Origin of the sequence: Undibacterium sp. Tian12W (assembly GCF_049339405.1) — a bacterium.
GTDB lineage: Bacteria > Pseudomonadota > Gammaproteobacteria > Burkholderiales > Burkholderiaceae_D > Undibacterium.
In genome coordinates, this window is the sequence record NZ_JBMPPK010000010.1 from 1 (window position 1) to 56,946 (window position 56,946).

The window sequence follows — 56,946 nt, forward strand, 5'->3', positions numbered from 1 at the left end:
CGCCTATGTGTCCCTTCATCCCGAAATACCATTGATTGCCTTTTTTGGTCTGGCGCATTTCCGGATCACGTTTGCCTTCTTTGTTCTTGGTGGAAGAAGGTGCTGAAATGATCGTAGCATCGACGATGGTGCCGCCCGACACTTTCATTCCTCGCTCCTGCAAATGACGGCCTACTTCTTCGAAGATACGTTTGCCAAGGTCATGGCGCTCCAGCAGATGCCGGAATTTGCACACTGTTGTTTCATCCGGCACTGGCTCATTGCCCAGATCAATATTGGCAAAGCTACGCATGGAAACGGATTCGTATAAGGCTTCCTCGACAGCCGGGTCAGACAGGTTGAACCATTGTTGCAAGAAATAAATGCGTAGCATGCGCTCCACGCCAACAGGCGGGCGTCCATTACCTGCCTTGGGATAATGGGGCTCTATCAGTTTGCATAGCATAGCCCATGGCACGACCTGATTCATCTCTGATAGAAACACTGCTCGCTTCGTCGTCTTGGCATAGCGTTCAAAGCCACCTTCGGCAAATGTTGTCTGTCTCATGGTATTTATGATTCAATGGAAAATAAGCTTATATTACCGTTTCTGAATCATTGCTCGGGGACTTAATCAGAGATTCCCTAAGTAAAGTATCCGAAGTACGGCGACCTGCTATGAAAGAGTTAGTTGCGCGAATTTTTCCAAAAGCGGCGAGCGCTTGGGGACGAATAGGTTATGAATCGGACTCGGTATCTATCTGGCGAAATGAACTTCGTGTCTGCTGCGCTGATTTATTCGATATTTATTTTCAATTCGGATTGTCACCAGACTATCTCAGTAGATCAGAATTAAACAGCCTTTTAGATGTTGCAGAAAATCCGGGTATGGCTGCGAATATTCTACTCGCTGCAAATCTCACGATACGCGCAAGCGGAAGATCGAAAGCTGCAGATTATATCGACCGGCTTAGAGATCTTCAGGATGAATTAACATCCGCAAAAGCTATCGGTTTATTGACGGCATTATTTGAAATTGGAGATGTCATACTTGGTCCGAAAGATGAAAGTCAAGGGTTTTTTTCCTTGCAAAATAGTTGGCGATTGAGTTTTTTAGTTAATCACCTTTTTAAATATATTCCTGTTGACGGTCGACATCTGCAATTGAGGCAATTGGTGTCGAATGGCAAGGCAATTGGTTTATCTGTAGCTACCGTTGACAGAATAAGGCGAAACATAGAGAAACCAGAGGATGATTCAGTTTTCTCAGTAATCAATCAGCAATTATTCAATGACTTAAGAAGTATAGTTCACGACCGACTTAACAGAATGCCTTCACTTGATTTTCTTAAGTTGCGTGAAATGAGTACGGTGATTTTTATCTGGCTAGCTTGGGGATATCAGAATGACGTGCAAACTAAAATGGTTCCTTTGTTTACAGCAGATGCGCTTTTGCCACAAACGTTGGAGAAATTTTTGCAAGTAGGTAGAGCTCAAGTAATGGGTGATCACGGAGTAAAGCGTACATTAAGGATGAATCCGAATAATATTTCCGAAATCATCGATATAGAAGCTATTGCGCCAAAAATTCATTCTATGCTTAATAACTCTGATCTAACACCGGATCAAAAGTATGCTGGAGAGGATTATCTAAGAAATTTAGATCGAATCCGCAATGGCGAGAATGTTGATCGCTTTGGAGATTGACTAAATAATTTAATTGTTGTCAAATTAAGTAGCAGTATTACAAAAGATGAACCCGCAACTTAATCGTTGCGGGGAGCGGAACAGCGCATGAATGCGCTGTTCCGTAAAACAGTTTACTGCATATGCCACCCATGACTAACCGTGATGGATTGTCCAGTCAACGCATTGGTACCAAAGGCTGCCAGGAATAGCGCGGTTTGGGCGACGTCTTGTACGGTCGTGAATTCGCCATCCACTGTTTCCTTCAGCATCACGTTCTTGATGACTTCTTCTTCTGTGATGCCGAGTTCTTTTGCCTGTTCCGGGATTTGTTTATCGACCAGTGGTGTGCGGACAAAGCCGGGGCAGATGACGTTGGCGCGGATATTGTTTTTGGCGCCTTCTTTGGCAACGGTTTTTGCCAGACCGATCAAGCCGTGCTTGGCGGTGACGTAGGGGGCTTTCAGTGGGGATGCTTCGTGGGAATGGACTGAGCCCATGTAGATCACGCTGCCGCCTTTACCACCAGCGATCATGGACCGCATGCAGGCGCGGGTGGTCAGGAATGCGCCGTCCAGATGGATGGAGAGCATTTTTTTCCAGTTATCCAGACTCAGATCGACCAGCGGGCTGATGATTTGTATGCCTGCATTGCTGATCAGGATATCGATGTTGCCGTAGGCAGCGACTGCGTCAGCCACACCTTTATCGACCTGTGTTTCGTCAGTCACATTCATGGCAACTGCCATGGCGGTGCCGCCGGATGCTTCGATTTCTTTGGCGGTGGCTTGCGCTGCTTCCAGGGCCATGTCGGCGATGACGATTTTTGCACCTTGTTTGGCGTATTCTATGGCGATTTCTTTGCCTATGCCGCTGGCAGCACCGGTGATGAGGGCGACTTTATTATTGAGTAGCATGTGAATTCCTTTATGTGGTTATTTCTTGATGGTGGCGAGGTAATCGTACGCAACTGTGCCGTAGGGCAGAGTCAGGTCAGAAAGGATATGAACAGCAGATAATACTTCCAGCACTGGCAAGCCAGCGATGGGGGCAAGAGCGTGCGGATGCAAATCAAGCGCACCTGGCCCACCCCATGCACCTTTGATGGTGACATCGGTGAGCTGGTACTGGACCAGTTCGCAGATGCGCGGTGTGCCATCGACATGGGGGATGATTTTCAATAAAAAGGTGGGGAGTTCCATGCCAGCCTTGATGGCAGCGTGATCAAGCTTGGTATGCTTGAAACCCATGGTGCCGGTGGCGATGCGGAAGTCGCTGTAATCCAGCGTGCCAACCAGGGTGTCCTTGTGTACCCTGAGTTCAGGCTCACCGAGTTTTTTAGGAAAGCCCCACAACTCACGTCCAGCCGCAATTGGTGGGTGATCGTTCAGATACATGCTGTGCACGTAAGCACCATGCACACCATCAAGTGTCACCGGTATGACCTGGCCGGATTCACAATAATGCCCAAAGCCAGTTGAGTCTGGCATGTTGATGAACTCAAACTTGACTACGGGTTCTGCCAGCTTCAAAGGGGCGGGGATGATTTTTTCCAGCAGCTCAGGGTCCGTGCGGTAGGTGATGATCAGGTATTCCCTGTCGGTAAAGCGATAAGGCCCGGGTGGAAAGGCTGAGTTGGAATAAGGCATTGCAAAAGCGTTACGGCGGATTTCATCTTCTGTCATTTCTTTTTCCTTCGCTAATGCGTGAGTGAGTATAGGGAATGAATACGGTGAATGCAGACTACAAGGATGACTAAGTGTTGCGCTTATGGTCCGGTAATGGTCCGGTAAGTTCGTGCTCCGGGTAAGTAATCGTCATGCCCATAAATTTATAGATATAGCCATATGTGCATAAAAAAAGTGGGCTTATCTGTTTTTTAATGCATATATATTAATTTGCCAGGAAAACTAATGTGTATCAATTTGTACGTAGCGGGCACAGCAGCGTCCGATAGCTCCGGCAGCAGACACTTGAATTGACTGGTAAAGTGCATATATAGCTTGGCATATCGGTGCACAAGCCCCTGGTTTGACGCGCCATCACTTGGATCGCTGTGGCACATAGTCGCGCAGCAGAAAGAAAATATCATGAGTAAAGAAATCAGAATCGACTTCGTTTCGGACGTGTCATGCCCCTGGTGCATCATCGGCCTCAAATCACTGGAAAAAGCAATTGATCAGATAGGTGATGATGCCAAAGTGCAATTGCACTTCCAGCCCTTTGAATTAAATCCCAAAATGGTGCCGGAAGGGCAGGACATCGCAGAACATCTGGCAGAGAAATACGGCGCGACGCAGGAGCAGACCACCAAGAACCGCGAAATGATACGGGCCCGTGGCGCAGAGCTGGGTTTTGAGTTCAATATGGCGACGCGCAGCCGTATTTATAATACTTTTGATGCACACCGCCTGCTGCATTGGGCAGAAACACAGGGGCATCAACATGCGCTGAAGGTAGCGCTGTTTGAGCTGTATTTCAGCAAAGGTGAAAGCCCGGCTTCGCACGAGGCATTGCTGCGGGTAGCGGGTGAAGTAGGGCTGGATACGGCAGAAGCTGCGCGCATTTTGGCGTCTGACGCATATGCTGCCGAAGTACGTGAGACTGAGACTTTCTATCACCAGCAAGGCATCAATTCTGTGCCGGCGATTATCATCAACGAGCGTCACCTGATTTCAGGCGGCCAGCCGCCTGAAGTATTTGAGCGGGCGCTGCGCCAGATCATGACGCAGGAATAAGCTGTAACAGCAGTAAAAAAAGCATGGGCAATCCCATGCTTTTTTGAAGGCTATTCAATCACCCTTGAAGTTATGTGTGTGATGAAATAGCTTACTGTTTGCCTGGGCTTTTACCAGGCGACATTGCACTCTTGCTTACGGAGTGATCTCCAGTGATTGCAAGAACTTGTCCGCCACATCTGCGGCCTTTTTATCTTGTGGCGCATGACCTGCCTGCTGCATGTAGATAGTATGCGGGGCCACGTAGGCGCGCAAAATAAAATCCTGATTCTCAAGCCGGCCTTTTACCTGCTTGCCTTTCAAGTTTGAATTGGGCAAGTCTATATCTTTCCAGCCGCCATCGCTATCGAGCAAAAACTTGTTAACAAAGCTTCTGCGCATATTATCCAGCATGGTGTTCAGGTAGGCGGTTTCATAACCTGGCGCCGATCCATCATCCTGACGAAACTCCAGCACGCCCAGCATCAGTGTACTGCCGCCAACTTCCATCGTGTAAGTGGTGCGCTTATAGGGTGCACCCTTGCGCTCGGGCATGGTCTCTTCGGTTTTTTCTGGTGTCCCTGCCGCCCAGAATTTGACGTGCTTGTCATCTGTCGTCACTACCTGCCCGCCTGCATCTGCTGCCTGCGCGTATCCGCAAGACAGCGCACCTAGCAGTAGGATGGCTGACCAGAGTCGTTTGGAGTGTATCTGCATACTGGTTTCCTTTAAAAATTCCTGGAGTATTGTGGCAGTGTCGTTTTCACGTGCTTGCTATCCACACACTGCACATGTAAAAACTGCGGTGCAACGATTATATTGATGTAGCGCACCCAGTTCAAATACCAGGCGATCAGCGGTAATGCTGGGCGATGTATGGTAGTCGGTACGCATTGTTGTATCCCTAAGCTGCATTTCTTTTACATGTTGCTTCTTGTATTATATGCAAGGCCTAAGGTTTTCTGTTTTTGCACCCAGGGCCTTTAGCAGGCGCTGCCAACTTCCTCACTTTTCCTCACTTTAATCATGCGACTTCACACAGTTACTACCCCATTCTTGCTATTGGCACTTGCTTCTATCGCCCATGCTGAGGAGACAAAATGCGACTCTTATGCCTTCACAGAAGATCACAGCAAGCTGGCACTGGTCAGCGCTAAGGCAGATGCGGAGCAAAAACTGTATTTCTACAAGGATGAAAAGTCTTGCCCTGAAAAGGGCGATGCCTGCAAGACCAAGGCCTATGTGCTGGCAGGAGACGAGTTAGTCAGTAATCAGCGCAGGGGCGATTGGGTCTGCGCCTGGTATCCCGGTGCCAAGCGTGAGACCGTAGGCTGGGTCAGGGCGGACAGCTTGCAAAACAAAACCAGCCTTGCCGAAGCTGTTGCGGCGAAACCAGAAGACTGGCTGGGCAAGTGGACTTACTATAAGTACGCCGAATTGAATATCAAGAAAAAAGGAAAATCACTAGTCTATGACGGCAATGCCGTGTGGGACGGCGGTGGTGGCAATGTCCATGTTGGCGACATATCCGGAACGATGACGCCGCAAGCCAATAAGGCTTTGTTGAAAGACAGTGCAGAAGACGAAGGCTGCAAACTGGAACTGAGTTTGCTTGGCTCTTATCTGATCGTTAAAGATAATAATGTCTGTGGTGGCCTGAACGTCAGTTTCAGAGGTGTTTACCGTAAAATCAGGCAGAAATAAAAATCTTTACTGCGCTTGTAGCACCAAACAAAGACGGGCATGGTTTTCTTATCGGGGTAGTGAGTTCTGGTGGAAATGTGCTCGTATTTTTGAGCAAGTGCAGTCTAAGATAATCTGGTCTTTGTGTTCCTGCACATAATTCTGTAAAGAGCAGGTGCCAGCGATGTACCGGGCACCAGACTTGATGTATTGTAATGATTCACTTCTCTCTGGCCCACCATGATGCTTCAACTGACGCAAATACAAACCCGTTCCTGGATTTTTGTTTTATCTTTTCTCCCGGCTTTATTTTTGCTCACGGGTAGCGCCCAGGCTGCCTCACTGGATGAGGCCAGTAGCAAGGCAATAGTGCAGGAAATTCAGGCCATGGTGAAAACCAGGGAAAGTAAAATCCCTGAATTTGTCGTGCGTGAAGCGACCCCTGAGCGTATCAACCTCTTCTATAACTCGCCGCAGTTAAGTCAGCAAACCACGATTATTCGTGAAAACGGTTTGATTTTTGCCGGTCATGGCAAGCTGCTGAGTTTCAATAAACCATCCGATGTGCTTGCCAAAATGGAGGCATGGTTTCCAGACGAGCTCGCGGCGACACGTGCCATGAAAGAACCGCGTTTCTTTGGCAAGATCAATTTGTTCGGGCCATATCAGGATTGGGATGCAGAGCCTGCCGCTTTCATCGCGCTGTGGAAGTGCACGCCGCAATCCGCCTGGGTCAGGCCTGCTGCGAATCCATTTATGCGTCGCCGTGGTCAGGATTTGTTGTTCATGCCAGGCGCGGCGAATAGTTCTGCCGTTCAGGAATATGACTTTGCCCATTGTATTCGGCAGCGTATTGGTTTTCAGACTGCTTTTACTGATGCTGAAGTCGTTAGAATGCAGCAAGATAGCAAGAAAGTTGCAGACAAGGTGGTGCCGGTACTGGTACAAAAATTCACACAATTGCTGGCGACCAGCCGTTGCAGTGGTACCGGGCCGGATGATTGCGTGCTGGTGATGCGCCAGTGGGCCAGCCTGGCACCAGCCGATACCGCACTGGCGAAGACCATGCAAGCGCTGGAAGCCGAGCTGGCGCTGGATGCTCCTGCGGTGACATCCCAGGCAAGCTTGCCAACTCAAAAAGCTGGCAAACGTGGAGAAGATGGGCTGCCGCAATTTGATGACGTACTTCGACGTGCAGCCTATCTGCGGGCCAAACTCCAGTCTGTCCTGGCTGCGCCATCTGCCTGGCCTGCCAGCGCTCTGACAACGACGCTGCAGCAAATGACGGCGCTGCGCATCGCCGCCATCCCGGCCATGGCACACAATGGCCAGCTGTATGAGATTGATTATCGCAATGAAGCTGTGAATCCCTGGGCTGTGGTGGCAGAGCGCATTGACCGTTCACCACAACTCAGGGATGCGGTACTGGCAGAGTTGCAGCACATCGGCAAGCCAGTTGGCGATGATTGCAGTCTCTTCAGTCAGTGGTTGACGCATGCAGGTGCAGGCATGAACAGTGAATATGCTTTGCTGCATCTGGCTGACAAGCCAGCTTCATCCTGTGTGGCCCCAAACTGGGGGTTGAGGCAGGACAAAGTGCCTGCAGAGCAGCCAGAAAAAGCAGAAAAATCAGAATCTGCGCTTGAACTGCGTGGGCGCTTTATTGATTACCTGAACCATACTGAATCCGCTGCCGTGCGTGAGTTGATATTGGATAAGCTGACATCAAATGGCAGCGCCTGTTTTGGCAAGCCAGCACCCGCAGTATGGTTGCGTGAATTATGCGAGAAATGGATATCCGAGCCACAAACCGTTACGCTCAAACTTGCGCGCAGTAAACTGGTGCTGGACAAGACGCAGCAATTCAGCAAGAAGAGCAGCGTACAGCCACTTGCAGATGCTAGTGGTGTCGTCAAGCAGGCAGGACAAGCGCAATCCGGTTGGCTAGCTAAATTGCTGGACGGTATGAGCGGGGCAGCATTGAGTGACATGCAAGTTCTTGCTGCTGACCTTGAAAAACGTCAGATAAAAGTGCAGGAAGCTGCGGTATGGCGTCACCCCAGGCATGCCAACAGAATGCTGGAATTAAGCCTGAACGATGAGCAAGCGACACGCTTATTCTTTATCGCAGGGCCTGGCGGCATGAAGGCTTTTAGCGTGCCTGCGCGCTTTCGTGGTGGACAGGGGCAAAACAATCTCGCGCAAGTGTCCGATCTGGACGGTGATGGTAATCTCGAACTGTGGTGGGCTGAATCGTTCAATATTTGTGCTGGTGACGCCGGCGACAAAAAGCGTCGCGCGGATTGCAGTGCCACTTCGGCTGACATGGGTGAGGTCAGTGGTGACAGCCTGACTTATTTCGTCCGCTCTCCAAAAGCCGCTGCTGCAAAGACAATTGTGCAACCAGCAGTTAAAAAAGCGGCAGCCGATGATGCTGCATATGTTGCACAGGCGAGACTTGAGCCTCAGACCTGCAATGTTGCTCTGCTTGCTGATACGCTGGAAGACAAATTGCACATCAATTTCGCCTTCAGTCGAAATGTTGAAAATGGCGATCTCATCGCCCTGGTCTGCAAGTCCCATCCCTTGCATGAAGACCGTACTGTTGTCGCCCTGTTCCACGATTTACGAAACAAGAAAGGGGAGGTGCGTGAAGACGCCAAAGGATTTGTCATGGCCGTGATTAACACCAACAAACAGCAGCTGCTGCAAATGTATCGCGAGAAAGTTGAACTGGATGCTAGCACCCGCATCTATGATGGCAGCCTGCGCCTGGATACTGCCCGCTATAATCTGGCACCTGGCCTGCGGGCGCTTGGCGTGCGTATGAATATCGGCCATAGCCCAAAATGCGCTGATGGTGGAATAGACGACTTTCTCATGCTGATGATAGAAGAAGGCAAGAAGCTGCGCCCGGTATTAAAAAATATGGCCATGGCTGGCTGGAGACTGATAGATGGGCCACCATGTTCCCGTGGCGATAAACTGATCGTTACCGATAATGTCGAACGCGATATCGTCGTGTTACCTGGCACAACAAATGGCTGGCATGATCTGCAAGTAGTGGCCCGGCATACGATCACGACTGATAACGGACCTGAAGGTGAAAATGCCAAACCCGTATTGAAAACCGAGATTGAAACAATTTTGCGGGCAAAAGATAAACAGTATTATGGCTGGTGAGGAATTGCAGGAGGGAGATGAAAGAAGACTGCTGGTCAGCAGTCTTCTGTATTTCAGTGCCAGTATTTTTTTGATCAATCGAACCTGGCGCGGATTGACTTCTCTATGCCTGCCGCATCCAGCCCGCATTGCGCCAGCAGCAAACCAGGGTCGCCGTGATCGACAAAGCGGTCTGGCAGGCCCAGTATCAGCAGGGGCTTGTTGATACCCGCTTCGGCCATGGCTTCAGCCACTGCTGACCCGGCACCACCCATCGTGCAGCCTTCTTCGACGGTCACCAGTTCATCATGGCTGGCGGCCAGGGATTTGAGCAATTCCACATCCAGCGGTTTGACGAAACGCATATTTGCGAGTGTCGCATCTAGCTGTTCTGCCGCTTGCAGGGCAGGATGCACGAGAGAACCAAATGCCAGTATCGCAATGCGCTTGCCCTGGCGTTTGATTTCGCCTTTACCCAGGGTGATGGTATCGAGGTCTTTGCCAGTTGGTACACCTATGCCAGCGCCACGCGGGTAACGTACCGCGGCAGGGCCGGGGTATTGATATGCTGTGCTCAGCATCTGGCGGCATTCGTTTTCATCGGATGCTGCCATGACGACCATGTTCGGTATGCAACGCAGATATGCCAGATCATAATTACCTGCATGGGTTGCGCCATCGGCACCAACCAGACCAGCGCGGTCGAGGGCAAAAGTTACGTCAAGGTTTTGCAGCGCAACGTCATGGATCAACTGGTCATAAGCGCGTTGCAAAAAGGTCGAGTAGATGGCGACTACCGGCTTCAGACCTTCGCAAGCGAGGCCAGCTGCGAATGTGACGGAATGCTGTTCAGCGATGCCTACATCGAAATAACGTTTGGGGAATTGTTTTTCAAATTCCACCATGCCCGAACCTTCGCGCATGGCCGGTGTAATGCCGACGAGCTTTTGATCAGCCGCTGCCATATCGCACAACCAGTTGCCAAATACCTGGGTGTAGCTTTGTTTGGCCGGTGCGCTTGCAGGCTTGATACCCTCAGCCGGATTGAACTTGCCCGGGCCATGGTACAAAACGGGATCAGCTTCAGCCAGTTTATAACCCTGGCCTTTTTTAGTGACCACATGCAGGAACTGCGGACCTTTAAGATTGCGGATGTTTTGCAGTGTCGGTATCAGCGAATCAAGATCATGGCCATCGATAGGGCCTATATAATTGAAACCAAATTCTTCAAACATGGTGGCCGGTACTATCATGCCCTTCGCATGTTCTTCAAAACGCTTGGCCAACTCCAGCACAGGTGATGGCAAGACAGATTTGCCGACATTGCGTGCGGCCGCATAAAACTTGCCTGACATCAGGCGCGCCAGGTAGCGGTTCAGTGCGCCGACAGGCGGCGAAATCGACATGTCATTGTCATTCAGTACCACCAGCAAATTGATATCGTCATGTACGCCAGCGTTATTCATGGCTTCGAATGCCATGCCCGCTGTCATTGAGCCGTCACCGATGATGGCAACAGCGTGGCGGTCTTCGCCCTTGGTGCGGGCGGCCAGTGCCATGCCCAGCGCGGCAGAAATCGAGGTCGATGAATGTGCGGTGCCAAAGGTATCGTATTCACTTTCAGCACGACGCGGGAAACCAGAGATGCCATTCAACTGACGCAGACTATGCATCTGGTCGCGGCGGCCTGTCAGAATCTTGTGTGGATAGGTCTGATGGCCGACATCCCATACCAGCCTGTCTTCCGGCGTATTGAAGACGTAATGCAGGGCGATGGTTAATTCCACCGTGCCCAGGTTCGACGACAAATGGCCGCCCGTCTTGGAAACGGAGTCAAGCACATACTGGCGCAATTCGTCGGCCAGGGGCTTGAGTTGGCTGCGCGTCATGCTGCGCAGGTCAGCGGGGGAATTAATGGTGTTTAATAAAGTCGTCATTGTTCTTTTTCATTACTTGGCTAAACGCCCCTGATGATCGGCTATTACATACCTGGCCGACTGCCAGAGCTGCTATCGCATACCTGCACTGCATTGCTGTTCGTGCTTACTTCTGTCTGGCTACTGTCTTTGGCAGAACTCTGTGCCAAATTTATTGTTCGTCATACTTTTTTTATTGCTGTGGTGCGCATGGCGCACCCTACTTAATCTGCTTTTCACAGGGTTCATCTGCGTGAATGGATCTTGCGCAGATGGATTCCAGCTTGCGCCGGGACAAACTTGAAACTACCGCCGTTTTTCGCAGGGTGCGTCTTGACGCACCGTTTTTCGACCAAAAATTTCAATACACATGCACTTAATGGTGCGTCGAGAAGCACCCTACCTAACCTGCACCCCATATCATAATCAAGCCTGGCGCTGCACAATCAAATCTGCCAAGTCGTGCAATAAACTAGCCCTGTCGCCAAAATTCTCTAGGGCTGCATGCGCATCATGGCATAGTTGCGTGGCTAATGCGCTTGAAGCTTCCAGACCCATGAGGCTGACAAAGGTAGGTTTGTTGTCTGCCGCGTCCTTGCCCGCTGTCTTGCCCAGAGTGGCAGAATCTGCCGTCGCATCCAGCACATCATCTACCACCTGGAAGGCCAGGCCTATGGCGGCAGCATAGCTATCCAGCGCTGCGGTTTCATCTGCAGTCAGGTTTTTGCCACACATGGCCCCTAATAATACAGAAGCGCGCAGCAGGGCACCGGTTTTCAGCCTGTGCATCTGCTCCAGTTGTTCGCGGTTCAGGGCGAGGCCAACGCTGGCCAGATCAATTGCCTGGCCACCGCACATGCCCACAGAACCGGCAGCACGTGCCAGCAATTGCAGCATGGCCAGTTTGGCGCCAGCATCACCTTCACCTTCAGACAAGACCAAAAAGGCTTGCGCCTGCAAGGCATCACCGACCAGCAGCGCGGTTGCCTCATCATATTTGACGTGCACTGTGGGTTTGCCACGGCGCAGGGCATCGTCGTCCATGCAAGGCATGTCGTCGTGTACCAGCGAATACGCATGGATCATTTCTACTGCAGCAGCAGCCCGGCTCAGCAAGGCGGCAGGCGCATCAAACAACTGGCCTGCTGCATATACTAATAAGGGACGTACCCGTTTGCCGCCGTCCAGAGTCGCATAACGCATGGCGGCATGCAATTGCTGTGGGACTGTATTTTCGTCCGGCAAAAACTGTTTCAGGCTGGTTTCACACTCTGTCTGGGTTTGTCGCATCCAGTTACCAAATTGTTCACTCATGCTCATTCCTCATTGCCTTGATTGCCGCCCTGATTGCCAGAATCGGCAAAAGGTTTGAGCATGCCAGCTTCCAGTACCTTAACTTGTTGCTCTACTTTTTCTAGCTGGGATGCACAATATTTCACCAGCTCAGAACCACGTTGGTAAGCACTTACAGAGGCTTCCAGCGGCAGCTCGCCTGCTTCCATGCTGTTGACGAGCTTGTTGAGCTCAGCCATGGCATCTTCAAAGGACAGACCCTCCAGATGGGCGGGAACAGCTAGATTTGCAGTTGATTGTTTTTTTGTCATAAAGAAATGTTTGTTTCGCGCCGTTAACAAAAAAAAGTGAAACCAAACGTAAAAATCGGCGGGAAAAGCAAGGTAAACAGAGTTCAACCTGCTATTTTAGAGCAATCCCGAGAAATTTACTGTTTATTGCAATGATGGCAATCAATTTTAGGGGATGTGCTCGAAGCTGTTGCTGTTTTGAAATTTGTTCTCAAGCTATACTTAAATTTTACAGAAATTGCGTTTCAAACATTTCCATGTGGAAATTAACGGTATATAGTTCGTTCATCCAGCTTGATTAATTCTTGTGCAGATTAACTGTTTTCCAACTATCTTGAAACAAAGAACATACGCCGCAAAAGAATCTGTAATTGTGTCATGACTTTGTCTTAATTCTTTGCAATTGTAATGTGCGATTTGCACTATAGTATTACTTGGATAAATTTTCTTACTTTTATTGTTCTAATTTTAGTTTGAACAAAATAACCTGATTCTCTTGTCACCATGTCCACGCCAGCCAACCTGCCCAAGCCTACCGGTACTGTTCTACAGTCCCGTGATGCCGTCTTGCGCGGTCTGATTCCGCTGGCGAATCATTTGGTGGCATCCCAGATAGATGCATTCTCTGCTCGCCTGGCAAATGCCTTTCTCGCTTTGTCTGAACAGAGCATGGATGCGCGTGAAGCAAACCTGAGCTTTAACGCCGGGCAATTGCTCAAAAAAAATGGCTATGCCTTTTTCTACCTGACCTCAGCAGGATTTGAAGCTGCTTTCCGCAAGGAAATCGAGGCTCTCCTGCAAGGTGTCAAAATCGTCGCCAGCAATGCTGACGTCGCCCTGACCCTGGTCACTTATGAAGAGATGGACAAAAAACTGGCTCTGAGCAGGGCTGGTCGCACACTGGAACTCGATAGTGCCGAGCAATACGCCGCATTGAACATGCGTTTTGCCCACTTGATGGAACATGATGCGCTGAGTATTGCGCAAAATCCTTTCCGCCCAGAGATATTCCTGCACACGATTTATTCTGCCTGGTGTGAATTTGATCCAGAGGTAAACACCCATGAACTGGTGTTGCCACTGTTGCGCGCCGATATATTGTTTGACCTTGAACCGATTTTAAATTCGCTTAATGAAGCGCTGATCGCCAAAGGCATTTTGCCTGACTTGCACGAGTCCTTCCGCATACGTCGTAGCCGTAATTCAGAAAAACGCAAAGAAGCAGTTCCTGGCGATATCTCACAAAAACTCAGAAACCTCCTGTCTGGCAATGCCCAGGCTGGTGCCGCGAATGAAGCCGGTGGCCATGCTGGCGGCGGACATGGCAGCGCTGGTGGTATGGGTGCAGGCGGTGGATCAGCAGGTGGTTTTGCAGGTGGTGGCTCAGGCAGCTCAGGTAATTTTGGCGGTCACCAAGGTGGTGCAGGCCAGATGGGCGGTGCATCAGAAGGTGCTGGCGGCTCTACCCCTTATTCCGGTTTTGCCCAGTCGGGTGAGTCGCAGACAGTGGCGCGTGCCGAGCTGTTCCAAAAACTCGCTGAGCTGCAAAAAAGTGTCAAGCTGCAGCAGATGATGGCCGGTGCGCAAGACGTATTGCGCCTCTCGCAAATGCGCGAGCAAATGCCGGAAATTGCCAACATCGCCAACACCGGTATAGAAAAAAATACCCTGGATTTGCTGTCACAAGTATTTGACAGCGTGTTCCGCAATCAGGCCATTCCTACCCAGATCAAGGAATTGATTTCAGTCCTGCAGATACCTGTCCTCAAGGCCGCCTTGATGGACAAGGAATTCTTCTTCCAGGAAAATCACCCGGCCCGTCGCCTGGTTGATTTGCTGTCGCGTTACAGCCTGGCCTGGGATCAGAAAAAAGGTCAGCAAGATCCGCTGTTCCAGACCATGCAGCGCAACGTTCATCGTGTGCAGCAAGAGTTTGACCAGGAAGTCGCTTTGTTTGATGAAGTCGTCAACGATCTCGAATCTTTCATCCAGAAAGAAGAGAAAGAAGCGGCAGAGGCATTGCAACTGCCGATCAAGACAGCGCTCAAAAAAGAAAAAGTCAAACAGGCCAATATCGCCGCTACCCACGAGGTGTCCTTGCGCGTAGGTAGTGGTGAAGTCGTCGCCTTTGTTGAAACCTTCCTTGAAGATCGTTGGACCAAGGTGCTGACCCTGGCCTATAGTGTCAAGGAAGAAAAGCCTTATGCTGTTGAAGACGCCATCAAGACCATGGATGACCTGATCTGGAGCGTCAAGCCCAAGATCACCCTGCAACAACGTCAGGAATTATTGAACCGCCTACCTGCGATTTTGGCCCGCCTGAACAAATGGCTAAGCCTGATCAAGTGGGAAGATGCAGACCGCGTGCAATTCTTTGCCGACCTGGCAGAATGCCATGCGTCCATCGTCCGTGCACCACTGGACTTGTCGCCAGAGCGTCAGATAGAAATCGCTGTCGAAGTCGCACAGCAAGCAGCCGAACGCAGGATAGCAAAACGCGCAGAAGCAGAAGGCAAGGCAGAAGCCGAACCAGCACCACCACCAGATGAACACGTCGATACCGTCACCGAACTCGAACGCGGCGTCTGGCTGGAATTCACCAAAAAAACCGGTGGCACCACCAAGGTCAAACTCGCCTGGGTCAGCCCCATGCGCAGCCTGTACATCTTCACTACCGGTGACAAGGAAAAAACCTTCCAGGTCACTGCCGAAGAACTCGAACAAACCTTCCGCGAAAAACGCGCGAAGATACTCGAACTCGACCGCGTCGTCGATCGCGCCCTGACCGAAGCTCTGGAAAATACGCCAGATGAGCATGAGGACGAAGAAGAGATGAGTCTGGTTTGACAGGCTTTCATTTCTTGAGTGCGCAGTAAAATCCTGGCGCTTCAACTGAAATAAATTTCCCGCATGTAGTGCCAATGATGTGCCAGGTTGTCATTAAAATGGCACACTCACTATCTTTTTATTCATGCTGATCGACATTTGTCAGTTCTTGCTACTGGTGCTGCTGCCAGTACTGCATCTCGACAAGATCGTTAGTACACTTTGCCATGAGATTATTCTTCCTGTTCATCATTGCAGCCTGGATTGCAGACAGCAACGCGGCTGAGACGCAACTAAGCTGCTCAGACGCATTGCAATCACGCGATGCAGAAGGCAGGCTCATGCAAGGACATCAGCCTAGCAGGCCAAGCCAGCATGTGCTGGAAGTGAAGTATGCAAATGGTAAAAGGCGTTTTGTTGACCAGCCACCTCATGAGGAGCTTGGAGGCAAACACTGGTTTTATTGTGGATATGATGCAAACTTGAAAGTACATCTCATAGGTAAAACAGAAGACGCCTTGTCCAGTGGCGTTATCTTGCGCCACAGTGATGGCAGGATTTTTCCGGCTGGACATACAGTATTATTTTCATCCGATCAAAAAAAATTTCTCGCCATCAGACAGCAAAACGGTCTCGATGGTGAAGACTGGGCAATCTATCAACTCTACGGCAAAAAACTGTGGGCAGGATATGCGGGCGTTCTTAGTGTGTCTGCGAAAGATGACTACGCAAGGGTAGTGGCAGAATTTCTGAATCCTGCATGGCGTAGTAACAATGTGCTCGAAGCGGACCTGAGTTGTGAAGATCAGATCAAGAGAAAGATAAGCATACGATTGGATCAAGCGAGACCGCAATGGCTAAACGCTTCAGGATGTTGATGTATATGCTGCTGTCGCTACTGAGATGAATGTGATGATGCGGCTGGCGAGATGAATACAATTTTTCCAAAGGCAAGTGATGAGATATTTGATGGTAAGTCTGTTAACGGCACAGTTATTTTTGCAGAGTGTTGCATTTGCAGCACCAGCAGTCAGTGCACAAACCCTGAATCAAATAGCACCAGTTCTGCAGCCTGCTGAGGTTGTAGAGTCTGCCAGGGATTTTCTGGTGAAAGCGCAGCGGCGCGACATGAAAAAATACGTGCTTGCTCATGTCTCATTCACTTATTTTTCTGAGTGGAATAACAGCAAAGAAAAATTTAAGGGTGAATGGTACGTCCGCTTTGAACAGGCAGGGCTCCGGGCGGTAGATTCACATATTGTGGTTTATGTGACGAATGAGAAGAAGCCTTCGCACAAGTTGGGGATGGCACCGTAATGGCTGTTTGCTGCATCAATCACGAAAATTGACTGCCCCCATCTTTATCAATTGATGAAGATGAAGGTGCAGTTTCAAGTCATCTCACTCATACGCAGGCAACCTGCGCTGTTCATCCGCATTGAAATACTGCTTGCGAACCTGATCCAGCGCTGTCTGTTTTTCGGTCGCACTGTGGAATGCCATTTCGGTATTCAGTTTATTCTTTTGCTCCAGGTATTGTTGTATGCGGGCCTTCCAGATGCTTTCTTCTCTATCGACTTCGGCGAGTCTGCTGGCGGCTTCTGGTGAAGTGGCGGCGGCGCGCATTTTATAGATGTCATCTTCACTGGCACCAGTGGCGCGCAGATTGGCGGCCTGTTCTTCCAAACGTATGACCTGGTAGGGGGCATTCTTTTCTTCGCGCAAGGCAGCGGGCAAGGCATCGTCCAGGGCTTTGAATTGTGCCTGTTTCTGTTCGGTGGTGAGGCTGGCATTTTCAGCGACATCAAGTCGGTTCAGGGCATCGATGTCGTAGGCGTCATCAAAGCCGAACATGGCCTGATTTTCTTTTTCGCTGAAGAAGCGCTGGCGGGTTTGCTGCATGGCAGACCAGCGCTGGCGGGCTGCTGCGGCCATGCTGGTTTTACCCGCGCTGATGTTTTGTGCATTGGCTTCTACACTGACCAGGGCTTCCTTGTACTGGATGTAGCGGGCCAGCAGGTTCTTGGCTTGCAGGGCAGCATTGCCGCTGAGTTTTTGATCCAGTACTTTTTCAATTTCGGCGCGTATCTCTGGCAGTTTTTTCTCGCCGGTCGCTGCCAGGTAGTAATCAAATAGCAGGCGAAATTCTGCACTGACCTGTAATTGGTTCATGTCGCTCTGGCTGATATTGCCATCGCGGGTAGTGCCTTCAAATGAGCGGACAAAGTCAAAGCTTTGATCGCTCTTGCGTTGTTTGATAGGCTCGTTATTGCTCTCTGATTTGAGGGAAGTAAAAACGAAAAAAACCGCGACGACCAGGGCCGTCGCGCCAGCAAATGCCAGATTGGCTGTTCTCATAGACTACCGCTCCTTGTTCAAGTTTGCATCTTGTTGCGGGGACTACATTCAGAGGCTGTATTACAGATTTACAGGCCCTGATTTTTCAGGCGGTTTGCATGTTGACGATACAGGGTAACCGGATTGGTTTCAAAGATATTTATCAGGCCTATGGTCTGATTCACTTCGTCCAGGTGGTTCATTGCATAGTCATCACGTATTACCTTGCCCAGATGGCTGGAGCAACTGGCGACCAGGCCATCGTTTTTTTCACCTGAGAAAGCCAGTGAAGTCAGTGCCAGGGCTGGGTCTATGATGTCGAGCACATTGGTATAGGGCTTGGCACCACTCCACGAGAAATACGCTACACCGCGTGCCGTGTAGGCACCCTCACCGCAAGCTGTCGTTGGTACGCCTTCAGGGTATTTGGCGTTGAACTTCAGTGAACCAGCCGTGCTCAGCGAATTGGCTGCGGCCAGAGAGTCTTGCGACATGGTGGGTTTGCCTGACAGGAAGCTGATGACTTGTGCCAGACCATTCGTGATCGACACCAGTACGGTGTTCGACAAGGAACCTGCCGGTGCTACACCAAGCAAGACGTCTGCCACCTTGGAGCCACGGTTGACACCGCCTACTGAGGTAGCTGACGCCACCAGGTCAGGCCTGACAGAAGCCACATAACGTATGGTGGGGCCACCATGGCTATGTCCTATCAGGTTGACTTTGCTTGCGCCTGTGACTGCCAGTATCTGTTTGACCTGAGCCAGCAATTGTTCGCCCCGGACTTCGGTGCTGTTGGCAGCCGCGACCTGGGTGACATAGACCTTGGCACCATCGCTGCGCAAGGCAGAGGGGATTCCATACCAGTAATCTACCGGGCCGATGTTATCGAAACCGAACAGGCCGTGCACCAGCACGATGGGATATTTTGTCTCCGTGTAACCTGCTGCCCACGATGGTGCTGGTAACACCATCATGGCCATGACGAACATCACTACACTTTTTACCATTTGTTTTTTCATTTTGTCTCTTTCATTGTTATCGTTGAAATGAAACGCAGCGGTGCCTATGTGCCCGCTTCTGTGAGCAGGTCTTGATATGGCAAGCTCAGGCTAGGTTTGTCAGGCTTGATTAGCAAGTTGCTATGCAACATAAATGAGCCTGGAAAATGAAGAGTGTTGGGAATTTGTGACGACACAAGCGCCCCCATAAATAGTTAAATCATTTATATGCACTCTGTAGTTGCCTGAGCAAGGCAAGTTGTTGCGGGGTTTTAGATGAAATTCACTAAAATGCAGCCTTGCGTTTTTGGCGGGCAAGTTTGTCGGTTCACCACAACAGGCGCTCTGCTGCTACTTCTCCGCTGCCACTTCACTCTTGTGGTGTTTCCCGCGTCTTCATCTCATGTCTGTATTGCGCAGCCAGTCATCAATCTTGCCTGAGTCATCTGCTTCCGCTTGTAGTCAAATGAGGGTAGTCCTTATCCGGGCGCGCAGTCTTGGGCGCCAGCTGCAACTACCGTGTGCGTTAAACCAGCCTGAACAAAAATTTATACACGGATGCTTTTAATTTTTTAAAACTGGTATATGATGAACATGTGATATATCAGTTGATCTTCAAAATAAATAAAATTATCCGGAGGTGACAACATGGATGAAAAGCAGCGTCTGTTCCGCAGCCAGTATCAGGCTGCGACCAGCCCTTATTACAATGGCGTCTTGCACGGCCTGTTTGTATTTGGCCTGGGTATTGCCCTCATTGTGGCGGCACTCAATCAGGTGCAGGCCGCCAGTTGGGCCTGGCTGGGTGTGCCAGCGACCTTGCTGTTTGCCAATCTGAACGAGTGGTATGTGCACAAGAACCGCTTGCACAAGCGTGGCAAGAACCGTTTGTCACAATTGATCTGGCATCGCCACACCAAAGAACATCATCATTACTTCACCCATGAAGAAATGCGGGTAGCCAGCACGCGTGAATACCGTATCGTATTTTTCCCGGCCTATGCTTTTGTGTTGATCGCTATCCAAAGCGTTTTGCTTGGCCTGGTCTGTGCTCTGGTGGCGGGACGTAATCTTGCTTACATCGTATTTGCCACTGCCATCGCTTTTTATCTTTTGTATGAAGCCATGCATTTTCTTTGTCATGTCGATGAAAACAGCGTGGTCAGGCATCTGCCACTGGTGAATACCATGCGCAGGAATCACATGGTGCACCACACCCAGACACTGATGACCGACTACAATATGAACCTGACATTTCCCTTTGCCGACTGGCTGCTGGGCACCTCCGATTTGCAGCGCAGTTTGCTGGGCACCGTCTTCAATGGCTATGCTTCGCAACACTTGAAACCGGAAGTGGCGAGGCGTTATCAGGAGCTGGGTATGCAGCCCCCGGTGCCACATGTGCAAGCACCGCTGCAGCCAGTGAGCGTGGCGGTGTTGTCCCCTGATGCCAAATAAAACCCTATGAAACAACGGCCATTTACCTCATCAACAGACCATGGATAAAACAGAATTCAGCAAGCTTTTTCCTGTTATCAAAAACGAGTCGCAAGCCGCGCGTGCTTATCGCCTGCTGGAATTGCGCATCGTCTCGCTGGACCTCAAACCCGGACAGGCGATTACTGAAAGTGAACTCTGTGAATATCTTGATCTTGGCCGTACACCCGTGCGTGAAGCCTTGCAAAGACTGGCGCAGGAATGGCTGGTCAAGGTCTTGCCCAGGCGAGGCATGATAGTCAGTGAAGTCGATCTGCAATGCCAGATGCGTTTGATAGAAGCGCGCCGTGTCATGGAATCCAGCCTGATACGCATCGCCACCCGCAAGGCGAGCAAGGGTGAACGCGCACAGTTCCGTAGTCTGGCAGAAGGCTTTCGCCAGGCCGCCAGCAAGGCAGATGAACTTATCCTCGGCGAGACCGATGCGGCTTTTAACCGGCTTGTGTTTGTCGTGGCAGGCAATGAATTTCTGGTCTCTGCCTTGCAGCGCATGCATGCCCTGACACGCCGTTTCTGGAAGATACAGGCACAGTTTGAAGACATCCTGCATGTCACCGCCATGACCCATGCTGACCTGGCCGACGCCATCGCCAGTGGCGATGCAGATGGCGCCGTTGCCGCCACAGAAAAGCTGCTCGACCATGTCGAAGCCTATACCCGCGCTGCGCTGGACCGCAGCTGAAAGCATGCCATGACTACACATATCTACAATGCCATAGAGATACAGCGCCCGATCCGGCAAGTGTTTGACTACGCCTGCACGCCCACGCACTGGCCAGACTGGCATCCCTCATCGCTGAAGCTGTATATGGATCATGCCAGCATCGCCACCAACGGTACCCGGTTTGAAGAAGATGTACGCGCCGGTGGCCGCACCGGGCATCTGGTCTGGACGGTGACCGAATATCTGGATCAGCGCCGCTGGACCGGGCAGGCAAAAGTCGATAATGGTGCTCGTCTGACAGTCAGTTATCAATTATCAGAAACCTCAGCGGGAACCTTATTTGAAAGACATCTGCATTATGACTTACCCAATCCCTTGCTAAAAATCCTCAACTTCCTGGTCTTGCGCCGTCGTATTGCAGACGAATCGGCCCTGTCTTTGCGGCAGTTACAGGCTGTCTTGCAGGCAAGTTGAGCGTGGTGTGGGCAAGCCAGGCTTGCCCGTCTTGCCTGGTTTGCTCCTGAGGGAAAAGCAGTTCGTCAGTCCAGCTTTGAAAGCCCCATACCCGGCAAATCCGCTAAATCCTGAACTTTTTATATCATTTCATTATCCTTTCAGACCATTTTTTTCAGGTTCGGGTATAATCCCCGGTTCTGTCCAAAATTTCCTCTTCAAGTCGTTTGATCGTTTGAATTTTCGTTGGGATTGAAAATCCTTACGGAACAGGTTTTTGTGGATTCTTTCTCTCTTAGGTTGGTGCAAATTAATTTGGGGGGTGGGGATGTCCGATCTGGCTTCTTTGTCTACACTCGCGCGTTCTGACGCGCAACTTCCGGTTTACGTGTATTTTGATGAAACGCTGTTACAGCGCGAAATCAAAGATTTATTCCATTCTGGTCCGCGTTATGTCGGCCATGAACTCATGGTGCCCAATGTCGGCGACTTTGCCACGCTTGCTGCCGAAAACGAAGGCCGCATGCTGGTGCGTAGTGCGCAAGGCATAGAACTGATGTCGAATGTCTGCCGTCACCGCCAGGCATTGATGTTCAATGGGCGCGGTAATACCAATAATATTGTCTGCCCGCTGCATCGCTGGACCTATGACCTCAAAGGCGAGCTCATCGGTGCGCCGCATTTTGCTGACACACCCTGCCTGAATTTACAGCGCACGCCGCTGCAAAACTGGAATGGCCTGCTGTTCGAGCAAAACGGCTACAACGTCATGGAACGCATGTCCAAACTCAGCGTCACCGAGGATCTGGATTTCACTGACTATATGCTCGACCATGTCGAAGTGCATGAATGTGATTACAACTGGAAGACTTTCATTGAAGTCTATCTGGAAGATTATCACGTCGAGCCTTTCCATCCTGGCCTGGGCAGTTTTGTCTCTTGCGATGACCTCAAATGGGAATTCGGCGAAGACTACAGCGTGCAAACCGTAGGCGTGCACAAGGGCTTGCAAAAATCTGGCTCGCCGACTTACCAGCGCTGGCAAGAACAGGTGCTGAAGTTCCGTGATGGTGAAGCACCCAAGTACGGCGCGATATGGTTGACCCTGTACCCCAACATCATGGTTGAATGGTATCCACATGTGCTGGTGGTATCTACCCTGTGGCCAACGGCGACTGGCAAAACCCGCAATGTGGTTGAGTTTTATTATCCTGAAGAAATCGTGCTGTTTGAGCGCGACTTTATCGCAGCGGAACGTGCAGCGTATATGGAAACCTGCGTCGAGGATGATGAGATCGGCCAGCGCATGGATGCCGGCCGCAAGATATTGTTTGACCGTGGTGTCAATGAAGTCGGCCCTTACCAATCACCTATGGAAGATGGCATGCAGCACTTCCATGAATGGTACCGAAGAAAAATTGCAGTGTAATGTAGAATTTTAAGGGAGGCCCGTGCCTCCCTTATCTTTTGGCGTTGAGTTTGGAGTTGAGTTCTTATGCAGTCTTTATGGATGCTGGTTGCCAGCTTTCTGTTTTCCATCATGGGTGTTTGCGTCAAGCTGGCATCGGTTGATTATTCCACCGCTGAAATCGTCGCCTATCGTGGTGCGATAGGTATGCTGATGATCGCCATGCTGGTCAGGGTTCAGGGTGGTACTTTAAGAACAGGCATGCCTCGACATCACCTGGTGCGCGGCGGCGTCGGCGTCATCTCACTATGGTTATGGTTTTATGCTCTGGGCAAATTGCCGCTGGCAATGGCCGTGACACTGAATTACATGTCACCCATCTGGATCGCCGCCATCTTGCTGACAAGTGCATGGTGGCGCAAGCAGCGCGGCCTGACCTGGCAACCCATTGCCGCCATCCTTTTGGGCTTTGTCGGTGTGGTCTTGCTGCTGCGCCCCAGCATACACAATGACCAGATCATGGGGGGCGTGCTTGCCCTGATATCTGGCATGCTGGCAGCCTGGGCGTATATGCAAGTCAGGCAAATGGGTTTGCTGGGCGAGCCTGAATACCGCGTGGTGTTTTATTTCTCCCTGACCTGTGCCGTGGCTGGCTTGATGGGTACCCTGATCGGCAAATCTGTATATGCTGCAGCCGGTGAGGTTACCTGGCATCACCTGGACAGCAGGGGCATCATGCTCTTGCTGGCGATAGGCGTCACAGCCGCGAGCGCGCAAATGGCCATGACACGCGCCTACCGGCTAGGTAATACCCTGGTCACAGCCAACCTGCAATATGTGGGCATTGTGTTTTCCAGCGTCTGGGATGTGCTGATCTGGAAAGTCAGCCTTGCCTGGTTAAGCTGGGTGGGTATCGCCGTGATTTTATGCAGCGGCCTCATCGCAACATTCTATAATGCCAAGACCAATCGCAAATCCATACCCGGCGATGCCATCAGTTCAGAATAATCATCAGCTTATTTTTTCAGGAGACCAAGATGTACACCACATTGATCAGTGCAACAGAGCTGGCATCCCACATTGCCGACACCAACTGGGTCGTGCTGGATTGCCGCCATGATTTGATGGACACCAATGCAGGCCAGGCAGCTTATGACCAGGGACATATCCCCGGTGCGCAATTCGTTCATCTGGACCAACGCCTGTCGGCTGCCAAAACTGGTGCAGATGGTGTCTTCCGTGGCCGCCATCCTCTGCCTGAAAAAACTGATTTCATCGCCACCCTGCAAGCCCTGGGCATTAACAATGACAGCCAGGTCATCGTGTATGACGCCCACGGCGGCATGTTTGCAGCGCGCCTGTGGTGGATGCTGCGCTGGGTAGGCCACAAGGCCGTGGCGGTGCTGGATGGTGGCTTGCCAGCCTGGATCGCATCCGGCCAGCCTGTCACGACTGAAGTGCCTGCTGCACGCAGTGGCAATATCAGCGAACAGGCAACATTGGTGGGCACAGTCGATGTCAGTCAGGTACTGGCAAATATCAGCGGCGCTGCCAAAACCTTGGTCGATGCCCGTGCTGCTGATCGTTTCCGCGGTGAGAATGAAACGATCGATCCAGTCGGCGGCCATATCCCCGGCGCCAAAAACCGCTTCTTCAAAGACAATCTGCAAGCCGATGGCCGTTTCAAATCCGCAGAGCAGTTGCAGCAGGAGTGGTCTGCAGTAGTTGGCGATGCCAGCCAGGCCATCATGCAATGCGGCTCTGGTGTTACCGCCTGCCACAACCTGCTGGCACTGGAAGTGGCGGGTTTGCAGGGAGCCGCCTTGTATCCGGGATCGTGGAGTGAGTGGTGTGCAGATGCGTCCAGGCCCGTGGAGCGTTGAGTGGAGTTTGAGCCGATGATATGCGTAGGTTGGGCTACGCTTCACCAGCCCAACACTCGGCGTTTAAATGACGTATACGTTGATGGAGGCCCAGTGTTGGGCTGATGAGGCGTAGCCCAACCTACGAGACGCGCAAATTTCAATGACTACCTGTGACTAGTCACAAACAATACCAACACCACCCCAAGTGACACCAGGATAATCTGCGGTATCGTTTCTTTCAGCGTCGCCCGTCTCTGCATCTGCGGCATCAGGTCACTGACCGCAATATATATAAAACCGGAAGACGCAAATACCAGCACATACGGGATCATGCCGCTGGCGCTTTCCAGCGTGTAATAGCCAAGCACACCACCGACCACACCCATCATGCTGCAGATCAGGTTATACATATAAGCGCGCATGCGGCTGAAGCCAGCGTTTAACAAGACGATAAAATCACCTATCTCCTGCGGGATTTCATGGGCAATGATCGCCAGACCAGTCACCAGGCCCAGTTTGGGGTTGGCCAAGAAAGCTGCCGCGATCAAAATGCCATCGGTAAAATTATGCAGACCATCACCCACCAAAATCATCCAGCCAGCTTTGCCCGCTTCATGCGCATCATGACCATGTTCATGATGGTGGCCGTCGCCCTCGTGATGATGTGAATGCCGCAGGATGGCGAATTTTTCCAGCAAAAAGAAAGCCAGCAAGCCGCCGAGCAAACAAGCAAACAGCGTGCGGGTGTCCGCCCCAGACTCAAAAGCCTCAGGCAGGGCATGCAGCAAGGAAGTCGATAGCATGATACCGACCGACAAACTGACCATGCGTTCTACAACTTTGGACAACAGCGAAAACGAAAAAATGGCAGCCGCAGTGATGCTTAATACACCAGCAATCGTGGTAGCAAACAGGATGGATAACAGCGTGGAGTGAATTTTAAGCCTCGGGAATTTGCAACCAGGTTGCAAATTAAAGCATATTGTGAGGTTTTCTGCAAATCAAGTTGGTTCTATTGTCAACATCGGGATGTGCATTATTCGCCGGGTCCTATGGTTCCTTGGCTATAATGAATGCCGTTGTCAATTCACAATCTATCTCACTACTACCAATCCCGAAGATGAAAACAATACAGAGTATTTTTTCCGCAGCCTTATTACTGATGTTATCTGCCTGCGCCCAGACCAGTGGTGTCGGGGCTTCTGGAAATGAGAGCTCTCCTGCACTGATGCCTTTTGATGACAAGCTTGAAGCTTTGACTCCTGCTTATACCGGGCAAGTATGTGGAGATATCGTCGCAGATGTCAAAAAACTCCGTTTGATCAAAGACGAATTTGAGTCAACTGCAGATTATCAGAGCAGGGTTGGGCAAATGGCAAACGCCGGTTTGCGTGGTCAATTGCGCTTGTCCGACACGCTGGCTTTTGTCGTACCAAGAAACGTGCTGGAATTCAATTATGATGCAGACAAAGCCCAGATGAGTGGTTCATTTGAGATTGGAGATTACAGTCAGTTGAGTAGCGCAAAAACTGAGATATTAAGTAGCAGGACGCTTAATCAAACGTACGAAGGTGCCAGCAAAGGTCGAACAAGAAGTGCCTCTGGTATTGAAGTTTATGTCGATCTTTTCCAGTACCGTGTTTGCGCTTTGAATATCGCCAATACCCGCGCTTGGCAACGAGTAAGGCCCGATTTCAACATAACGGCAGATGAGGCACGCCTCGCTAAAAGCAGATTAAGGATACTGTATGTTGGGCACCTGGTACCGCAATTCATACAGAGTTACCTGCATGTCCGAAGCCCTTCTGCTTCCCGGATGACAGAAGGAACTTATGCCGGTAATGCTCTGGTATTCCAGTTGGAGCAAATTTGGGTGTTTGATCAGGGCACTGGAAGGGTATATCAGAAAATCAAGCCATCGAATTGATGGCTACTTCCGGTAAAGGGCGCTAGCCTGCGCAACTGAAATGTACCGCATCGTCAGAAATGAAAATAAGTATTGCAGCCTTGCTGGTAATCGGTTCAAACAGGAATGCTGCGAAATGCCAGCGATATTTCTTTGAACTATATACTTTTGTCCTGCTATCGCCTTCACCAAAGACATATAAATGAAAAAATGGATAGTATATTCTCTGATGTTGTTATTCGCTTTTGACCTGGCTCAGGCGGCAGACAATACGAAGAATAATCAGGAAGCACAACTAGATAATTCACCAGTTTGTGAGCCAGTACCTGTATCCAAATGCTGGAAGCGCCTGGCCGACTATCTGCAAAAAGCAAAGCCACCCGCAAGTGAGCGAGAATTTGGTGACCAGCTAGTCGCTTATGTTATGTTAGCAAAACTGGCATATTGGGCGAGAGATTTTTCTGACGCGAAAAAATTTAACCTGCTTGCACTAAAATTTAGCAAACAAACTAAATTCGCAGTAAGAGATGCGGATATGAGCGCCAGTTTGTTTGGCGCCATGATTAATATCAATCTGGCGAATCTTGCCCTGAGCAAGCATGAGTATGCAGAGGCCTTGGGCTATCTGGACCAGTATTCCTTCATCTGGGAAAAATTGAGCAAACCTGATGGCGAGCCTGACGAGCTTGTACTGATGCGCTGCGCCGCCTTGATAGGCTTGCAGCGAGGTAGCGAAGCTGAAATCTTGCTTGAGCAATTGCTGAAGAAACTCAATTTTTCAGCGCAGGCTCCCTGGGAAGAGAGTCCACTGATGCTGGTGCTGGAGCCATTCAATCCCTATGAGGCAGGGCGCCGTATTGCAGCCCATTTCATGCGGGAAGGAAAATACGAAAAAGCGCTGGCCCTGCTGCAAACAATGGAACAGAGGCGCACTGAGACCATTGCACAAATGCCTGAAGACCCTATGCCGGGAGGATATTGGGCTACCCACGGTGAACCAACCGCCTTGCTGGATGATCAGGCAGTGATTTATCTGAAACTGGGGCGCGACACTGAAGCTGAACCGCTGTTGCGCGCATCTTTATTGGTGCAGGAAAAGAAAGCTGGCAAGCGATTGCCGCTGGTGCTGATCAGGCTGGCTGAACTGACCCGGCGCAAAGGCCAGATTGCCGAAGCCAATGCGCTGATTTTGCGGGCGAAAGCAATCCCCAGACAAGACCAATGGGAAAAGATAGATCCTTTGGCATCTACGTTGGGATACATTGATTGAACAAATCGGGAATGCTGTGAACACTATAAATGCGACAAACAAGCTGCCTGTAGGGGGCGTTTTAACGCACTGATTTTACATTGCCACTGTTCTCGATCTATCATCATGGCTATCACAGCTGGTGCATTGAAACGCACCTTACCTGGCTGTCATCCATGTGTCGCTTTGTCGTCGGGATCAGTGGAGTGGTGTTAATTAGCCTGACTATTTCTAAACTTGGTATTCAAAAAATGAAAAATAAAATATTTTCCCTCTTTTTTATTCTGAGCATGGTGCTTCCATTTGCCGTGAAGGCAGCAGACCAAAGCAGCCAAAATCCTGTCAACCAAGAAACCCTGACGGTTTGTTCTAACCTGGATATGTATGCAGATTTCGCAGTAGACGGACGTGATTCTGCAATGCCGGAGGCAACGGCATTTGAGATGGTCAAGGCATCGATGAATCGTCATCTTAAAATTCCGGCAAATTTGCTGTCTGAATACATCGCAGTTGTTGGCAAAATCTATGAGATTATTTATGCAGATCAGACCATCCAGCGTGGCGCGGCTCAAGCTGCAGTTGTTGATGCCTGTTCGCATTACAAAGGCCAAAATGCAGATAAACGCTATATTGCCAACTATCTCGAAAGAAACCCACGGTCTGCATGGAACCCGTTGGTGCGTGTGCCTCTGTGTGAAAATATCGGACAGTCTGCATCCAATGTCGCCGTTGCCAGAGACAAGGGAATGTCAAAAGAAAGTGTCAGCGCTCTCGTAAAAACTGGATTGCAGAATGACCAGCTTACTTTGCGGGTAATGCCAGCAATAATCAACGAGGTTTTTGAAAATCCTGATGTCGACACTACCTATATTTATGTGTACAACTTAAGGAAATGCGCGGCGATAGAGAGCAATCAAAAATATACCGAACTGACAGAATTAAAACCACGTATGCGCAACTGTGAAAAATTGGAAAAAGAGGACGACAGACTGCAGTGTGATCGAAAGATATTTGGTCTATAAGTCAGGCTGAAACAGCTTCATCTGGATCGAAGAGAACTGGAATTGGGGTAAGAGTGGATCACACGGTTCCCCCTTGACGCGCAAACGAATGGTTCGCGATGTTTAATTTGCGTGCGACTATGCTCTGTTAATCGCACGCTAGCTGAAATAATTTCAGCAATATTTCTTTAAACAGGCAGTCACATCAAACTAAACTACTGCCGTCCGCATCGTCACAAACTCTTCTGCAATAGTAGGGTGCACGCCTATGGTGGCGTCGACCTGTGCCTTGGTCACGCCGCATTGCATTGCCACTGCAAAGCCCTGAATGATTTCGCCAGCGTCCGGCCCTACCATGTGCATGCCTAGTACACGGTCGGTATCGGCATCGACGATCATTTTCATGAGGCAGCGTTCGCTGGAACCAGACAGCGTGTGTTTGAGTGCCTTGAATTCGCTTTTGAAGATTCTGACATGGGCATGTTTTTCACGTGCCTTGGCTTCAGTCATGCCCAGGGTGGCGACATTCGGGTGGCTGAACACGGCAGTGGGAATATTTTCATAGGACATCAGCTTGCGGCCATGCTGGAACAGGTTGGCTGCAACAACCATGCCCTCTGCCAGCGCTACCGGGGTCAGTGCTACGCGGTCGATGACATCGCCTATGGCATAGATATGCGGGATATTGGTGGCGAAGTGCTCATCCACGCTGATGGCGCCATTCTCGCGCACCAGCACGCCGGCGTTCTCCAGCCCCAGTCCTCTGACATTGGGTTTGCGGCCTGTAGCAAACAGGATGCAGTCACTATCCAGGGTGCGGCCATCACTCAGCACTACCTGTTTGCTGTCACCTTGTACAGTTATGGAAACAATGCTGGTATCAAGCACAATATCCACGCCTTTCTTGCGCATTTCAGCAATCAGGAAATGCCCCAGGTCAGCATCCATGCTGCGCAAGATTTGCATCCCGCGTTGCACCAGTGTGACCTTGCAACCCAGACCGTTGAGGATGGAGGCCAGCTCTACCGCAATATATCCACCACCTTGTACTAACGCATGGCGCGGCAGGGCAGGCAGGTGAAAGAATTCGTCCGACGTAATGCCCAGTTCACTGCCTGGTAATTCTGGTTTGATGGGGTGGCCGCCAGTAGCGATCAGGATATTATGTGCGCTATAGCTTTTACCGTTCACCACCACCGTGTGCGCATCCACTATCTGCGCATGGCCAGCGATGACATCCACATTGGCATTCGTCAATATCTGGCTGTAGATGCCATTGAGCCTGGCGATTTCCTTGTCCTTGTTGGCGATCAGGGTAGCCCAGTCAAAGCGTTGCTCACCTACGCTCCAGCCAAAGCCGGCAGCCTCTTCAAAGTCATTATGGTAGTGCGCGGCATACGACATCAGTTTTTTAGGGATGCAACCTGCGTTCACGCATGTGCCGCCCAGTGGGCCGGATTCAGCCAATGCAACACGGGCACCATACTGTGCCGCAAAGCGGCTGGCCCGCACACCACCAGAACCGCCGCCTATCGTGAATAAGTCATAGTCGTAAGTGTGCATGCTGTAGTCCTGGGATAAGATGAAAGAGGCAGATCTGGCAGGTAGCTTGCACCAGATCCGCTTGTGACAGAGGGATATTGATTACACTACGCCATTGGCTTTGAACCAGGCCAGCGCACGGCCCCAGCCATCCTTGGCATCGGCTTCGTTATAGCTGGGGCGATAGTCAGCATTGAAGGCATGGCCAGAATTTTCATAAACCTTGAATTCTGATTTGCTATTGCCCTTTTTGAGTTCCATTTCCATCTTGAAGACAGACTCTACCGGAATGCCCTGATCCTTGGCACCATACAGGCCCAGCACAGGTGTTTTCAGGTTGGCGGCGATATCGATAGGGTGCTTGGGCGTCAGTGACGTGGCATCGCCGACCAGCTTGCCATACCAGGCCACCCCGGCTTTGACGTTCGGGTTGTAGGCAGAATACATCCAGGTAATCCGGCCGCCCCAGCAAAAGCCAGTGATACCCAGGCGCTTGGTGTCACCACCATTATTGGCTGCCCATGCAACTGAAGCATCGAGATCACCCATGACTTGCGCATCAGGCACTTTGGAAATAATTTCCTTGATTAGTTCGGCCACGCTGGCAGCATTTTTTGCATCGCCTTGGCGCACAAACAATTCAGGCGCAATCGCCAGATAACCCTGTTTGGCAAAGCGGCGGGCGACATCGGCAATATGTTCATGCACACCAAAAATTTCGGAAATCACCAGTATCACTGGCAAATTGCTCTTGCCCTCGGGTTTGGCAAAGTACAAAGGTACTTCTGCACCGGCGACAGTCAGTTTTGCCACGCCATCTGTCAGACCGGCGCGGTCAGTCTTGATCATGGTTTGCGCGCTCACTGGTGCAACTGCTGCGGCAAAGCCGACACCAACTGCGGTTTGCATGAAACTGCGGCGGTTGACTGCCGTACTATCTTCAGTGCTACCAACCAGGCTATTAAAGTCTTCGCGAAGCTGCATGGTGTTCTCCTGTAAGGTTTCTTCGTGGGGTATGTATGAAACGCCGGATAAAACAGCATTGCATTGTACAACCGATTATCAAAACCTACCTGTCCGCCACGCTGGCTTAAGGTTTAGGCTTCAGGGACGGGGCAGTACAGGTGGCGTGCTGTCTGCATAGGTCAGGTAGGCTTGCCACACATCATGGGTACGGTTTTGTGTCAGGTCAAGCTGGCACTGGGCAGACTGGCGATAGCGCACGCTGCCTTGTGCCCAATAAGTATAGACATCACTACAATGGGCGGAGCGATATTGTTCCCAGGATTTTTGCGCGTTATCGAGGTTGAGCTTGACGTCCGGAGTTCTGTCAATGCGGCTTTTGGCAGCTTGCAGGTAGGTCTGCAGCTTCTTGTCTGCCTTGCTCACTTCGGCAGTCATGCACTGGGCTTCTTCCTGCGTATTTTTTGCTGTTGCACACAATATTCCAGCGTGGCTGACGGTTGCTGTGGCGCAGAGCAGGCATGCCAATATCGATTGAATGGATTTCATAAGTTCCTTCAGGTCCTTGAGTTCATCACAACACGTCAACACCGGATTGATGTTGAATAAATAGTAACACAAGGATATTATTAGAGTTTGCTTAAAGTCAATTCATTCTTGACGGCACTTCTTAAGCAAAAGCAGTTGATGAGAATTTCCCGATATTTTTTCAGGTAACTGACAAGGGAAACCTTAAGTAAAATTTTTTAAATCATACTAATTTTTAAAGTGCCTTCATATCTATGACTCCTCGTATTTTTTCAAGAATATTGTTACTCAGCCTTTTTTGGCAAGTGCAGGCAGGCAGCTTTGCCGCGGATTCGGAAAAAGTAGGAACAACAGTAAGTAATGACACGCAAGTGCGCTTTGTCCGCAGTATTGAGGGCGTACATGAGTATCAGTTGAAGAATGGTTTGCAGATACTGCTTATGCCTGATGCCAAATCCAGCCTTTATGTCGTGAATCTGGTGTACCGCACAGGCAGTGCAGGTGAGCTGGAAGGGCAATCGGGACTGGCGCATATGTTTGAGCATTTTGTCGCGCAGCGCAGTTCTTTGCTCTATCCGAGACTGGAAGATGATTTAAAAGAAAAACATATCAGTCGCTTGGGTATTACTAGCAGCGACTATACGTACTACAGAACAAAAAACATCAGCAGCCGCAAAGAGCTGGAATGGATACTCGCGCTGGATGCCGAGCGCATGAGCCAGTTCAATTATAGTGAAGCCAGTTTGAAGACCGCATTGCAGGAAGTCTATGAAGAGATAGGCAACACGAGCAGCAAACATGATGCAAGTTTATTGCGAAAAACTGTGATTGCCATGCGGCCAGGCCAGGCAAGCGGGCGCAATACTCTGGGTGATAAAAGTGATCTGGCGAATGCCAACCTGAATAAACTTAAAATATTCTGGCAAAGCTATTACCGGCCCGATAATGCCAGCCTGATTGTCGCCGGCAATTTTGACAATACAGAAATGCTGGAGCTAATTCAAGCCCGCTTTGCCAGCATACCCAAACCTGAATCTGTTCTTCAGCACAGGCGATTTGAAAAGATTACCCAGCTTGCCGCGCAAGAAATCAGCCTGAGCTATAGGCGCACTGCGCCGGGCATGATCAGTGCCTATCGTGTTGTGCCTGTTGGTGATCCAGATTTTGTTGCGGTTCATTTGATTGCCAGCATACTCAAAGACCGGTGTCAGGAGAAAAAATCTGCAGATGCCACGATGACAGAAAAAATCGGCGTTTATGTGACGCCTTATCTGGATGACAGTATCCTGTTTGTCAGGTCCCTATTGCCATATGGATCGGGTAACTTGCTGCCCGATGCCAAAGCCAGACTCCTGAGTCTGGAAAAAGACATTCTGGAACATCCTTTTACTCAGGCTGAACTGGATCGTGCCAAGCCAGAGTGGCTCAAGGGTTTTCAGTCCCGCAAGAATGACGCAGAGCGTTATGCCGTAGCATTGCCGCTTTACCTGGTTGCCAATGACTGGAGCTGGTATTTCACAGTCAGGGATAGTGCAGAGAAGATATCCCTGAGCAAAGTGCAAAGTCTGGCGCAGCAATGGATGCTGGACAAAAACCGGACCATGGCTTTCTTAATCGAAGATGAGACTGCACAGTAAGTCCACAGGATAAACGATGTAGTTAATGCAGATGCAAATTCAAGGATTACGTGCCGTCTTCAACGGTGTCGCCACGTTCTGCCGTATCCACGTCTGCATGTCTTGCCAGATGCGCTGTACTTCTGCGTCTGGCGGCATTTGCGTGGCGTTTGGCAGTTCTATGGTGACCACCGGGATGTCTTTGTGCAGGCCGCTGTAATTGCCGAGTGAGCCGGGATAGACACCGACGCGATTATAGATCAGGCGGCCAAAGCGGTTCGGTGGAGTGGTTGGGCCGTCAAAGTCGAGTACGCCAAAAGGGGCGTGGACAGAGATGATGACGTCGGGCTTGTACTTTTCTATGGTTTCATACACCCAGCGGCTTTCCGGTTCAGAGATCGGTGCCTTGCCTGGATAGCGACGCGGGTCGCTGCGTGTCACGCGGGCCCAGTAGCTTGGCGCTTCTTTTTGCCAGTTGGGCGTGGGGAAGTTGCGGTTCAGGTCTATGCCACGGGCATTGACGCGGCGTGGCTTGGGGGCCAGCAGGCCATCAGGGTTGACCACAGGTGCCACGCGCCAGTTGAATTCCAACGGGCTTTTTTGCATGGCTTCCATCCATTTGAACACAACGGAAGACGCCGTCTGTTCATCGCCATGTATGCCACCCAGCAGCAGTACCCGTATCGCTTGCGGGTGTTTGGCATCTGCCTTGATATCGCGGAATAGTACCGGGAAACCATTGAGAGAATTGGCACCAGTAGGACTCAGTTTGCTGTTCTTGCAGTCAGTCAGGCTGACCTTGGGCAAGCGTGCTACCAGTGGCGTACACCAGTCGCTGATGATTTTTGGTTTGACAGGTGGCTTGATTGGTGTTGATGGTGCTGACGCCGCTGAAGGCGTAGATGCTGCTGGTGGAACTGATGCAGCAGGCGAAGCAGGCGTGGTAGGGATAGCAGGGGTAGCAGACAGACTGTTTGCAGATTGCATGGCCAGCAGGCCAGCCACCGCAAACAAAGCACTGAGGTTTTTGCAGCGAGATGCGCAGAACTTACTTCTCATAAAACTGACCGGCATTCTCGCTTCTACTCCCAGTGCTACCTATTACTTAAAACAATGAAGATACTACAGTCCGGCAGCAGCGCGCAGAATTGCTGCCTTGTCGGTACGTTCCCAGGTGAATTCCGGCTCTTCACGACCAAAGTGGCCGTAAGCGGCTGTCTTGGAATAGATAGGGCGCAGCAAGTCCAGCATCTGGATAATGCCTTTTGGACGCAGGTCAAAATGCTCATTCACCAGTGCGGCGATCTGGTCATCAGGGATGACGCCTGTGCCTTCAGTGTAAACAGTCACGTTCATTGGGCGTGCTACACCAATCGCATAAGCTACCTGGATCTGGCATTGACGCGCGATACCCGCAGCGACGATATTCTTGGCGACATAACGTGCCGCATAGGCAGCAGAACGATCTACCTTGGTAGGGTCTTTACCGGAGAAAGCGCCGCCGCCATGAGGGCAGGCACCGCCGTAGGTATCAACGATGATCTTGCGGCCAGTCAGGCCACAATCACCTTGCGGGCCGCCGATAACGAAACGGCCAGTCGGGTTGATCAGGAATTTAGTGTCCAGCAACCATTCTTTAGGCAAGACTGGTTTGATGATTTCTTCAATGACTGCGTCAATGAAAGACTGCTTCATCTTGGTGGAGGTTTCGCTTTGGTCAGGGTGATGCTGGGTGGACAGCACGACAGTGTCGATACTGTGCGGTTTGCCATCGACATAACGCATGGTGACCTGGCTCTTGGCATCCGGGCGCAGGAAAGGCAAACGGCCATCCTTGCGCAATTGTGCCTGGCGTTCTACCAGACGGTGCGCATAGTAAATTGGCGCAGGCATCAGTTCTGGTGTTTCATCGCAGGCATAACCAAACATCAGACCCTGGTCACCGGCACCGGTGTTAAGGTGATCGTCAGAAGCCTGATCAACACCCTGGGCGATATCATTGGATTGCTTGTCGTAAGCAACCAATACCGCGCAACCCTTGTAATCGATACCATAATCGGTATTGTCGTAGCCTATGCGCTTGATGGTGTCGCGTGCGACCTGTATGTAATCAACGTGGGCATTCGTGGTGATTTCACCAGCCAGAACGACCAGACCAGTATTGGTCAGAGTTTCGGCAGCAACGCGGGAACGGGGATCCTGTTCAAAGATCGCATCCAGAATCGCGTCGGAAATCTGATCGGCGACTTTGTCCGGATGTCCCTCGGATACTGATTCAGAGGTGAAAAGAAAATCATTAGCCATCGCAGGCTCCTATAAAAAATTGACCGTAAAAATTATGCCGCAGTCGGAAGAGTCCTGCGACGCTTTAGCGAATTTTATTAACCGCCTCGCAAGTTGTCATTAACTCGGCGGTGGCTTGCCTTCTGTGTTTATCCTGCCCTAAAGCAGGTCAGAGCTAGCCAATATGTGATATTTTACGCTCGTTCTGCATAGTCTGTCGAATATACCCTTATTATTATACTGATAATTGAGCAGCATCATGCTTGTCACTTTGTTTCGTTTCCTTTCCATTTTTCCATTGTCGGTCTTGCATTTTTCCGGAGCCGCGCTGGGTTGGTTCGTCTATTTGCTGTCGGGATCGTATCGCCGCCGCCTGAAACAAAATATCACGCGTGCCGGTTTTCCTGAGCATTTGCATGTTGCCGTGCGTGAGGCAGGCAAGAATATCCTGGAGCTGCCCTTTATCTGGTGCGCCAAGCCTGACAGGGTATTAAAAACGGCGACGATAGAGAACTGGGAGCTGGTGCAGGCCGCGCTGGATGCCAGGAAGGGCGTGATATTTTTGACACCACATCTGGGCTGTTTTGAAATCGTCGCCCAAAGCATCGCCGTACGTACCCGCCTGACTGTCTTATACCGACCACCACGCAAAGCTGCCCTCAAACCGTTGATAGAAGGCGCACGCGCCCGTGACAATCTTTTGCTGGCACCTGCAAATTTCTCTGGTGTCAGGATCATGGCCAAGGCACTTAAAAAAGGCGAGGCGATAGGCCTGCTGCCTGACCAGGTGCCGCAAGAAGGCGAGGGTGTCTGGGCCAAATTCTTTGGCAAACGCGCCTATACCATGACCCTGTCTGCCAAATTGCATGGCATGACAGACGCGCCGATTATCCTGACTTTTGCAGAGCGCCTGCCCGGCGGGCGCGGCTATGTGGTCCGCTTCGTGCCTTTTGAAGAAGAGCTGGGTACAGATCCGGTGGCACAGGCTACAGCCATCAATCGCGGCATGGAAAAACTGATTGCGCTATCCCCTGCGCAGTACTTCTGGAGTTATAACCGCTACAAGAAACCGGATGGCGTTGATGGGCCGGAAAGCGGCACGGACAGGGAGCCAGCATGAGGGCAGTGCTGGTCCTGATGTGGATATTGCACTGGTTGCCGTTGCCGCTGCTTGGCCGCCTGGGTGAAGGTGTGGGCAGCATATTATTTATGCTGATACGCAAGCGCAGGCATATCACGCTGACGAATCTGGCGCTTTGCCTGCCGCATTTGAGCCAAGCTGAAAGGCAGGCTATCGCCAAACGTCATTTCCAGGTCTATGCCCGCAGCGTACTGGAACGCGGCATACTCTGGTGGGCATCAGAAGCGCGTTTGAAGCGGCTCATACAGATACACCCTGCCGTACCCATGGCGGCAATGGCCGAGAGCCCTACCATATTGATGTGCCCGCATTTTGTGAGTCTCGATGTGGCTGGCGTGGCGGTGATGCTGGAGTCATCGCTGTGTTCCATTTACACCCGGCAGCGCAGCAAGGTATTTGATGCAGCGCTGCGCAAAGGGCGCTCGCGCTTTCGACCTGTAAAACTGTTTTCACGGGCGGAAGGCGTCAAGCCCATTATCCGCGCCATGCGTGAAAACCTGCCTTTCTTTATGTTGCCGGATATGGATTTTGGTGCCAAGGATGCCGAGTTCGTCCCTTTCTTTGGCGTGCCCGCAGCGACATTGACTGCAGTGCCGAGAATTGCCGCAACTACGGGTGCGAAAGTCATCCCCGTCATCGCCACTATTTTGCCTGACTACAAGGGTTGGAAAGTAACTTTCCATGAGCCCTGGCAAAACTATCCAGGTGAAGATATCGTCGCGGCCACGCGTTATATGAATGCCTTCATTGAGCAGGAAATTTTGAAAGCGCCAGCCGAATACTTCTGGGCGCACAAGCGTTTCAAAACACGTCCTCCGGGTGAACCCAGCGTTTATTGAACGGCCTGTGCCGTCACTTCCAGTTCTTGCTGCAACCATTCCAGAAACGCCAGACGGCGCTGGTCTTCATCGAAGGGCAGGGCTGACAGCAAGACATAGTCTGTGCCGTCTTCCATGAAAGCATGAGGCGCAATGAGTTGCCCGCTGCGGATTTCATCTTCCACCATATAGGCTGATGCCATCGCCACACCCAGGCCAGCGCAAGCTGCCTGCAGGCTCAGGTAAAAATGTTCGTAGGTCGCCCGGCTTTTACCGCGTGCGGTTTGCCTGCTGAGTTTTTGCCATTGCGGCCAGGCATCTGGGCGGGTTGCCGTGTGCAGCAGGCATTGCTGGTTCAGTGGCAGTTTGCCTTGTTTCAGCAGGCCTGGTGTGCAAACCGGAGCGATCAGTTCACGGGCGACTTTGGCTACATGGTAGTTTGCATCCCAGACAAAATCATTGCGTCGCAAAGCCAGGTCTATATGTCCATGGCGCAAATCGACAGGCCCGCCAGCGGCAAATAAATGAATCTCCAGTTCAGGGTGTAGTTGTCTGAATTTACCCAGGCGCGGTATCAGCCAGCGCATGGCTATCGTCGGTTCGCAGGACACTACCAACGGTTGATCATCTGCCTGCCTGAGCTGGCGCAAACCTGCTTCCAGTTGCCGCATGATGTCAGTGCAAGTGCCTTGCAGACTCAAGCCGGCGCGTGTCAAAAAAATGGCGCGGTTGCGGCGTTCGAACAATTCCACGCCCAGGTTTTCTTCCAGTTGCTTGATCTGGCGGCTGACAGCGCCGTGGGTCACATGCAGTTCTTCTGCTGCCCTGACCAGGCTTAAATGGCGTGCGGCGACTTCAAAAACGCGTATCGCATTCAGGGATGGCAGGTGCCTGGACATATGTGAGATTTTCTCAATGATATGGCTGAGTATATATCGATTTTTATAATTAATGCTGTGCTTCAGAATACAAGCATGTGTGATCTTTCATCACAAGTAAATATTTCTTATCCTGAGGAAGAAAATGACAGAACTCATTGCCGTCGCCATCATCACCATCCTGGCCGTCATCAGCCCCGGAGCTGACTTTGCCATGGTCACCAGGAACAGTTATCTGTATGGCCGTCGTGCGGGTCTGCTGGCTGCCAGTGGCATTGCGCTGGGCGTGCAAGTGCACGTCATGTACACCATGCTGGGTGTGGGCCTGTTGATTGCCAAATCACCCAGCCTGTATTTCGCCATTAAGATCATCGGTGCGATTTATTTGATTTATATCGGTTACCAGACTTTTTATGCCCGCGCTGTCATCAGTGCAGAAGCAGGAAACGGACAGTCATTAAATAATCTGGCGGCCTTGCGTGCAGGATTCATGACCAATGCCTTTAATCCCAAAACCACTTTATTTGTCCTGAGCACTTATACCCAGGTGGTGCAGGTTGATACCAGCCTGCTAGCACAATTTGGCTATGGCTTGTTCATGTCTGCCGCGCACTGGATATGGTTCAGTCTGGTTGCCCTGTTCTTTTCAGATCAGCGCCTGCGTGCTGGCATGCTCAGGCAGCAGGTGATATTGAATCGTTTCATCGGTGCTGTCCTGATTGTGCTGGGTGTGTCCCTCGCCAGTTTGCCAGCCTTGCATTAGTTGCATGGTTGACGAAATCCGGAGGCGAGCCTACAATTGCGGCACAGGTGCTAAGGGGCGCCTACCCGCAAAAGAGGCTCTCACCCTGCAAATGCACATCCAAATTAATGTGATAATTGCCATGTTTCGTTTGACGTCAGCGGGTCGTCGATAAGCGAACTGGAGTTCATCATGTTATCGTCGTATTACCCTTCATTGTTCATCACACAACAGCCCACATTGACTGGAGCTGCAGCATGAACGCATTGACTACAGAAATTAAAACCCGTGCCCGTTTATTGCAAAAGCTGCTGGAGACGCGCAATACCGCAGCCAGCAAACGCGCCCTGATCTTAAGCCGCCAGCGCCAGTGGGAAATCCCTGAGAGCTGGCAACTCAAGCACTGCATGAACCTGGCTGCAGCCGATGCCGGTTTCCAGAACTGGGAACATGCCCGCATCGTCCTCGGTGGCGAAGCCAAACCTGGTGAAGACATGGGTGACTTCTGGCATGGTCCCGAGGTGTCGGTCTTCATCAATCACTGGTATGCCAGCTATGCCGAAGCGCAGGAGCAATTGCGAGCTAACGAAGCTGGTTATTTGCTGCCTTACCGTAAGCAATACCTCGTCGTCACCAGTGATTATTTGCAGGCATTGGGTGTCAGTGCTGCTGAATATTGGGACACTATCGGGCGTGATCTGGTGCAGGGCTATGGCAGTGCAAGCTGGCTGAACCTGGCGCAGCAACGTCTGCAAGCCAGCCGCACCGAGCGTTTCAAGGCGAACTGGGATGCCTCCCAGATCATGCTGGATTTGCAGTCCACCGAAGTTGAGGCTGAGCGGGTGATGAAGTCTTTCGTCAAGGATGGGCGGCTGGTGAGTATTCCTGAACAGCGTAAAAAGCGGCTGGTGATCTTGCGCTGGCTGGTGGAGCAATTACAGTTTGAGCGGCGGTATGTGGAGGCTGATATCAATAGCTTCTTGTTGCAGTTTCATTCTGATTTTGCGACCCTACGGCGGGAGTTTATTATGAATGGCTTGATGGAGAGGGCGGAGGGGGAGTATTGGAGGGTGTGATTGGCATCTTGGTATTTTGATGCAGATGAAATTCACGGTCTTGATATACATACCGGGCTGAAATATCCAAACTAACGGCAATAAAGTTACCGTCATTCCACCGGGCTGGCGCTCCAGCGTGCTTTTGGCTGGAATCCAGTGGCGTTCGTTGCATACTGTTAGGTATATTAATTCAGATTCTTAGTGTTTCGCATATCTGTTTTTGAAATACTTTTACACGTCATTTGAGATTGCCGGTCGGGGGTAGCCCGACAGCTACATACCTTTCTTGCGTCGCCAAGAAAGGTATGCCAAAGAAGACGACCCAGGCATAGCCGCCCCTTCGGGGTTCCCATTTTTGCAGTACAAAAAATGGGAAGATCCGAAACTCGCTACGCTCAGACAGCGGCTCTTCTTAATCCATTTTCTGTACCGCATAATCGGCGTCTACACATGGGAACTACAAAAGTCAACAGCAACCCCAACGTCAAAAGCAACGTCAAATTCAACAGCAACGTCATCACGACCGCAGCTTATATTCTTCATACTCAATCGTTCAACCGATTTACTCCACTCCAACCTGCAAAGGCAACCTGACACTCACTGCGAGGCCTCCCCCTTCACGATTGGCAAACCGTATCTCTGCATGCAATTGCAACGCCAGTTGCGCCACGATCGCCAGGCCCAGGCCAGCACCGCCAGTATCACGGTTGCGGGATGATTCAAGTCGCACGAAGGGTTGCATGACGGCGTCCCACTGGTCTTCCGGGATACCTGGGCCTCTGTCCTGTACCATGATGACTGCATGTTGCTGGTCGCAGCCCAGGATGACTTCTACTTCACTGCCAAACTTCAAGGCATTGTCGATAAGGTTGCCGAGCAAACGGGACAGGGCCAGAGGGCGGGTTTGTATGATCTGGTTGCTATTGCCATTTGGGCTGACCTGCTGGCCGGTGTCGCAATAGTCCTGTACCAGGCTGCCTGCGAGGGCATCGAGATTGATTTTGCTGCTGGCTTCCTGGTCGGCTTGCAGCTGGTTTTGCACCTTGGCATAGGCCAGGCCCTGTTCCACCAGTTTTTGCATGGCGTGCAGGTCGGCCTGCATTTTGTCTCTATGGGTATCGTCGTCCATGAGTTCGGTGCGCAGGCGCAGGCGGGTGATAGGGGTTTGCAGGTCGTGGGTGATGGAAGCCAGGATTTGCATGCGCTCTGCGAGGTAAGTATCTATGCGTTCCTGCATGTTCTGGAAGGCGGTAGCGGCACGAAATACTTCCCGTGGTGCACGGGCAGGGAACTGTGGTCGGGCACCGGGCTTGACCATCGCATCGGCAGCGTCGGCCAGCATCGCCAGCGGGCGCGTCGCTGTCCTGACTGCCAGCCAGGCTGCTACCATCAGAATGGCAAGCTGTACGCAGAGCAGCGAGAACATGCTCCATTGTATGGTGTAAGGCGACGCAGTCAGGCGTACGGTGAGCGGCGCGCCATCACTCAGGGCCAGATGCAATTGCAGGATTTTTTTATCAGCTTCCATACTGATGCTGATTTTGATCTTTGCCGGATGTTCAAGATTATTCTTGATGGCCTCTATCGCCTCGTTGGCAATGTCGAGGTCTATGCTGTCCTTGGCATCAGCAGGGGCGGCCTGCAAAGTATATTCATAGTTGTTGCGGGCAAGTTTGCCCAGCCAGGCCTGGCGTTCACTGACTGGCAGCCGGTCAAGAAATGAAATCGCATTGGCGACATCCTTGCCTACCGAATAAACCATATGATTTTTCCTGACCTGCATCTTGTCCCATTGTGACGAGGCAAACGACAGTGCGTAAGCCATCAGCAGGGCACTGAGCAAAATCAGGCAGAGGCGGCCAAACAGGGTGTGCGGCCAGTGCGGGCTTTCTATGATGTGCATCAGGCCTCCTCAGGCGCTGTGACCTGTGCACAAAATACATAACCTTCACTGCGCACGGTTTTGATATAACGCGGCTCGCGCGCATCATCGCGTAAATGCTGGCGCAGACGGCTGACCAGCAAATCGATGGAGCGCTCGAACAGGTCCGCATCGCGCCCCTGCGTCAGGTTCAGCAACTGGTCACGGTTGAGTACCCGTTGTGGATGTTCAACAAAGACTTGCAGCAGGCGGTATTCCGCCCCGCTGAGTGTGACCATGACACCGTCTTTATCGAGCAGATGGCGTGCCAGGGTATCGAGTTGCCAGTCACCAAATTGCAACATGGCCGGTGGCTTTTGTTCGCGCAGTTTGGGCGGCAGCATGCGTGTACGACGCAACACCGCCTTGATGCGTGCCAGCAATTCCCGTGCGGCGAAAGGCTTGGTCAGGTAATCATCGGCACCCATCTCCAGGCCGACGATGCGGTCAGTCTCTTCAGCGCGTGCCGTCAGAAAAAATATTGGGATGACTTTATGCGGGCCAGAGCGCAATTCACGGCACAGGCTCAAGCCATCCTCGCCCGGCATCATGATATCAAGCACGATGAGGTCGATGGCACTGCCTTCGAGCAAGGCGCGCATTTGCTTGCCACCCGCAGCCGTGCTGACCTTGTTGCCATTCTTGCGCAGGTACAGGGCAGTCAGTTCGCGTATTTCTGCATCATCATCAACGATGAGGATGTGATCCGGGGATTCTGTGTTTTCCATGTGTCGGGCTTTGTGCTCATCTATTCGCTACGCTCATAGGGCTTTATAGCTTAAATCGCGGCAGAGGCAAAATCTTTTGTATCCCAGTGTATCTGGGTGCTGTTGACACATATGTAGATGCAAATATGGCATTTCCTGACATGTGCCAGATACCTTGTGCCTGTCTAATGAGTTTGCCGTGATGAATTAATCACCTCGACAACTCAAGGAGAACTGACATGAAAAAGCAAATGATCGTTATCACCACTTTCGCCACTGTATTGATGAGTGCCTGGTCTGCCCAGGCGCAGCAGGCTGGTTTGTCTGATTATTACCTGGCACCTGTGGAAGCTCAAATCCAGGCGAACAATCTTGCCAGTAGCAAGGCTAGCGCAGTTGCCGGTACCTGGCTCACGCAAAGTGGCAGCCTGGAAGTGCAGATCAGCAATTGTGGCGAAGCCTTGTGCGGCAAAGTCAGCAAGGTCAATGATGCGGGCAATGTCAGCAACATGGCTGCCATGGGCGCTGCCCCAACATCCATGCCCGCCACGCCTGTGCTGGGCAAGACCATCATGGAAGGTTTTACGCCAGGCAAGGCCGACACCTGGTCAGGCAAGATTTTTAACCGTGCCGATGGTCAGACCTATGCCTGCCAGATGCGCATGCTGAGCCAGACTGAGCTGGAAGTCACAGCCTACAAGGACAAGCCAGAAAATGGCCGTACCCAGGTGTGGACGCGCGTGTCCAACATCATCACGGCGCAAAAATAAAAATGGGAGCATCGCCTGATGCTCCCATTTCATTTTTCAATATCAATCTTCAATAGCAATCCAGGCTTACGGCAGCAATTCAACTTCACCCGGCAATAAAGTATTGGCTGGCAAGGCATCGAGTTGTTTCAGGCGCTCATAATAAGGCGTGAAATCCGGTGCCGTGCCATCAAACAATTGCTGGAAATCGTCGATGAAAAAATAGGTTTCCTGATAGCTGTCTATCTTGTACAGGGTTTGCAGGCAGCGTTCTATGTCGAGATGGATATGGCGTGAAGTCGTTCCCGGCTTCAGGCAATATTCCACTTCGCCACCCGACGACAGAATGCCCGCGCCATAGATGCGCAAACCCTTGTCGGTATTGATCAGGCCAAACTCTACTGTGTACCAGTACAAGCGCGCCAGAAAATCCAGGCCACCGAGTTTCATCGCCTTCAAACCGCCTTTGCCATACAGCTGCATGTAATCGGCAAAAATCGGATTGAATAGCATGGGCACGTGACCAAAATAATCGTGGAAGACATCGGGTTCGACGATGTAATTGAATTCTTCCGGCGTGCGCAACCAGACCGTGATCGGGAAGCGGCGGTTGGCCAGGTGTTCGAAGAAAGTCAGTTCCGGGATCAGGCCAGGCACAGCCACGATGCGCCAGCCCGTTGCGGCAAATAATTCTTCTGAAGTACGCTCAAACTTCGGGATGCCAGCCGAGGCATCCATCTTGTGGAGTGCTTCTATGAACTCGTCGCAGGCACGGCCAGGCAAGAGTTCCATCTGGCGCTGATACAGCTTGCGCCACAGTTCATGCTCTGCTTCGGTATAGGCATCCCAGTCTTGCTCGACAACATATTGTGCATCGGCTTTTTCATAATTGCCACGCAGGGCTGCACCATTGGATTTTTCGGCAACGGTGGCCAGAAAATCGTCGTTGCTGACAGTCGTGTCAGCAGTAGCGGAAGTAGCGATAGTATCCATATTTTTCAGTGAAAAAGGCCGGCATCAGATGATGACCAGCCTCTTTCATATCTCCATTAGCTATTAGCGAAACAAAGTTTTAATGCATCAGGCAGTTGTTTCGTCTTTGATGACGCCACGACGGATCTGATCCAGCTCAATAGATTCAAACAGGGCGCGGAAATTACCTTCACCAAAACCCTGGTCGCCCTTGCGCTGGATGATTTCAAAGAAGATAGGGCCGATGACTGTGGTCGTGAAAATCTGCAACAGCAATTCACGTGATGTTTCTGTGCTCTTGCCATCGACCAGAATGCGCAGCTTGCGCAATTCTTCGAGGTTTTCGCCATGGCCAGGCAGGCGGCGATCGACCAGGTCATAGTAAGTTTCTATGGTGTCCTGGAACACCACGCCATTGGCTTTCATGCCGCCAACGGTGTCATAGATATTGTCTGTACCCATGGCGATATGCTGCACGCCTTCGCCGTGGTACAGATCCAGGTATTCAGCGATCTGGGATTTGTCATCCGAAGATTCGTTGATAGGAATACGGATTTTGCCGCATGGAGAAGTCATGGCTTTGGACTTCAGGCCTGTGTGTTTGCCAGCGATATCGAAGTAACGGATTTCGCGGAAGTTGAACAGGGTTTCATAGAAATCTGCCCATTCCTTCATGCGGCCACGGTGTACATTGTGGGTCAGATGATCGATGTAAGTCAGGCCCTTGCCGACAGGATTGGAATCCACGCCTGGCAACGCTACGAAGTCAGCATCATAGATACTGATATTGCCGATGGCACCTGCATCTGCACCATCTTTACCATGCCAGCGATCAACGAAATAAATCAGGGAATCACCAATGCCTTTGATGGCAGGGATATTCAATTCCATAGGGCCGGTTTTATTGTCAAAACCCCAGGCACCCAGTTCCAGTGCGCGCTTGTAGGCAGCATTGGCATCCTTGACGCGGAAAGCGAATGCGCAAACAGATTGACCATGTTTGCGGGCAAATTTTTGTGCGAAAGAATCAGGTTCTGCGTTGATGATGAAATTCACACCGCCTTGACGGAATAAAGTCACATCCTTGGTGCGATGTTTGGCTATCGCTGTAAAACCCATGGTGACAAACAAGTCGCCCAGTGCTTTTGGATCGGGTGCTGCGTACTCGATAAACTCAAAGCCATCGGTACCCATAGGGTTTTCCCAAGTTTGGAAAGTCATGCCTGTCTCCTCAGTGTGATCATCAATGTCCGCTGCATCTACCGCTTTCAAGGCTGGCTTTGATGTAGCTCAAGCTCTCAGTATAGTCTGCGAAACGCGCCATATAATTGCAAAATAACCCAATGGTTTATCAATTTGAGCAATAATATTGCTTAATTTGTTTTGTATGAGGCATATTATGCTTGAAGTTGAGCTGGACAAGATAGACCGCAAGATACTGGCGATTTTGCAGGCCGATGGCAGGCTGACCAATCAGGAAGTGGCTGAGCGCGTCAACCTGTCGCCATCACCCTGCCTGCGCCGTATCAAGCGCCTCGAAGATAGCGGTGTCATCCGCAAATACGTGGCCTTGCTGGAACCCGCCAAGATAGGCCTGGGTTTGCTGGCCTATGTCAATGTGCGGCTGGAAAAGCACAGCGATGCCCCCGGCAAGGGTGCTTCACGCTCACCGCGCGATGACTTCTCAGCCTCAGTAGGACAGTGGCCCGAGGTGGTGGCCTGTTATGCGATGACAGGCGAAATGGATTATCTCTTGCGGGTGCATGTGGAGGACATGAATCACTTTTCGCGCTTCATGATGGAGACGCTTTTGCGGCATGCTGCTGTGCTGGATGTGAAGTCGAGTTTTGCCTTGCAGCAGATTAAGGATACGACGGCCTTGCCGGTGGTTGTTGGGGCATGATTGCCTGCGTCGATGAGCTGAATTTGATTGGAAATTCTATTTTTTACAAGTGCAGCGAGATTTGTTAATATCCGCAGCGGTAACATTTTGATACATATTGCCTGAATAATAAAATTGTCTGGATGGTTAGACAGATCCGGTTTAATAAGCAAGGGAAATGACATGACAAAAAATGAAGTTTCGGCGAGGGTGCACCGTTGGCTATCTTACTTTTACGGCGCTATGTTATTTTTCTTTGTATGTATTTTCATGCTTGCGAGTATGGACATTACAGCTGTCTGGCCTGCAATATTGGGTCTTGGTGTATTTATCGCTATACATTTCTTCACTTCTGTTGGTGCTCAAAAGAAAGAGTTCTGGGCCAGAGGCGTTTCAATAGTGTTAGGCATACTGATGCTATTTGCTTTTCCTATCGGTACCATACTAGGTTGTATCTTGCTGTTCAACAGCAACTGGAATGAAGGATAGTCGTGTTGATGGTCCGGGGATTATTTTGACTTGCCCCGTATTCCCGGCAAATGCCTGAGCCATTTTGCCGCAGCGCGGGTATTTGCCTTGATGGTGTAATCAATCGCGGCGACCTGTTCCTGCATTGCTTCTCTGAGCATGCTGGCGGCGTCGGCTGGCAAGAGCTTGAGGTAGGCGTCAGCTTCGCCATAGGCGCGGTGGATTTCCATGCCCGCCTTCTTGGCGATATGTATCATGGTCTGGTTTGATGACAGGCAATGCATGTACAGGGTATCAACATCATCATTGCGACAGTGAATGGCACCGCGTTCAAACAGCTTGGAACCTATGCCCTTGCCACGTGCATTGCCGGAGACGGAGACACCAAATTCTGCGACCTTGTCCTTGTTGCTGTGCTCATCATCTTCACTGCGGGGAGCATACGCAAGGTGACCAACTCCGACCACATTGAAGCTGTGGCTGATGACGCCAAATACCTTGTCGCGGGAAAAGTCTATGCCATCGACATATTTTTCTACCATGGCATCGGGCAGGTAAGTACCAAAGCGTAGCAGGCGGTCACTTTCTTCAAGGCCAAGAAAATGTCTCATGATGCGGTGCCGGTCTTTTTCTGACAATTCCTTGACAAAAATAGTGGGTTTGGAGGGCTTGTTGGAAGAGTCGAGCAAGTGTTTGGGATCTTCAGGAAACATATCAGACGCATTCATATCAGCTCCTTATGGGTAGCTTTTTGTGCACTGCACAATGCATTGTAGATGATCTGCCCTGATTATTCCAGAAAAGCCCGGTTTTTGAGAATAAACCTTCTATTCACTCAGTGGAGCCGGAATGAAACCGCAATGAAGTCAGTGCCTGACCTGGCTTTGTATGTGACTTATTTATCTACTTATTTATCTGCTTACTTAGTTACTTAATCATGGCTTCCAGCGCTGCTATCCTGGCTGCCCGTATCGCTACGGGAATCTGTGCCGGGTTGCTAGTATGCAAACTGGCAATCTCGCCGCCATTGACTTGTTGTACTACCTCCAGCGACTTGCTCAGGCTGGCTAGTGGTGCATATGGCTGGTCCGGCTGGGCATACAGGCAGGCTGTTGCATGCAATAGTTCGAGGAAACGCTGGGGTTTGCGGTAGGCATCGCAGCGCCCGAGCAAATCGACAGTGTCTGCCGCAGACAGGCCAGCTGCGTCCTTGATACATAAATGTTCACGTGCCAGCATGATAGCGAGGTCACGGCATTCTGCCGGGACTTTCAGGCGCTGGCAGATGCCATCAACGAGCTTGCCTGGCAAATCATGCAAGAGCACGGCATAGCGCAGCTGCAGAGCTAAATCTGCCTGTGCGCTGGCATCCAGCAATTGCATGAGGCGCTGCATTTGCACTTTTGGCAAGGCATCAATTTCTGGCAACAAGCGCTGCAGTGCACCGCAACTCTGCAAGACTGCAAACATGCGTGAAGGACGGACTTCCATCAGGCCGCGAGAAATTTCTTGCCATACCCGTTCGGCAACGAGAGCATCGACCTCACCGGCAGTCACCATGGTTTGCATCAGCGCTGCAGTTTCTTCTGCGACGCTAAAGTCTTGCGGTGGGATGGCAAAGCGAGCGGCAAAGCGGGCCAGCCGCAGTATACGTACCGGGTCTTCACAAAATGCCATCGATACATGGCGGAACACGCGGTTTTTGATATCTTGCAGGCCACCATAAGGGTCGATGATATTACCGTCATCATCCTGCGCCATCGCATTGATGCTGAGGTCGCGGCGTATCAGGTCTTGTTCCAGCGTGACTTCTGCATCGGTATGAAAGACAAAACCCTTGTAACCCGCAGCCGTCTTGCGTTCAGTACGCGCTAGTGCGTATTCTTCATGGGTTTTGGGATGCAGGAATACCGGGAAATCCTTGCCTACCGGCAGGTAACCCTGGGCCAGCATGTCTTCAGGAGTAGCACCGACGACGACAAAATCGCGGTCTTGCACCGGGAAGCCGAGCAAGGCATCGCGCACGGCTCCGCCTACGATGTATGTTTTCATCGATGTCTTCATGCAGCTATGGCTCAATCGCCGTGGCGGCTGTCATGGCCAGGCATGTTTTCGGTTTCCATCAAGGCTTCCCTGACCCACAGGGCTACCGCCGGATGGGCAATGACGCGGTCAGCATAGGCTTGCAGGGCCGGGGCCAGCGATACACCATAAGTGCGAAAACGCATAACCACCGGTGCGAAGTAGGCGTCGGCAATCGAGAATGCGCCAAACAAAAATTCATGCGCACCATACAGGGCCAGGCAATCTTCCCAGATTTCGCTGATGCGGCCTATGTCAGCCTGTGAACCTATGGTGCGGCCCTTGCCAAACAGGTCGGCGCGGATATTCATGGGCATGTCAAAGCGCAACGAAGAAAAGCCGGAATGCATCTCCGCACAGATGCTGCGTGCAGTGGCTCTTGCGGCGACATCTTCTGGCCACAGATTGAGTATCGAGAATTGCTCGGCCAGGTATTCACAGATTGCCAGAGAATCCCAGATCGTGATTTCACCTGCCAGCAAGACTGGCACACGACCGGCAGCAGAATATTCGGCGATGCGGTTGGTGGTATCCGGCTGGTTCAGTACGATGCGTATTTCTTCAAACGGAATGCCAAAGGCCTTCATCAGCACCCATGGGCGCATGGACCAGGAGGAATAATTTTTATTGCCTATCACCAGTCGCAAACCGGCACGGTGCTGGTCCAGCAGGGCGGCCAAGGCGGGTTGCATTTCTGTATCTTGCATGATGTGTATGCGTAAAATTAAAAGCGCTTAAAGATTGGCCGGAATATCGGATTCAGTCGCTGTCATGCCCTTGGGTACTACCATGCCCAGGCGAGTCTTCAGTGATTGCGGTTTTTTCTCGAACAGGGCGGCATAGTAAGTTGCATTCGACAAGACATTCTTGACATAGCCACGGGTTTCATTAAACGGTATGGTCTCGGCAAAGATCGCCCCTTCCACCGGGCGGCTCAGCTTCGAGCGCCAGGCACGTGGGCGGCCAGGGCCCGCATTGTAAGCGGCGGATGCCAGCGCTTGCGAACCACCAAGATCAGTCAGGACCATGTTCAGATAATTTGTGCCGAGGGCAATATTGGTTTCCACATCATTGACCTGGGTAGGTACAAAATTGCCGAGGCCAATTTTCTTGGCCACATAACGCGCTGTCGCTGGCATCAACTGCATGAGACCAGAGGCGCCTACATGTGACTTGGCATTCATGATGAAACGTGATTCCTGGCGTATCAAGCCATACACCCAGGCCATGTCCATGCCCAGTGCCTGAGTAGTCTTGTACATGCTGTCATTGAACGGCGTAGGGTAGCGCTGGCTGAAATCCAGTTCACCCTTGGTGCGGTCCGAAGTATTCACCATGCGGTCCAGCAAATTATTTTGTCTTGCCAGCTCAGCTGCCGCCAGATGCTGGCGTTCGCTCATCTTGCGCAACTCCCAGTTCCATTCACGCGTGCCTTCAAAGCGCAAATTCATGGCATAAAATCTCAAGGCTCTTTGCAGGTTGGGATTTTTTTCCATCGGTGCCAGTTCTTCTGGCGTTACAGGCTTGACGGTGGCGGGCAAACCGATTTTCTGGCCTTGCTCTTCGAGCGCGAGTTGTCCGTAAAAATGGAGTTGATCAGCGATGCTGGCAAACTGTTGACGCGCTTCTTCATTTTTGCCTTCTGCCTTCAGGGCGCGGCCATACCAATAGACCCAGGTTGGTTCACTCTTGAGGCTGGCAGGCATGGCGGTGATGCTGGATTTCACCAGTTTCCAGTCCAGTTCACGCAAGGCAGTACGGGTGCGCCATTGATAGGCTTCCAGCGTCAGCGGAGCGCCTTCGCTTTTTTGCCAGTAGCCTAAAGCTTCTGGCTCCAGCTTCAGCGCAGCTTGCATGGCAATTTGCGCCCAACCCAGGGCTTTTTCATTGTCAGTGAACAGGGCCGCATGACGGCTGAGTGTCGCGGCAGCCTGCTCGTGATCAGTTTTGGCCAGGCGGCCAAGGGCGATCAGGTAAAGCTCATGTGCTGCATGGCCGGCATCCGGTGCTTTTTTCAACAGGCCGGCAGGTTTGTCGATGACTTCTGCGACTTGCTTTTCTGGCAGATTCAGCAACTTGCCTATGCGTTGCGCCAGGGGTATGGCACCGTTTTCTGCTGCCATGCGCATTTGCGCCCATAAATCATACTGGTTGAATTGCCCGTTAGCAGACAGATAAGTCACCAGCGCATAACAGCCTTCGCCATAGTCACGCGGACTATTGAGCAAATTACGTGCTTCCGTTGCCACTTTTTGCTGTTTGTTTGCCTTTGATAACAGGGAATAGCAGCGCAGCTGATTATCATCGGCAACTACAAATTGCGGATATTGCTGATCAAACAAGTCCCACTCACCGCGCCTGCCCAACATGAGCAGCCAGTCATTACGCAGGCGGTCGGCGATGGCGCTGCCTTCATACTTGCTAATAAATTCACGGAATTCGCTATTGCTGGTTTTTACCAGGCGCGAACGTATGCGGTAATAATCGATGTAGGAAGGAATGTCATAATTCTTCAGCGCCGCAGCATATTGCTCGACGCTAGCAGCGTCATCATGCATGGCGGCATCGCGCAGCGCCATGAAACGGTCATCATCATTGGCAATCAGGCTCCTTTTCGCTGGCGCTGCATAGGCGAAAGGGCTTGTTGCAAAACCTGCTAAGATCATCAGGCCAAGACTAGCTAAACTTTTTTTCACAGACATCTTTTGACAGTTTGAGATTACATTTCTGACAGTATGACACAGCCCAAGAATAGCGCACACAAACTCAGCATTGAAACAGCGCAAAGTCGCCCCGAATTGCGCAAGCTCCTGCGTAAAAAACGCCAGGAGATCACGGCAGAACAAAAGCAGGTGCTGGATGCAGAGATAGGAAGACAATTACTTGCATGGTGTCAGCAAAACCAGCCAGCCAGCCTGGGCGTGTATTGGCCGATACAGGCTGAACCGGATTTGCGTCCCTGTTACCAGCAATTGCAGGATAGTGGCTTGCGCCTGGCCCTGCCATTGGTGACGGGCAAGGACATGGCTTTAAGTTTTCTTGACTGGCAGGCCGGAGATGACATGGCGGTCGATAGTTATGGCATCGCCATCCCTGCCCATGGCAGGCTGGTGAGCCAGCCGCCGGTCCTGATCATCCCCTGCCTGGGGTGGAATGCAGCAGGTTACCGCCTGGGTTATGGTGGTGGCTTTTATGACCGCACCCTGGCCGCCAGCCCGCGTCCTGTGGCGATAGGTATTGCCTATGCCTGCACTGAGGCTGAATTTGCCTCAGAGCCGCATGATATTGCGATGGACTTCATTATCAAGGCTTAGGCCCCGCATTCAGCTTTATTTGCAGTTTTATCTTAGTTTTATTTCTGACACCAGGTTTGCCACATGGAACGGTAAGCTGCTTCCACCTTGCGGCAAAAGCCGGTTTCATCCATGAGCTTGCTATTTTGCATCTGGCTGCGCTGGCTCATGCGCAGGGTGCTCAGGTAATCCGGGTTCGATGCCAGGCGGACGACTTTTTCCACATATTCATCTTCTGTACGGGCTATCCATTCTGGCCGCCCCAGGCCTTCCAGTATGCTGGCACCTATGCCACCAACCCCCGGCCTGCCCTGCAGGCTGACAAAAGGCACACCCATATACAGGGTTTCAAACAGGGTAGTGCCTGAATTATGCGGGAAGCAATCGAGGCCTATATCCATGCCCCTGAGCACATCCCATGGCGGGCTGTGCACGCCAATTTGCAGGCGGCTCCTGTCTATGCCCAGGGCTATAAATTTATCTTCCATGGCCTTGCGCGTGGCAGCATCACTGAAGTTACTGCTGTCTATTACCAGCCTGGCGTTTTCCAGACGTTGCAATATTTTTGCCCAGGTGAGTATGACTTTATGGTTGATGCGCACTGCGCGGCTTAGGGTGCCTAGCGTAATATAGCCATTCTTGAGGGCTGGCAGACTCGACACTGCGCCCATGCCTTCCTTGGGTCTGTAGGCAAATACCGGGCTATCGACACGCCAGATTTTTTCGGCAAACAGCGCTTCTGTCCTGTACGGGGCGGTAGATGAATCTGCCAGAAAATAATCGATAGCCTGCAAACCAGTCGTGTAGCCAAAGCCCAGCCAGGATAAAGATACCGGCGCTGGTTTGCGGGCAAATACGCGCAGACGGTTATTGCTGGTATGTCCGGCCAGGTCGATCAGGATATCGATGCCATCTGCACGGATCCGGTCTGCCAGTGCGTCATCATTTAAATGTGTCGTAGGTATCCAATGATGGGCGTAGCTGCGATAGCGCTCTGACACTGCATCTTCAGTCAGCAATTCAGAATAGGCATAAACTTCAAACTGGTTTTTGTCATGATGCGCCATCAGCGGTTCAAGGAAATGCTGTACCGGGTGGCGGCGCAAATCTGGTGATACATAACCTATCTTCAGACGGCGGTCTGCGGTCTTGTTATTCGTAGGCGGGCGCTGCAGCTGGTACAGCGGTGCGGCAAAGCGCTGTTCATATTCACGGTAGGCAGCAAAAATCTCTTCTGCACTCAGGTCTGGATGATAGTTCAGGGCAAACAGCAAATTGCCATAGGCTTCAGAAAAATTCGGGCGGTATTCCAGTGCCTGGCGATAGGCATTTACGGCCTCGGGGATCATGCCCTGGTCATCAAACAGGGCACCGAGGCTATTGTAGGCATCGGCAAAATCAGGCTTGAGTTTGATCGCCTGCTCAAAGCACTGGTGCGCTGCTGTCTGATGGCTGAAGTGCATGTGCAGCTTGCCATACTCGTGCAGGGCGTTGAAGGAATTGGGATTGAGTTTCAGTGCCTGCTGAAAACTGGTTTCGGCTTCGGCATAGCGATTTTGCTGATACAACAAACTTCCCAGATTGCCGTGATGGTCTGCATTGCCAGGCTCCAGCGACAATGCCTTGTGATAATTTGCTTCTGCCAGTGCAAACTGTCCGCTGCCGCTGTAAATGTGCGCGAGATTACTCAAGGCGATACTGAAGCAGGGATTGCATTCCAGGCAGCGCTCGTAACTTGCTTGCGCCTCTTTCAATTTACCTTGCTCTTGCAAGACGACACCAAGATTACAGTGTGCTTCGGTAAAGTCGGGCTTGAGTTGTACTGCCTGCTGGTAATGCTGTATCGCTTGCTCAAGCAGGCCTTGTTCCTTGAGTACGACGGCCAGATTGTAATGATGAACTGGCTCTGACGGTGCCTGGTTCAGCATCTGCTTATAAATATTGGCCGCATCGGCAAAACGCCTTTGTTGCATGTACAGGTTCAGCAAGTTGTCACGCGCATTGGTGTTCTCAGGCTGGCGCTGATAGAGATTCTTGAGCAAGGTCTCGGCATCAGCCTGCCTGCCTTGCTGCTGGTACAGGTTGATCAGGAATAAATCTGCATTAAACAATTCAGGTTGTGCAGCAATCGCCTTTTGGAAACAGGATTCTGCCTCTGCCATGTGGCCCTGGCTGGCCAGTATCATGCCGAGGTTGCAATAGGCGTAGTAATGTTGTGGATCCAGTTTCAGCAGCTCTTCATAATGATGGATGGCCCCGATAAAATGGTCGCGCTGCTGGAAAAGTATGCCGAGGTTGAAATGCGCATGCGTCATTTGCGGATTGATTTCCAGTGCGCGCAGATAAGCCTGCTCAGCCTCAGGATTTTTACCCAGCAATGACAGGCTGACGGCAAGATTGAAATGAGCAATCGTATTACCAGGCTCTTGTGCAATGACGTGCTGATAACACTGTATGGCCTCTGCAGAGCGAGATTGTCCATCCAGAGTCAGGCCCAGATTGATCCAGTTTTCCAGCGATTCTGGCCTGGCTTGCAACACCAGGCGATATACTGCCTCCGCTTCTGGCAACAGCATTTTTTCATACAGCCTGTCAGCCAGGATATTGGCTGGCAGGTTTTCTGCCGGATCAAGTTGCAGTTTTTGATAGGCGACAGCAAGGGCATTCTGGTCGCCTTCTACCATCACGGTAGTTGCCTCTGTCGTTGACTGAGCAGTTTGTTCTGGTAGTGGTTCGGGCGCGGCCGCAGTCCCAATCGCAGTAGCGTCAGCCACTGGCAGATTATCCTGGTCAGCGGGTTTGCTGTCATGCGCTTGTTGCGAGGTGTCTGTCGATTTTGAAAAAGTGTTTTTAAGCCATTTCAACATGGGAGCAGGTCATCTGGTTGGTATCAATTCCAGGTATTTTACCCAGTAATCAGCCTTGCTGGCTGCAAATTGATGTACCAGATGACCGCACTCAGGCGTATCAGCGGATGATATCCGGATTCAAGACTTCTTCATCCACTCTTGGTGTCTGCCCACGCAGCACAGAATTGCCGCTATACAGAGTGCGCTGGTCTATCTTGGCTGGTTGGCACCAGTGAGCTTCCTGCATCTCCTGGTTCAGGCCATACACGGACAAGGCATTGGCATACACGACCTGATGTATCACCTCGGCAGAGATGCCACGGCTGGCCATCAAGCGCGCTGATTTGGGTACGGCCAGTGGGTCAGACACCCCCCAGTCACAGGCCGAGTTGACGATGATGCGCTCGGGGCCATATTGATTGACGATGTCAGCCAGTCTTTCATTACCCATCTTGGTCGATGGATAGATCGTGAAGGCGCACCAGTAACCACGGTCCAGTACCTCTTGCACGGTTTCTTCATTATTGTGGTCGATAACGCAGCGCGCCGGGTCAAAGCCGCATTCTTCCAGCACGTCCATGGTGCGGGTGGTACCGCGTTTTTTGTCACGGTGCGGCGTGTGTATCATGATGGGTAATTCAAATTCTATTGCCATGGCGATTTGCGCACGCAGGGCCTTGTCCTCGAGTTCAGTCTGTTCGTCATAACCAATTTCACCAAGTGCGACCACACCTTCCTTGCCAAGGTAGCGTGGCATGATGTCGAGCACCGCTTCTGCCAGTGCCGGGTTATTTGCCTCTTTGGGGTTAAGACCTATCGCGCAATAGTGGCGTATGCCAAACTGCCCGGCACGAAACCGCTCGAAGCCGGTGATGGTAGAAAAATAATCGATGAAACTGCCGACATTGGTGCGCAACTGCCCGAGCCAGAATGCCGGTTCTATAACCGCGACGATGCCGGCCTTAGCCATGGCTTCGTAATCATCGGTAGTGCGGGCGATCATGTGGGCATGCGGGTCTATCATCATGCCATTGCCACCACTGGGCAATTGACGGAATGCTGCCTGGCCCTGTTGCAGTTGCCCAGCCTGGGCCAGCAGGTTTTGCAGCATCTGCGGCGTGATCGTGCCATTGCAGCAGGGGCAGGTGACGGCACGGTCAGAAAACATTTCATCGACTATCGTGCTGTCGGCAACGAAGTTGCCAGGGTACTTATTTTGGGGTGTGCCATTCTCGTTCATTTGCCTGCTCCTGAGCGTGCATCTTTAAATATGATTTTCAAACACAATTTTCAAACATTATTTTCAAACATGATTTTTAAGGCGATGTCCTTGATATCAGCCGCATGAACTTCGTTCACGCCATCGGACTTTGCCTGGTCCAGTATCAGCAAGGGGCCATCGGCCACATCATCCACCGGCCTGCCGTGCGAACCCTTGACCAGGCTGGCATCGAGGCCGATGACGTTCATGAGGCTGCGCAAACCCAGCAGGCGCTTGCCCAGCCGCCATGCGACGGCAAG

General features: G+C 51.3%; 52 protein-coding genes (1 of these 52 only partly in view). 25 read left to right on the forward strand and 27 right to left on the reverse strand.

Features of this window, described 5'->3' with window-relative positions; translation table 11 throughout:
* On the reverse strand, positions 1–547 hold a 547-nt coding region (locus tag ACO0LI_RS13725; protein ID WP_423033014.1), incomplete at its 3' end, for an IS5 family transposase.
* A 110-nt stretch (positions 548–657) separates the two neighbouring features.
* Here ACO0LI_RS13725 and ACO0LI_RS13730 point away from each other — a divergent pair.
* Positions 658–1,686, forward strand: a complete 1,029-nt coding sequence (locus ACO0LI_RS13730) for a hypothetical protein (protein WP_423033015.1) — start codon at positions 658–660, stop codon at positions 1,684–1,686.
* A gap of 113 nt (positions 1,687–1,799) precedes the next feature.
* Here ACO0LI_RS13730 and ACO0LI_RS13735 read toward each other — a convergent pair whose 3' ends face one another.
* Together ACO0LI_RS13735 and ACO0LI_RS13740 are read right to left on the reverse strand one after the other, a co-directional pair.
* Positions 1,800–2,582, reverse strand: coding sequence for a 3-hydroxybutyrate dehydrogenase (locus ACO0LI_RS13735; protein WP_422950713.1), 783 nt, complete (start codon positions 2,580–2,582; stop codon positions 1,800–1,802).
* Between the two features lie 18 nt (positions 2,583–2,600).
* Positions 2,601–3,350, reverse strand: coding sequence for an acetoacetate decarboxylase (locus tag ACO0LI_RS13740; protein ID WP_422950714.1), 750 nt, complete (start codon positions 3,348–3,350; stop codon positions 2,601–2,603).
* A 405-nt stretch (positions 3,351–3,755) separates the two neighbouring features.
* Here ACO0LI_RS13740 and ACO0LI_RS13745 point away from each other — a divergent pair, with 405 nt between their 5' ends.
* Positions 3,756–4,403, forward strand: coding sequence for a DsbA family oxidoreductase (locus ACO0LI_RS13745; protein ID WP_423033016.1), 648 nt, complete (start codon positions 3,756–3,758; stop codon positions 4,401–4,403).
* Between the two features lie 135 nt (positions 4,404–4,538).
* On the opposite strand, the gene ACO0LI_RS13750 is transcribed toward ACO0LI_RS13745, so the two are convergent.
* The gene (locus ACO0LI_RS13750; protein ID WP_423033017.1) at positions 4,539–5,099 is read right to left on the reverse strand and encodes a hypothetical protein; all 561 of its coding nucleotides are present in this window, start codon (positions 5,097–5,099) and stop codon (positions 4,539–4,541) included.
* A gap of 309 nt (positions 5,100–5,408) precedes the next feature.
* On the opposite strand from ACO0LI_RS13750, the gene ACO0LI_RS13755 reads away from it, so the two are divergent.
* Together ACO0LI_RS13755 and ACO0LI_RS13760 are read left to right on the forward strand one after the other, a co-directional pair.
* The gene (locus tag ACO0LI_RS13755) at positions 5,409–6,086 is read left to right on the forward strand and encodes a hypothetical protein (RefSeq protein WP_423033018.1); all 678 of its coding nucleotides are present in this window, start codon (positions 5,409–5,411) and stop codon (positions 6,084–6,086) included.
* A gap of 219 nt (positions 6,087–6,305) precedes the next feature.
* Positions 6,306–9,248 carry a hypothetical protein gene (locus ACO0LI_RS13760; protein WP_423033019.1) on the forward strand — a complete coding sequence of 981 codons (2,943 nt, stop codon included), beginning with the start codon at positions 6,306–6,308 and terminating at the stop codon, positions 9,246–9,248.
* 74 nt (positions 9,249–9,322) lie between these two features.
* Here ACO0LI_RS13760 and dxs read toward each other — a convergent pair whose 3' ends face one another.
* The 3 genes from dxs to ACO0LI_RS13775 form a co-directional block, all read right to left on the reverse strand.
* The gene (gene dxs / locus ACO0LI_RS13765) at positions 9,323–11,164 is read right to left on the reverse strand and encodes a 1-deoxy-D-xylulose-5-phosphate synthase (RefSeq protein WP_423033020.1); all 1,842 of its coding nucleotides are present in this window, start codon (positions 11,162–11,164) and stop codon (positions 9,323–9,325) included.
* Positions 11,165–11,569: 405 nt separating this feature from the next.
* Positions 11,570–12,457 (reverse strand): polyprenyl synthetase family protein, encoded by an 888-nt coding sequence (locus ACO0LI_RS13770; protein ID WP_423033021.1) that lies wholly within the window; start codon positions 12,455–12,457, stop codon positions 11,570–11,572.
* Between the two features lie 2 nt (positions 12,458–12,459).
* Positions 12,460–12,747 carry an exodeoxyribonuclease VII small subunit gene (locus ACO0LI_RS13775; RefSeq protein ID WP_162060761.1) on the reverse strand — a complete coding sequence of 96 codons (288 nt, stop codon included), beginning with the start codon at positions 12,745–12,747 and terminating at the stop codon, positions 12,460–12,462.
* Positions 12,748–13,230: 483 nt separating this feature from the next.
* Here ACO0LI_RS13775 and ACO0LI_RS13780 point away from each other — a divergent pair, with 483 nt between their 5' ends.
* The 3 genes from ACO0LI_RS13780 (at position 13,231) to ACO0LI_RS13790 (ending at position 16,869) form a co-directional block, all read left to right on the forward strand.
* The gene (locus ACO0LI_RS13780) at positions 13,231–15,573 is read left to right on the forward strand and encodes a DUF1631 family protein (RefSeq protein WP_423033022.1); all 2,343 of its coding nucleotides are present in this window, start codon (positions 13,231–13,233) and stop codon (positions 15,571–15,573) included.
* Positions 15,574–15,893: 320 nt separating this feature from the next.
* The gene (locus ACO0LI_RS13785) at positions 15,894–16,430 is read left to right on the forward strand and encodes a hypothetical protein (protein ID WP_423033023.1); all 537 of its coding nucleotides are present in this window, start codon (positions 15,894–15,896) and stop codon (positions 16,428–16,430) included.
* Positions 16,431–16,521: 91 nt separating this feature from the next.
* Complete coding sequence (locus ACO0LI_RS13790; protein ID WP_423033024.1) at positions 16,522–16,869, forward strand: hypothetical protein; 348 nt, start codon at positions 16,522–16,524, stop codon at positions 16,867–16,869.
* 84 nt (positions 16,870–16,953) lie between these two features.
* Here ACO0LI_RS13790 and ACO0LI_RS13795 read toward each other — a convergent pair whose 3' ends face one another.
* Together ACO0LI_RS13795 and ACO0LI_RS13800 are read right to left on the reverse strand one after the other, a co-directional pair.
* Positions 16,954–17,910 (reverse strand): lipase secretion chaperone, encoded by a 957-nt coding sequence (locus tag ACO0LI_RS13795; protein ID WP_423033025.1) that lies wholly within the window; start codon positions 17,908–17,910, stop codon positions 16,954–16,956.
* Between the two features lie 68 nt (positions 17,911–17,978).
* The gene (locus ACO0LI_RS13800) at positions 17,979–18,911 is read right to left on the reverse strand and encodes a lipase family alpha/beta hydrolase (protein ID WP_423033026.1); all 933 of its coding nucleotides are present in this window, start codon (positions 18,909–18,911) and stop codon (positions 17,979–17,981) included.
* 627 nt (positions 18,912–19,538) lie between these two features.
* Here ACO0LI_RS13800 and ACO0LI_RS13805 point away from each other — a divergent pair.
* From ACO0LI_RS13805 to ACO0LI_RS13830, 6 genes are all read left to right on the forward strand, one after another.
* Complete coding sequence (locus ACO0LI_RS13805) at positions 19,539–20,348, forward strand: fatty acid hydroxylase family protein (RefSeq protein WP_423033027.1); 810 nt, start codon at positions 19,539–19,541, stop codon at positions 20,346–20,348.
* Between the two features lie 40 nt (positions 20,349–20,388).
* Positions 20,389–21,069: a GntR family transcriptional regulator gene (locus ACO0LI_RS13810; RefSeq protein WP_423033028.1), complete on the forward strand. Its 681-nt coding sequence runs from the start codon at positions 20,389–20,391 to the stop codon at positions 21,067–21,069.
* 9 nt (positions 21,070–21,078) lie between these two features.
* The gene (locus ACO0LI_RS13815; RefSeq protein ID WP_422950727.1) at positions 21,079–21,525 is read left to right on the forward strand and encodes an SRPBCC family protein; all 447 of its coding nucleotides are present in this window, start codon (positions 21,079–21,081) and stop codon (positions 21,523–21,525) included.
* Between the two features lie 307 nt (positions 21,526–21,832).
* Positions 21,833–22,933 carry an aromatic ring-hydroxylating oxygenase subunit alpha gene (locus tag ACO0LI_RS13820; RefSeq protein WP_423033029.1) on the forward strand — a complete coding sequence of 367 codons (1,101 nt, stop codon included), beginning with the start codon at positions 21,833–21,835 and terminating at the stop codon, positions 22,931–22,933.
* 66 nt (positions 22,934–22,999) lie between these two features.
* A complete protein-coding gene (locus ACO0LI_RS13825; protein ID WP_423033030.1) occupies positions 23,000–23,920 on the forward strand; it encodes a DMT family transporter in 921 nt (306 codons plus the stop codon).
* A 29-nt stretch (positions 23,921–23,949) separates the two neighbouring features.
* Positions 23,950–24,795 carry a sulfurtransferase gene (locus tag ACO0LI_RS13830; protein ID WP_423033031.1) on the forward strand — a complete coding sequence of 282 codons (846 nt, stop codon included), beginning with the start codon at positions 23,950–23,952 and terminating at the stop codon, positions 24,793–24,795.
* Positions 24,796–24,941: 146 nt separating this feature from the next.
* On the opposite strand, the gene ACO0LI_RS13835 is transcribed toward ACO0LI_RS13830, so the two are convergent.
* The gene (locus tag ACO0LI_RS13835) at positions 24,942–25,691 is read right to left on the reverse strand and encodes a ZIP family metal transporter (RefSeq protein ID WP_423033287.1); all 750 of its coding nucleotides are present in this window, start codon (positions 25,689–25,691) and stop codon (positions 24,942–24,944) included.
* Positions 25,692–25,897: 206 nt separating this feature from the next.
* Between ACO0LI_RS13835 and ACO0LI_RS13840 the strand changes: the two genes are divergently transcribed.
* The 3 genes from ACO0LI_RS13840 to ACO0LI_RS13850 all read left to right on the forward strand — a co-directional run bounded on the left by ACO0LI_RS13840 (position 25,898) and on the right by ACO0LI_RS13850 (position 28,954).
* Positions 25,898–26,704, forward strand: coding sequence for a hypothetical protein (locus ACO0LI_RS13840; RefSeq protein WP_423033032.1), 807 nt, complete (start codon positions 25,898–25,900; stop codon positions 26,702–26,704).
* A gap of 181 nt (positions 26,705–26,885) precedes the next feature.
* Positions 26,886–27,953 (forward strand): hypothetical protein, encoded by a 1,068-nt coding sequence (locus ACO0LI_RS13845; RefSeq protein WP_423033033.1) that lies wholly within the window; start codon positions 26,886–26,888, stop codon positions 27,951–27,953.
* Positions 27,954–28,108: 155 nt separating this feature from the next.
* Positions 28,109–28,954: a hypothetical protein gene (locus ACO0LI_RS13850; protein WP_423033034.1), complete on the forward strand. Its 846-nt coding sequence runs from the start codon at positions 28,109–28,111 to the stop codon at positions 28,952–28,954.
* A gap of 189 nt (positions 28,955–29,143) precedes the next feature.
* Here the strand turns inward: ACO0LI_RS13850 and gor are convergent, their stop codons facing one another.
* The 3 genes from gor to ACO0LI_RS13865 form a co-directional block, all read right to left on the reverse strand.
* Positions 29,144–30,496, reverse strand: coding sequence for a glutathione-disulfide reductase (gene gor, locus ACO0LI_RS13855; RefSeq protein WP_423033035.1), 1,353 nt, complete (start codon positions 30,494–30,496; stop codon positions 29,144–29,146).
* Between the two features lie 81 nt (positions 30,497–30,577).
* A complete protein-coding gene (locus ACO0LI_RS13860; protein ID WP_423033036.1) occupies positions 30,578–31,459 on the reverse strand; it encodes a dienelactone hydrolase family protein in 882 nt (293 codons plus the stop codon).
* 120 nt (positions 31,460–31,579) lie between these two features.
* Positions 31,580–31,987, reverse strand: coding sequence for a lysozyme inhibitor LprI family protein (locus ACO0LI_RS13865; RefSeq protein WP_423033037.1), 408 nt, complete (start codon positions 31,985–31,987; stop codon positions 31,580–31,582).
* 350 nt (positions 31,988–32,337) lie between these two features.
* On the opposite strand from ACO0LI_RS13865, the gene ACO0LI_RS13870 reads away from it, so the two are divergent.
* Positions 32,338–33,603, forward strand: coding sequence for a M16 family metallopeptidase (locus tag ACO0LI_RS13870; RefSeq protein ID WP_423033038.1), 1,266 nt, complete (start codon positions 32,338–32,340; stop codon positions 33,601–33,603).
* Between the two features lie 39 nt (positions 33,604–33,642).
* On the opposite strand, the gene ACO0LI_RS13875 is transcribed toward ACO0LI_RS13870, so the two are convergent.
* Both ACO0LI_RS13875 and metK read right to left on the reverse strand, forming a co-directional pair.
* Complete coding sequence (locus ACO0LI_RS13875; RefSeq protein ID WP_422950738.1) at positions 33,643–34,641, reverse strand: M14 family zinc carboxypeptidase; 999 nt, start codon at positions 34,639–34,641, stop codon at positions 33,643–33,645.
* Between the two features lie 63 nt (positions 34,642–34,704).
* Entirely contained in the window at positions 34,705–35,886 is a 1,182-nt protein-coding gene (gene metK, locus ACO0LI_RS13880; RefSeq protein WP_422950739.1) for a methionine adenosyltransferase, read from the reverse strand.
* A 238-nt stretch (positions 35,887–36,124) separates the two neighbouring features.
* Here metK and ACO0LI_RS13885 point away from each other — a divergent pair, with 238 nt between their 5' ends.
* Positions 36,125–36,985, forward strand: coding sequence for a lysophospholipid acyltransferase family protein (locus ACO0LI_RS13885; RefSeq protein ID WP_423033039.1), 861 nt, complete (start codon positions 36,125–36,127; stop codon positions 36,983–36,985).
* Positions 36,982–37,845: a lipid A biosynthesis acyltransferase gene (locus ACO0LI_RS13890; protein ID WP_423033040.1), complete on the forward strand. Its 864-nt coding sequence runs from the start codon at positions 36,982–36,984 to the stop codon at positions 37,843–37,845. The genes ACO0LI_RS13885 and ACO0LI_RS13890 overlap by 4 nt, the downstream gene beginning before the upstream one ends.
* Here ACO0LI_RS13890 and ACO0LI_RS13895 read toward each other — a convergent pair.
* A complete protein-coding gene (locus tag ACO0LI_RS13895) occupies positions 37,839–38,723 on the reverse strand; it encodes a LysR substrate-binding domain-containing protein (protein ID WP_423033041.1) in 885 nt (294 codons plus the stop codon). The two genes, ACO0LI_RS13890 and ACO0LI_RS13895, sit on opposite strands and share 7 nt — an antisense overlap.
* Positions 38,724–38,847: 124 nt before the next feature.
* On the opposite strand from ACO0LI_RS13895, the gene ACO0LI_RS13900 reads away from it, so the two are divergent.
* On the forward strand, positions 38,848–39,465 hold the full coding sequence (locus ACO0LI_RS13900; RefSeq protein ID WP_423033042.1) for a LysE family translocator: 618 nt from the start codon (positions 38,848–38,850) through the stop codon (positions 39,463–39,465).
* Positions 39,466–39,701: 236 nt separating this feature from the next.
* Positions 39,702–40,520, forward strand: a complete 819-nt coding sequence (locus ACO0LI_RS13905; protein ID WP_423033043.1) for a DUF2087 domain-containing protein — start codon at positions 39,702–39,704, stop codon at positions 40,518–40,520.
* A 544-nt stretch (positions 40,521–41,064) separates the two neighbouring features.
* Here ACO0LI_RS13905 and ACO0LI_RS13910 read toward each other — a convergent pair.
* Together ACO0LI_RS13910 and ACO0LI_RS13915 are read right to left on the reverse strand one after the other, a co-directional pair.
* Positions 41,065–42,405 (reverse strand): sensor histidine kinase, encoded by a 1,341-nt coding sequence (locus ACO0LI_RS13910; RefSeq protein ID WP_423033044.1) that lies wholly within the window; start codon positions 42,403–42,405, stop codon positions 41,065–41,067.
* A complete protein-coding gene (locus ACO0LI_RS13915) occupies positions 42,405–43,151 on the reverse strand; it encodes a response regulator (RefSeq protein WP_423033045.1) in 747 nt (248 codons plus the stop codon). Before ACO0LI_RS13915 ends, ACO0LI_RS13910 begins: the two co-directional genes overlap by 1 nt.
* Before the next feature lie 218 nt (positions 43,152–43,369).
* Between ACO0LI_RS13915 and ACO0LI_RS13920 the strand changes: the two genes are divergently transcribed.
* Entirely contained in the window at positions 43,370–43,900 is a 531-nt protein-coding gene (locus tag ACO0LI_RS13920) for a DUF2147 domain-containing protein (RefSeq protein ID WP_423033046.1), read from the forward strand.
* A 66-nt stretch (positions 43,901–43,966) separates the two neighbouring features.
* Here ACO0LI_RS13920 and phhA read toward each other — a convergent pair whose 3' ends face one another.
* Together phhA and hppD are read right to left on the reverse strand one after the other, a co-directional pair.
* A complete protein-coding gene (gene phhA / locus ACO0LI_RS13925) occupies positions 43,967–44,872 on the reverse strand; it encodes a phenylalanine 4-monooxygenase (protein ID WP_423033047.1) in 906 nt (301 codons plus the stop codon).
* 87 nt (positions 44,873–44,959) lie between these two features.
* Positions 44,960–46,072 carry a 4-hydroxyphenylpyruvate dioxygenase gene (gene hppD / locus ACO0LI_RS13930; RefSeq protein ID WP_422939555.1) on the reverse strand — a complete coding sequence of 371 codons (1,113 nt, stop codon included), beginning with the start codon at positions 46,070–46,072 and terminating at the stop codon, positions 44,960–44,962.
* Positions 46,073–46,250: 178 nt separating this feature from the next.
* Here hppD and ACO0LI_RS13935 point away from each other — a divergent pair, with 178 nt between their 5' ends.
* Both ACO0LI_RS13935 and ACO0LI_RS13940 read left to right on the forward strand, forming a co-directional pair.
* Entirely contained in the window at positions 46,251–46,754 is a 504-nt protein-coding gene (locus ACO0LI_RS13935; protein ID WP_423033048.1) for an Lrp/AsnC family transcriptional regulator, read from the forward strand.
* A 162-nt stretch (positions 46,755–46,916) separates the two neighbouring features.
* On the forward strand, positions 46,917–47,222 hold the full coding sequence (locus ACO0LI_RS13940) for a hypothetical protein (protein ID WP_423033049.1): 306 nt from the start codon (positions 46,917–46,919) through the stop codon (positions 47,220–47,222).
* Positions 47,223–47,242: 20 nt separating this feature from the next.
* On the opposite strand, the gene ACO0LI_RS13945 is transcribed toward ACO0LI_RS13940, so the two are convergent.
* From ACO0LI_RS13945 to ACO0LI_RS13960, 4 genes are all read right to left on the reverse strand, one after another.
* A complete protein-coding gene (locus tag ACO0LI_RS13945; protein ID WP_423033050.1) occupies positions 47,243–47,929 on the reverse strand; it encodes a GNAT family N-acetyltransferase in 687 nt (228 codons plus the stop codon).
* A gap of 199 nt (positions 47,930–48,128) precedes the next feature.
* The gene (locus tag ACO0LI_RS13950; protein WP_423033051.1) at positions 48,129–49,253 is read right to left on the reverse strand and encodes a multifunctional CCA addition/repair protein; all 1,125 of its coding nucleotides are present in this window, start codon (positions 49,251–49,253) and stop codon (positions 48,129–48,131) included.
* Positions 49,254–49,276: 23 nt separating this feature from the next.
* Positions 49,277–49,990, reverse strand: a complete 714-nt coding sequence (locus ACO0LI_RS13955) for a glutathione S-transferase family protein (protein WP_423033052.1) — start codon at positions 49,988–49,990, stop codon at positions 49,277–49,279.
* A 27-nt stretch (positions 49,991–50,017) separates the two neighbouring features.
* A complete protein-coding gene (locus tag ACO0LI_RS13960) occupies positions 50,018–51,985 on the reverse strand; it encodes a transglycosylase SLT domain-containing protein (RefSeq protein ID WP_423033053.1) in 1,968 nt (655 codons plus the stop codon).
* A gap of 33 nt (positions 51,986–52,018) precedes the next feature.
* Here ACO0LI_RS13960 and ACO0LI_RS13965 point away from each other — a divergent pair, with 33 nt between their 5' ends.
* Positions 52,019–52,597, forward strand: a complete 579-nt coding sequence (locus tag ACO0LI_RS13965) for a 5-formyltetrahydrofolate cyclo-ligase (protein ID WP_423033054.1) — start codon at positions 52,019–52,021, stop codon at positions 52,595–52,597.
* A 38-nt stretch (positions 52,598–52,635) separates the two neighbouring features.
* On the opposite strand, the gene ACO0LI_RS13970 is transcribed toward ACO0LI_RS13965, so the two are convergent.
* The 3 genes from ACO0LI_RS13970 to ACO0LI_RS13980 form a co-directional block, all read right to left on the reverse strand.
* Complete coding sequence (locus tag ACO0LI_RS13970) at positions 52,636–55,443, reverse strand: tetratricopeptide repeat protein (RefSeq protein ID WP_423033055.1); 2,808 nt, start codon at positions 55,441–55,443, stop codon at positions 52,636–52,638.
* A gap of 100 nt (positions 55,444–55,543) precedes the next feature.
* Positions 55,544–56,665, reverse strand: a complete 1,122-nt coding sequence (locus ACO0LI_RS13975) for a TatD family hydrolase (protein ID WP_423033056.1) — start codon at positions 56,663–56,665, stop codon at positions 55,544–55,546.
* Positions 56,666–56,715: 50 nt separating this feature from the next.
* Positions 56,716–56,946 carry the 3' portion of a nucleotide pyrophosphatase/phosphodiesterase family protein gene (locus ACO0LI_RS13980; RefSeq protein WP_423033057.1) on the reverse strand. It continues 1,164 nt past the right edge of the window, so the window shows 231 of its 1,395 coding nt (coding positions 1,165–1,395); the start codon falls outside the window, past its right edge — the gene reads right to left on this strand; it ends in the stop codon at positions 56,716–56,718.

What these genes read in the sequence shown, in the direction of transcription:
- ACO0LI_RS13845 (WP_423033033.1), top strand. Translation starts at nt 26,886, where the DNA reads ATGAAAAAATGGATAGTATATTCTCTGATGTTGTTATTCGCTTTTGAC.
- ACO0LI_RS13840 (WP_423033032.1), top strand. Translation starts at nt 25,898, where the DNA reads ATGAAAACAATACAGAGTATTTTTTCCGCAGCCTTATTACTGATGTTA.
- ACO0LI_RS13905 (WP_423033043.1), top strand. Translation starts at nt 39,702, where the DNA reads ATGAACGCATTGACTACAGAAATTAAAACCCGTGCCCGTTTATTGCAA.
- ACO0LI_RS13790 (WP_423033024.1), top strand. Translation starts at nt 16,522, where the DNA reads ATGGTAAGTCTGTTAACGGCACAGTTATTTTTGCAGAGTGTTGCATTT.
- metK (WP_422950739.1), bottom strand. Translation starts at nt 35,886, where the DNA reads ATGGCTAATGATTTTCTTTTCACCTCTGAATCAGTATCCGAGGGACAT.
- gor (WP_423033035.1), bottom strand. Translation starts at nt 30,496, where the DNA reads ATGCACACTTACGACTATGACTTATTCACGATAGGCGGCGGTTCTGGT.
- ACO0LI_RS13850 (WP_423033034.1), top strand. Translation starts at nt 28,109, where the DNA reads ATGTGTCGCTTTGTCGTCGGGATCAGTGGAGTGGTGTTAATTAGCCTG.
- ACO0LI_RS13875 (WP_422950738.1), bottom strand. Translation starts at nt 34,641, where the DNA reads ATGAGAAGTAAGTTCTGCGCATCTCGCTGCAAAAACCTCAGTGCTTTG.
- hppD (WP_422939555.1), bottom strand. Translation starts at nt 46,072, where the DNA reads ATGACTTTCCAAACTTGGGAAAACCCTATGGGTACCGATGGCTTTGAG.
- ACO0LI_RS13780 (WP_423033022.1), top strand. Translation starts at nt 13,231, where the DNA reads ATGTCCACGCCAGCCAACCTGCCCAAGCCTACCGGTACTGTTCTACAG.
- ACO0LI_RS13975 (WP_423033056.1), bottom strand. Translation starts at nt 56,665, where the DNA reads ATGAACGAGAATGGCACACCCCAAAATAAGTACCCTGGCAACTTCGTT.
- ACO0LI_RS13795 (WP_423033025.1), bottom strand. Translation starts at nt 17,910, where the DNA reads ATGAGAACAGCCAATCTGGCATTTGCTGGCGCGACGGCCCTGGTCGTC.
- ACO0LI_RS13825 (WP_423033030.1), top strand. Translation starts at nt 23,000, where the DNA reads ATGCAGTCTTTATGGATGCTGGTTGCCAGCTTTCTGTTTTCCATCATG.
- ACO0LI_RS13740 (WP_422950714.1), bottom strand. Translation starts at nt 3,350, where the DNA reads ATGACAGAAGATGAAATCCGCCGTAACGCTTTTGCAATGCCTTATTCC.
- ACO0LI_RS13950 (WP_423033051.1), bottom strand. Translation starts at nt 49,253, where the DNA reads ATGAAAACATACATCGTAGGCGGAGCCGTGCGCGATGCCTTGCTCGGC.
- ACO0LI_RS13805 (WP_423033027.1), top strand. Translation starts at nt 19,539, where the DNA reads ATGGATGAAAAGCAGCGTCTGTTCCGCAGCCAGTATCAGGCTGCGACC.
- ACO0LI_RS13910 (WP_423033044.1), bottom strand. Translation starts at nt 42,405, where the DNA reads ATGCACATCATAGAAAGCCCGCACTGGCCGCACACCCTGTTTGGCCGC.
- ACO0LI_RS13760 (WP_423033019.1), top strand. Translation starts at nt 6,306, where the DNA reads ATGATGCTTCAACTGACGCAAATACAAACCCGTTCCTGGATTTTTGTT.
- ACO0LI_RS13935 (WP_423033048.1), top strand. Translation starts at nt 46,251, where the DNA reads ATGCTTGAAGTTGAGCTGGACAAGATAGACCGCAAGATACTGGCGATT.
- ACO0LI_RS13970 (WP_423033055.1), bottom strand. Translation starts at nt 55,443, where the DNA reads ATGTTGAAATGGCTTAAAAACACTTTTTCAAAATCGACAGACACCTCG.
- ACO0LI_RS13735 (WP_422950713.1), bottom strand. Translation starts at nt 2,582, where the DNA reads ATGCTACTCAATAATAAAGTCGCCCTCATCACCGGTGCTGCCAGCGGC.
- phhA (WP_423033047.1), bottom strand. Translation starts at nt 44,872, where the DNA reads ATGGATACTATCGCTACTTCCGCTACTGCTGACACGACTGTCAGCAAC.
- ACO0LI_RS13755 (WP_423033018.1), top strand. Translation starts at nt 5,409, where the DNA reads ATGCGACTTCACACAGTTACTACCCCATTCTTGCTATTGGCACTTGCT.
- ACO0LI_RS13830 (WP_423033031.1), top strand. Translation starts at nt 23,950, where the DNA reads ATGTACACCACATTGATCAGTGCAACAGAGCTGGCATCCCACATTGCC.
- ACO0LI_RS13865 (WP_423033037.1), bottom strand. Translation starts at nt 31,987, where the DNA reads ATGAAATCCATTCAATCGATATTGGCATGCCTGCTCTGCGCCACAGCA.
- ACO0LI_RS13775 (WP_162060761.1), bottom strand. Translation starts at nt 12,747, where the DNA reads ATGACAAAAAAACAATCAACTGCAAATCTAGCTGTTCCCGCCCATCTG.
- ACO0LI_RS13730 (WP_423033015.1), top strand. Translation starts at nt 658, where the DNA reads ATGAAAGAGTTAGTTGCGCGAATTTTTCCAAAAGCGGCGAGCGCTTGG.
- ACO0LI_RS13915 (WP_423033045.1), bottom strand. Translation starts at nt 43,151, where the DNA reads ATGGAAAACACAGAATCCCCGGATCACATCCTCATCGTTGATGATGAT.
- ACO0LI_RS13750 (WP_423033017.1), bottom strand. Translation starts at nt 5,099, where the DNA reads ATGCAGATACACTCCAAACGACTCTGGTCAGCCATCCTACTGCTAGGT.
- ACO0LI_RS13815 (WP_422950727.1), top strand. Translation starts at nt 21,079, where the DNA reads ATGACTACACATATCTACAATGCCATAGAGATACAGCGCCCGATCCGG.
- ACO0LI_RS13800 (WP_423033026.1), bottom strand. Translation starts at nt 18,911, where the DNA reads ATGAAAAAACAAATGGTAAAAAGTGTAGTGATGTTCGTCATGGCCATG.
- ACO0LI_RS13770 (WP_423033021.1), bottom strand. Translation starts at nt 12,457, where the DNA reads ATGAGTGAACAATTTGGTAACTGGATGCGACAAACCCAGACAGAGTGT.
- ACO0LI_RS13920 (WP_423033046.1), top strand. Translation starts at nt 43,370, where the DNA reads ATGAAAAAGCAAATGATCGTTATCACCACTTTCGCCACTGTATTGATG.
- ACO0LI_RS13860 (WP_423033036.1), bottom strand. Translation starts at nt 31,459, where the DNA reads ATGCAGCTTCGCGAAGACTTTAATAGCCTGGTTGGTAGCACTGAAGAT.
- ACO0LI_RS13965 (WP_423033054.1), top strand. Translation starts at nt 52,019, where the DNA reads ATGACACAGCCCAAGAATAGCGCACACAAACTCAGCATTGAAACAGCG.
- ACO0LI_RS13960 (WP_423033053.1), bottom strand. Translation starts at nt 51,985, where the DNA reads ATGTCTGTGAAAAAAAGTTTAGCTAGTCTTGGCCTGATGATCTTAGCA.
- ACO0LI_RS13895 (WP_423033041.1), bottom strand. Translation starts at nt 38,723, where the DNA reads ATGTCCAGGCACCTGCCATCCCTGAATGCGATACGCGTTTTTGAAGTC.
- ACO0LI_RS13945 (WP_423033050.1), bottom strand. Translation starts at nt 47,929, where the DNA reads ATGAATGCGTCTGATATGTTTCCTGAAGATCCCAAACACTTGCTCGAC.
- ACO0LI_RS13955 (WP_423033052.1), bottom strand. Translation starts at nt 49,990, where the DNA reads ATGCAAGATACAGAAATGCAACCCGCCTTGGCCGCCCTGCTGGACCAG.
- dxs (WP_423033020.1), bottom strand. Translation starts at nt 11,164, where the DNA reads ATGACGACTTTATTAAACACCATTAATTCCCCCGCTGACCTGCGCAGC.
- ACO0LI_RS13940 (WP_423033049.1), top strand. Translation starts at nt 46,917, where the DNA reads ATGACAAAAAATGAAGTTTCGGCGAGGGTGCACCGTTGGCTATCTTAC.
- ACO0LI_RS13820 (WP_423033029.1), top strand. Translation starts at nt 21,833, where the DNA reads ATGTCCGATCTGGCTTCTTTGTCTACACTCGCGCGTTCTGACGCGCAA.
- ACO0LI_RS13900 (WP_423033042.1), top strand. Translation starts at nt 38,848, where the DNA reads ATGACAGAACTCATTGCCGTCGCCATCATCACCATCCTGGCCGTCATC.
- ACO0LI_RS13810 (WP_423033028.1), top strand. Translation starts at nt 20,389, where the DNA reads ATGGATAAAACAGAATTCAGCAAGCTTTTTCCTGTTATCAAAAACGAG.
- ACO0LI_RS13785 (WP_423033023.1), top strand. Translation starts at nt 15,894, where the DNA reads ATGCAAGGACATCAGCCTAGCAGGCCAAGCCAGCATGTGCTGGAAGTG.
- ACO0LI_RS13745 (WP_423033016.1), top strand. Translation starts at nt 3,756, where the DNA reads ATGAGTAAAGAAATCAGAATCGACTTCGTTTCGGACGTGTCATGCCCC.
- ACO0LI_RS13890 (WP_423033040.1), top strand. Translation starts at nt 36,982, where the DNA reads ATGAGGGCAGTGCTGGTCCTGATGTGGATATTGCACTGGTTGCCGTTG.
- ACO0LI_RS13885 (WP_423033039.1), top strand. Translation starts at nt 36,125, where the DNA reads ATGCTTGTCACTTTGTTTCGTTTCCTTTCCATTTTTCCATTGTCGGTC.